At 67.9% G+C, this 55,978-nt stretch carries 53 protein-coding genes, 1 tRNA gene, 1 pseudogene and 1 riboswitch (2 of these 56 only partly in view); of the genes and pseudogenes, 27 read left to right on the forward strand and 28 right to left on the reverse strand.

Going from position 1 to position 55,978, the window contains the following annotated elements; genetic code table 11:
• Nucleotides 1-727: the 3' portion of a sulfite exporter TauE/SafE family protein gene (locus WS69_RS08820; RefSeq protein WP_059470399.1), read on the forward strand. It extends 68 nt beyond the left edge of the window; only the last 727 of its 795 coding nucleotides appear in the window; its start codon lies beyond the left edge, outside the window; its stop codon occupies nt 725-727.
• Nucleotides 728-955: 228 nt separating this feature from the next.
• Here WS69_RS08820 and WS69_RS08825 read toward each other — a convergent pair whose 3' ends face one another.
• The 3 genes from WS69_RS08825 to WS69_RS08835 all read right to left on the reverse strand — a co-directional run bounded on the left by WS69_RS08825 (nt 956) and on the right by WS69_RS08835 (nt 6,000).
• The gene (locus tag WS69_RS08825; RefSeq protein WP_059470400.1) at nt 956-2,800 is read right to left on the reverse strand and encodes a S10 family peptidase; all 1,845 of its coding nucleotides are present in this window, start codon (nt 2,798-2,800) and stop codon (nt 956-958) included.
• Between the two features lie 605 nt (nt 2,801-3,405).
• Nucleotides 3,406-5,505: a D-(-)-3-hydroxybutyrate oligomer hydrolase gene (locus WS69_RS08830; protein WP_059470456.1), complete on the reverse strand. Its 2,100-nt coding sequence runs from the start codon at nt 5,503-5,505 to the stop codon at nt 3,406-3,408.
• A 117-nt stretch (nt 5,506-5,622) separates the two neighbouring features.
• The gene (locus WS69_RS08835; RefSeq protein WP_059470401.1) at nt 5,623-6,000 is read right to left on the reverse strand and encodes a BON domain-containing protein; all 378 of its coding nucleotides are present in this window, start codon (nt 5,998-6,000) and stop codon (nt 5,623-5,625) included.
• A 442-nt stretch (nt 6,001-6,442) separates the two neighbouring features.
• On the opposite strand from WS69_RS08835, the gene WS69_RS08845 reads away from it, so the two are divergent.
• The 3 genes from WS69_RS08845 to WS69_RS08855 all read left to right on the forward strand — a co-directional run bounded on the left by WS69_RS08845 (nt 6,443) and on the right by WS69_RS08855 (nt 9,627).
• Nucleotides 6,443-7,870 carry a TAXI family TRAP transporter solute-binding subunit gene (locus WS69_RS08845; protein WP_059470403.1) on the forward strand — a complete coding sequence of 476 codons (1,428 nt, stop codon included), beginning with the start codon at nt 6,443-6,445 and terminating at the stop codon, nt 7,868-7,870.
• Nucleotides 7,871-7,967: 97 nt separating this feature from the next.
• Nucleotides 7,968-8,606, forward strand: coding sequence for a 2-hydroxychromene-2-carboxylate isomerase (locus WS69_RS08850; RefSeq protein WP_059470404.1), 639 nt, complete (start codon nt 7,968-7,970; stop codon nt 8,604-8,606).
• 73 nt (nt 8,607-8,679) lie between these two features.
• Nucleotides 8,680-9,627, forward strand: a complete 948-nt coding sequence (locus WS69_RS08855; RefSeq protein WP_059470405.1) for a LysR family transcriptional regulator — start codon at nt 8,680-8,682, stop codon at nt 9,625-9,627.
• A 311-nt stretch (nt 9,628-9,938) separates the two neighbouring features.
• Here WS69_RS08855 and WS69_RS08860 read toward each other — a convergent pair whose 3' ends face one another.
• The 8 genes from WS69_RS08860 to xdhA all read right to left on the reverse strand — a co-directional run bounded on the left by WS69_RS08860 (nt 9,939) and on the right by xdhA (nt 21,458).
• Complete coding sequence (locus WS69_RS08860) at nt 9,939-11,009, reverse strand: FecCD family ABC transporter permease (protein ID WP_059470406.1); 1,071 nt, start codon at nt 11,007-11,009, stop codon at nt 9,939-9,941.
• A complete protein-coding gene (locus tag WS69_RS08865; RefSeq protein ID WP_059470407.1) occupies nt 11,006-12,013 on the reverse strand; it encodes an ABC transporter substrate-binding protein in 1,008 nt (335 codons plus the stop codon). Before WS69_RS08865 ends, WS69_RS08860 begins: the two co-directional genes overlap by 4 nt.
• On the reverse strand, nt 12,007-12,798 hold the full coding sequence (locus tag WS69_RS08870) for an ABC transporter ATP-binding protein (RefSeq protein WP_059470408.1): 792 nt from the start codon (nt 12,796-12,798) through the stop codon (nt 12,007-12,009). Before WS69_RS08870 ends, WS69_RS08865 begins: the two co-directional genes overlap by 7 nt.
• A gap of 40 nt (nt 12,799-12,838) precedes the next feature.
• Nucleotides 12,839-15,115, reverse strand: coding sequence for a TonB-dependent receptor (locus WS69_RS08875; protein WP_059470409.1), 2,277 nt, complete (start codon nt 15,113-15,115; stop codon nt 12,839-12,841).
• A 411-nt stretch (nt 15,116-15,526) separates the two neighbouring features.
• Nucleotides 15,527-15,931 carry a hypothetical protein gene (locus WS69_RS08880; RefSeq protein ID WP_059470410.1) on the reverse strand — a complete coding sequence of 135 codons (405 nt, stop codon included), beginning with the start codon at nt 15,929-15,931 and terminating at the stop codon, nt 15,527-15,529.
• A gap of 390 nt (nt 15,932-16,321) precedes the next feature.
• Entirely contained in the window at nt 16,322-17,104 is a 783-nt protein-coding gene (locus tag WS69_RS08885; RefSeq protein ID WP_059470457.1) for a substrate-binding domain-containing protein, read from the reverse strand.
• Nucleotides 17,105-17,547: 443 nt separating this feature from the next.
• Nucleotides 17,548-19,911, reverse strand: a complete 2,364-nt coding sequence (gene xdhB, locus WS69_RS08890) for a xanthine dehydrogenase molybdopterin binding subunit (RefSeq protein WP_059470411.1) — start codon at nt 19,909-19,911, stop codon at nt 17,548-17,550.
• 29 nt (nt 19,912-19,940) lie between these two features.
• Nucleotides 19,941-21,458 (reverse strand): xanthine dehydrogenase small subunit, encoded by a 1,518-nt coding sequence (gene xdhA, locus WS69_RS08895; RefSeq protein WP_059470412.1) that lies wholly within the window; start codon nt 21,456-21,458, stop codon nt 19,941-19,943.
• On the opposite strand from xdhA, the gene WS69_RS35470 reads away from it, so the two are divergent.
• The 3 genes and pseudogenes from WS69_RS35470 to WS69_RS08905 form a co-directional block, all read left to right on the forward strand.
• Nucleotides 21,432-21,656, forward strand: coding sequence for a hypothetical protein (locus tag WS69_RS35470; RefSeq protein ID WP_082716063.1), 225 nt, complete (start codon nt 21,432-21,434; stop codon nt 21,654-21,656). The two genes, xdhA and WS69_RS35470, sit on opposite strands and share 27 nt — an antisense overlap.
• 81 nt (nt 21,657-21,737) lie before the next feature.
• On the forward strand, nt 21,738-22,952 hold the full coding sequence (locus WS69_RS08900) for an MFS transporter (RefSeq protein WP_059470413.1): 1,215 nt from the start codon (nt 21,738-21,740) through the stop codon (nt 22,950-22,952).
• A gap of 3 nt (nt 22,953-22,955) precedes the next feature.
• Nucleotides 22,956-23,189: pseudogene (locus tag WS69_RS08905) on the forward strand (helix-turn-helix domain-containing protein); the annotation flags it as partial.
• 24 nt (nt 23,190-23,213) lie between these two features.
• Here the strand turns inward: WS69_RS08905 and WS69_RS08910 are convergent.
• Nucleotides 23,214-24,428, reverse strand: coding sequence for a pyridoxal-phosphate-dependent aminotransferase family protein (locus tag WS69_RS08910; RefSeq protein WP_059470414.1), 1,215 nt, complete (start codon nt 24,426-24,428; stop codon nt 23,214-23,216).
• Between the two features lie 76 nt (nt 24,429-24,504).
• On the opposite strand from WS69_RS08910, the gene WS69_RS33130 reads away from it, so the two are divergent.
• From WS69_RS33130 to WS69_RS08940, 6 genes are all read left to right on the forward strand, one after another.
• Nucleotides 24,505-25,179, forward strand: a complete 675-nt coding sequence (locus tag WS69_RS33130) for a hypothetical protein (protein WP_156438031.1) — start codon at nt 24,505-24,507, stop codon at nt 25,177-25,179.
• Nucleotides 25,180-25,329: 150 nt separating this feature from the next.
• Nucleotides 25,330-26,310, forward strand: a complete 981-nt coding sequence (locus tag WS69_RS08920; protein ID WP_059470416.1) for a LysR family transcriptional regulator — start codon at nt 25,330-25,332, stop codon at nt 26,308-26,310.
• 46 nt (nt 26,311-26,356) lie between these two features.
• Complete coding sequence (locus tag WS69_RS08925) at nt 26,357-27,361, forward strand: 2-hydroxyacid dehydrogenase (protein WP_059470417.1); 1,005 nt, start codon at nt 26,357-26,359, stop codon at nt 27,359-27,361.
• A 108-nt stretch (nt 27,362-27,469) separates the two neighbouring features.
• Nucleotides 27,470-28,129 (forward strand): 5,6-dimethylbenzimidazole synthase, encoded by a 660-nt coding sequence (bluB, locus tag WS69_RS08930; protein WP_059470418.1) that lies wholly within the window; start codon nt 27,470-27,472, stop codon nt 28,127-28,129.
• Between the two features lie 115 nt (nt 28,130-28,244).
• A complete protein-coding gene (locus WS69_RS08935) occupies nt 28,245-29,414 on the forward strand; it encodes an MFS transporter (RefSeq protein ID WP_059470419.1) in 1,170 nt (389 codons plus the stop codon).
• A 162-nt stretch (nt 29,415-29,576) separates the two neighbouring features.
• A complete protein-coding gene (locus WS69_RS08940) occupies nt 29,577-30,746 on the forward strand; it encodes an MFS transporter (protein WP_059470420.1) in 1,170 nt (389 codons plus the stop codon).
• 373 nt (nt 30,747-31,119) lie between these two features.
• Here WS69_RS08940 and fahA read toward each other — a convergent pair whose 3' ends face one another.
• Genes fahA through WS69_RS08970 form a run of 6 tightly spaced genes read right to left on the reverse strand, consistent with a single transcriptional unit; the run spans nt 31,120 to nt 37,310 of the window.
• Entirely contained in the window at nt 31,120-32,424 is a 1,305-nt protein-coding gene (fahA, locus tag WS69_RS08945; protein ID WP_059470421.1) for a fumarylacetoacetase, read from the reverse strand.
• Complete coding sequence (gene hmgA / locus WS69_RS08950) at nt 32,421-33,755, reverse strand: homogentisate 1,2-dioxygenase (RefSeq protein ID WP_059470422.1); 1,335 nt, start codon at nt 33,753-33,755, stop codon at nt 32,421-32,423. The genes fahA and hmgA overlap by 4 nt, the downstream gene beginning before the upstream one ends.
• An 18-nt stretch (nt 33,756-33,773) precedes the next feature.
• Complete coding sequence (locus WS69_RS08955) at nt 33,774-34,412, reverse strand: MFS transporter (RefSeq protein WP_331457972.1); 639 nt, start codon at nt 34,410-34,412, stop codon at nt 33,774-33,776.
• Nucleotides 34,409-34,639 carry a DUF2783 domain-containing protein gene (locus WS69_RS08960; protein ID WP_059470423.1) on the reverse strand — a complete coding sequence of 77 codons (231 nt, stop codon included), beginning with the start codon at nt 34,637-34,639 and terminating at the stop codon, nt 34,409-34,411. The genes WS69_RS08955 and WS69_RS08960 overlap by 4 nt, the downstream gene beginning before the upstream one ends.
• Nucleotides 34,640-34,673: 34 nt before the next feature.
• Nucleotides 34,674-36,335 (reverse strand): FAD-dependent oxidoreductase, encoded by a 1,662-nt coding sequence (locus WS69_RS08965; protein WP_059470424.1) that lies wholly within the window; start codon nt 36,333-36,335, stop codon nt 34,674-34,676.
• Nucleotides 36,336-36,353: 18 nt separating this feature from the next.
• Nucleotides 36,354-37,310, reverse strand: coding sequence for an MBL fold metallo-hydrolase (locus WS69_RS08970; RefSeq protein ID WP_059470425.1), 957 nt, complete (start codon nt 37,308-37,310; stop codon nt 36,354-36,356).
• A 268-nt stretch (nt 37,311-37,578) separates the two neighbouring features.
• On the opposite strand from WS69_RS08970, the gene WS69_RS08975 reads away from it, so the two are divergent.
• Nucleotides 37,579-38,385, forward strand: coding sequence for an EAL domain-containing protein (locus WS69_RS08975; RefSeq protein WP_059470426.1), 807 nt, complete (start codon nt 37,579-37,581; stop codon nt 38,383-38,385).
• Nucleotides 38,386-38,643: 258 nt separating this feature from the next.
• Here the strand turns inward: WS69_RS08975 and WS69_RS08980 are convergent, their stop codons facing one another.
• A complete protein-coding gene (locus WS69_RS08980) occupies nt 38,644-39,051 on the reverse strand; it encodes a GFA family protein (protein WP_059470427.1) in 408 nt (135 codons plus the stop codon).
• 733 nt (nt 39,052-39,784) lie between these two features.
• Nucleotides 39,785-40,576 (reverse strand): IclR family transcriptional regulator, encoded by a 792-nt coding sequence (locus tag WS69_RS08985; RefSeq protein WP_059470428.1) that lies wholly within the window; start codon nt 40,574-40,576, stop codon nt 39,785-39,787.
• A 76-nt stretch (nt 40,577-40,652) separates the two neighbouring features.
• Between WS69_RS08985 and WS69_RS08990 the strand changes: the two genes are divergently transcribed.
• Complete coding sequence (locus WS69_RS08990) at nt 40,653-41,840, forward strand: acyl-CoA dehydrogenase (RefSeq protein WP_059470429.1); 1,188 nt, start codon at nt 40,653-40,655, stop codon at nt 41,838-41,840.
• Between the two features lie 154 nt (nt 41,841-41,994).
• On the opposite strand, the gene WS69_RS08995 is transcribed toward WS69_RS08990, so the two are convergent.
• A complete protein-coding gene (locus tag WS69_RS08995; RefSeq protein ID WP_059470430.1) occupies nt 41,995-42,633 on the reverse strand; it encodes a peroxiredoxin in 639 nt (212 codons plus the stop codon).
• A 327-nt stretch (nt 42,634-42,960) separates the two neighbouring features.
• Between WS69_RS08995 and WS69_RS09000 the strand changes: the two genes are divergently transcribed.
• The 3 genes from WS69_RS09000 (at nt 42,961) to WS69_RS09010 (ending at nt 44,281) form a co-directional block, all read left to right on the forward strand.
• On the forward strand, nt 42,961-43,263 hold the full coding sequence (locus WS69_RS09000) for a DUF883 family protein (protein ID WP_010106028.1): 303 nt from the start codon (nt 42,961-42,963) through the stop codon (nt 43,261-43,263).
• 117 nt (nt 43,264-43,380) lie between these two features.
• Nucleotides 43,381-43,770: a phage holin family protein gene (locus WS69_RS09005; protein ID WP_059470431.1), complete on the forward strand. Its 390-nt coding sequence runs from the start codon at nt 43,381-43,383 to the stop codon at nt 43,768-43,770.
• A gap of 103 nt (nt 43,771-43,873) precedes the next feature.
• On the forward strand, nt 43,874-44,281 hold the full coding sequence (locus WS69_RS09010; protein WP_197419232.1) for a DUF3318 domain-containing protein: 408 nt from the start codon (nt 43,874-43,876) through the stop codon (nt 44,279-44,281).
• A 52-nt stretch (nt 44,282-44,333) separates the two neighbouring features.
• Here the strand turns inward: WS69_RS09010 and WS69_RS09015 are convergent, their stop codons facing one another.
• From WS69_RS09015 to glyA, 7 genes are all read right to left on the reverse strand, one after another.
• Nucleotides 44,334-44,810, reverse strand: a complete 477-nt coding sequence (locus tag WS69_RS09015) for a type IV pilin protein (protein ID WP_082716057.1) — start codon at nt 44,808-44,810, stop codon at nt 44,334-44,336.
• Nucleotides 44,811-45,311, reverse strand: coding sequence for a pilus assembly protein (locus tag WS69_RS09020; RefSeq protein WP_059470459.1), 501 nt, complete (start codon nt 45,309-45,311; stop codon nt 44,811-44,813).
• 92 nt (nt 45,312-45,403) lie between these two features.
• Nucleotides 45,404-46,189, reverse strand: a complete 786-nt coding sequence (locus tag WS69_RS09025) for a PilW family protein (RefSeq protein ID WP_059470433.1) — start codon at nt 46,187-46,189, stop codon at nt 45,404-45,406.
• Nucleotides 46,186-46,596, reverse strand: a complete 411-nt coding sequence (locus WS69_RS09030; protein WP_082716058.1) for a hypothetical protein — start codon at nt 46,594-46,596, stop codon at nt 46,186-46,188. The genes WS69_RS09025 and WS69_RS09030 overlap by 4 nt, the downstream gene beginning before the upstream one ends.
• Nucleotides 46,593-47,153, reverse strand: a complete 561-nt coding sequence (locus WS69_RS09035) for a GspH/FimT family protein (RefSeq protein ID WP_059470435.1) — start codon at nt 47,151-47,153, stop codon at nt 46,593-46,595. The genes WS69_RS09030 and WS69_RS09035 overlap by 4 nt, the downstream gene beginning before the upstream one ends.
• A 183-nt stretch (nt 47,154-47,336) precedes the next feature.
• Complete coding sequence (gene nrdR, locus WS69_RS09040; RefSeq protein ID WP_059470436.1) at nt 47,337-47,816, reverse strand: transcriptional regulator NrdR; 480 nt, start codon at nt 47,814-47,816, stop codon at nt 47,337-47,339.
• A 6-nt stretch (nt 47,817-47,822) separates the two neighbouring features.
• Nucleotides 47,823-49,070 carry a serine hydroxymethyltransferase gene (gene glyA, locus WS69_RS09045; protein WP_059470437.1) on the reverse strand — a complete coding sequence of 416 codons (1,248 nt, stop codon included), beginning with the start codon at nt 49,068-49,070 and terminating at the stop codon, nt 47,823-47,825.
• 142 nt (nt 49,071-49,212) lie between these two features.
• Nucleotides 49,213-49,314, reverse strand: a riboswitch (ZMP/ZTP riboswitch).
• Nucleotides 49,315-49,521: 207 nt separating this feature from the next.
• Between glyA and WS69_RS09050 the strand changes: the two genes are divergently transcribed.
• The 9 genes from WS69_RS09050 to WS69_RS09090 form a co-directional block, all read left to right on the forward strand.
• Nucleotides 49,522-50,268 (forward strand): SDR family NAD(P)-dependent oxidoreductase, encoded by a 747-nt coding sequence (locus tag WS69_RS09050; RefSeq protein WP_059470438.1) that lies wholly within the window; start codon nt 49,522-49,524, stop codon nt 50,266-50,268.
• Nucleotides 50,269-50,368: 100 nt separating this feature from the next.
• Nucleotides 50,369-50,851: a tol-pal system-associated acyl-CoA thioesterase gene (ybgC, locus tag WS69_RS09055; RefSeq protein ID WP_059470439.1), complete on the forward strand. Its 483-nt coding sequence runs from the start codon at nt 50,369-50,371 to the stop codon at nt 50,849-50,851.
• A gap of 190 nt (nt 50,852-51,041) precedes the next feature.
• The gene (tolQ, locus tag WS69_RS09060; protein WP_059470440.1) at nt 51,042-51,719 is read left to right on the forward strand and encodes a protein TolQ; all 678 of its coding nucleotides are present in this window, start codon (nt 51,042-51,044) and stop codon (nt 51,717-51,719) included.
• Nucleotides 51,720-51,729: 10 nt separating this feature from the next.
• Entirely contained in the window at nt 51,730-52,179 is a 450-nt protein-coding gene (tolR, locus tag WS69_RS09065) for a protein TolR (RefSeq protein ID WP_059470441.1), read from the forward strand.
• Nucleotides 52,176-53,186 (forward strand): cell envelope integrity protein TolA, encoded by a 1,011-nt coding sequence (gene tolA / locus WS69_RS09070; protein ID WP_059470442.1) that lies wholly within the window; start codon nt 52,176-52,178, stop codon nt 53,184-53,186. The genes tolR and tolA overlap by 4 nt, the downstream gene beginning before the upstream one ends.
• 96 nt (nt 53,187-53,282) lie before the next feature.
• Nucleotides 53,283-54,584 (forward strand): Tol-Pal system beta propeller repeat protein TolB, encoded by a 1,302-nt coding sequence (tolB, locus tag WS69_RS09075; protein ID WP_059470443.1) that lies wholly within the window; start codon nt 53,283-53,285, stop codon nt 54,582-54,584.
• A 17-nt stretch (nt 54,585-54,601) separates the two neighbouring features.
• A complete protein-coding gene (gene pal, locus WS69_RS09080) occupies nt 54,602-55,114 on the forward strand; it encodes a peptidoglycan-associated lipoprotein Pal (RefSeq protein ID WP_059470444.1) in 513 nt (170 codons plus the stop codon).
• Nucleotides 55,115-55,133: 19 nt separating this feature from the next.
• Complete coding sequence (gene ybgF, locus WS69_RS09085) at nt 55,134-55,883, forward strand: tol-pal system protein YbgF (RefSeq protein WP_059470445.1); 750 nt, start codon at nt 55,134-55,136, stop codon at nt 55,881-55,883.
• Nucleotides 55,884-55,966: 83 nt separating this feature from the next.
• Nucleotides 55,967-55,978 (forward strand) — tRNA-Lys (locus WS69_RS09090); it runs 64 nt beyond the window's last position.

Consider the following 55,978-nt stretch of genomic DNA (forward strand, 5'->3'; position numbering starts at 1 on the left):
GACGGGCGTAGGCGGCGGCTCGCTGATGACGCCGATCCTCGTCCTCCTGTTCAACGTCCATCCGGCGACCGCGGTCGGCACCGATCTGCTGTACGCGGCGCTCACGAAGGCGACCGGCACGTTCGTGCACGGACTCAAGGGTACGGTCGAATGGCGGATCACCGGGCGCCTGGCGGCAGGCAGCGTGCCCGCCGCCGCAGTCACGCTGTGGTTCCTGCATTCGCACGGCATGCACTCGCAGGAAACGAGCCGGATGATCCAGTTCGTGCTCGGCGCCGCGCTGCTGCTCACGTCGCTGTCGCTGCTGTTCCGCCCGCAGCTCGCCGCGTTCGCCGCGCGGCGCACGCGCGCGCTCCCGCCGAGCCCGACGCGCACGCTCGCCGCGACCGTGCTCACGGGCGCCGTGCTCGGCGTGCTCGTGTCGCTGACGTCGGTCGGCGCGGGCGCGATCGGCGTGACGGTCCTGCTGCTGCTGTACCCGACGCTCTCGACGACCCGCATCGTCGGCTCCGACATCGCTCATGCGGTTCCGCTCACGCTCGTCGCGGGCGTCGGACACTGGATGCTCGGTTCGGTCGACTGGTCGATACTGGTGTCGCTGCTGATCGGCTCGGTGCCCGGCATCGTCGCTGGCAGCCATCTGTCGACGCGCGCGCCCGAAGGGCTGCTGCGCCGGATTCTCGCGACGACGCTCGTCGCGGTCGGCGCGAAGCTCGTGCTGTCCTGATCGCATCGCGCGCGTCGAACGCGCGTTTCGCGCGCCGCATTCTCCCTCGTCCCCGCCACGCTCCGACGCGGCCCTCCACCCGCCGGGCGACCGCCCTAAAAAAACGCCTCGCGAGCGCATTGCTCCCGCGAGGCGAAGATCGCCGCGAAGCCACCGTTCACGACACCCGGGCCCGCCGCCGCCGAGCGACGATGGCGGGCGGCCCGGCCGGGAACGGCTAGCCCCGCATTACTGCCCCTGCTGTTGCTGCTGCTTCATCTGCAGCGCCTTCTGCTGACGCAGCAGCACGCGTCGCAGCGCCGTGCGATCCGCGAGGATGCCGTCGTAGAACGTGGCGAGATCCGACTTCATCGCGATCCGCGAATGATCGTTCAGATAGATCATGTGGCCGGACGGATAGTTCTTCACGGTCAGGTTCGCCGCCTTGAGCGACGGATCGAGCGGCATCTGCTGCAGCGTGAGCTCGGTCTGGTGGAACGGCGTCACCGCGTCGAAGTAGCCGTTCGCCGACAGCACCTTGAGGTCCGGGTTCAGGCTCATCGTCGCCGCGAGGTCGCCCGCCGTGTACAGCGTATTGCCGCCGCCGCGATTCGCGCCCGTCGGATCCGTGTGGCTGAAGTCCCAGTTGTTGAACACCTGGTCGTTCAGATCGACGAACGACGACGTCGACACGTACTTCAGGTCGTTGTTGATGTAGTCGTTCCACAGCACCGTGTACGCGCCGCCGATGTTGCTGATCGACGGATCGTTGCTGCCCGAGTTCGGCAGGATGTACGGCGCGATGCCCTTGCCCGTGTAGTTCGCGCGTCCGTCGTACTGGCCGATCTGGATGCCCGGTACGAGCGTCAGGAAGAACGTGTACGGCGGGTTGTCGTCCGACGACGGCACGTTGCCGAGCGCGGCCGGATTGCCGAACGTCTGGATCAGCGAGACGGGATCGGTGCCGATGTACGCGCCCATCTGCTGCGCGGCCGCGAGGTTCAGGTTCAGCCGCACGTTGACGAAGCCGCCGTCCTGCGGATTCGGCGCCTGCGCGAGCGGCGTGAGCACGTTGTCCGCGTAGCTGCGCGCCTGCACCATGTACGCGTCGAGATCGGTCGGTTTCGGGCTGACGGTCGTCTTGTTCCAGTAGAACGCATCGGCCGCGAGCGTCGGGAAGATGCCGATCGCGCTCACCGCGTTCGCATAGTCGAGGATCGACGACTGCAGCGTGACCCCGTTGAGCTCGATGCCGTCCTCATGCAGCACCCACGACGTCACTGCGCTGCGGACAGTGCCGTACGACTCGCCGAACAGGAACTTCGGCGAGTTCCAGCGCGCGTACTTCGTCAGGTAGCGCTGGATGAAGCGGTCGATCGAGTGCGCGTCCTGGTCGACGCCCCAGAAGTCCTTGTTCTTCGCCGGTGCGATCGCGGCCGAATAGCCGGTGCCGACCGGGTTGATGAACACGAGGTCCGAGCGGTCGAGAAGGCTTTCCGGGTTGTCGCGCAGCCGATACGGCGCGGGCGGCGTGAAGTTCGGGAACGACGACTGCAGGCGCTTCGGCCCGAACGAGCCGAGCAGCAGGTAGACCGACGACGAGCCCGGGCCGCCGTTGTAGAAGAACGTGACGGGGCGCGGCTTCTTCGGATCGGGATTGTCGAGCGTGTACGCGACGTAGAACATCTTCGCGTTCGGCTTCGACGTGATCGGGTCGATCGTCACGAGGTGGCCGGCCGTCGCCGTGTAGGTGAGAATCTGGTCGCCGATCTTCGCCTGCCGGTGAACGACCGATGCGCCTTCCGTCGCATCCGTCACCGCATCGTTCGGGCCGGTGCCGTAGATGTCGTTGTCGAGGTACGGCTGATCTGGCGGTAGCGCGGCGTTGCTCGTCGCGTCGGTGGCGGTCGTGGCGTTCGCGGATGTCGCCGTGTTCGCGACGTTCGCGGCCGCGAGCGACGGGCTGCCGCCACCGCCGTCATCGCCGCCGCAAGCGGCGACGAGCAGTGCGGCAAGGGCGGCGGCGACGACCGGCCGTGCCGCCCTGCCCAACCTGAGCGCGAAACCGTCTTTCAAGGACTTCTGTATCTTCATTATTGCCCTCTCGAATAGAACGATAAATTCCGCCGATTGAAACGGATGATTTCATCGACGCTCCGCACTAGGAATGCGACCGTTATGCGACGCGCACTCCGAGCATTTTCGCCATGCGCAGCATTAGCTGCATGGCATTATTTACCCGCTCGAATTTCCGGCTTGACGCACTGGAATCAATTCCAGAATAAAATCGGCGATCGAAATGCCGATCGCGCGGGACGCCCCCTGCGCTCCGAGTAGACAAGACCGCCCCTGCGCGCAGCCAGGTTGCCGCACGCATTATTTTTTCGAAGAAAACAATCCTCACTCGATTTTCGAATAATCATCGACCGGCAATTCCATTCGATTTTTTCGAAAACCAAAAATGATTTTGAAAGGATTATTTAACGAATCGGAAATATATTAGTCGCATGTATTTTTTAAAAATACGAGCAAATACCGGCGCATATTAGAAGCGCCCGACCACAACGTAAAGTAAGAATTTGTTACAGAGAAATCCGGGAATGGCGCCGATGCGGCGAATACGCATCGGCCAATGAAAACGGCCGGCCGCACGTGCGTGCGGGCCGGCCGTCGCGACAGAAAAACGTGCGTCGCGTGCGTCAGAGCGGCACGTCGATCACCCCCGCGTTCACCGTGATCGCATTCGCGCCCGGCGACTGGACGATCGGCGGCAGATTCGCCGTCGTCAGTGCGGGCGCGGCGCCCGGCACGCCGCCGCGCGGCACCGTGCGGATCACCTGCGACGGCGGCAGCGGCGCGCCATTCTTCAGGTGGTTCCACATCAGATTGAGCGCCTGCTCGTCGTAGTAGTGAACGGGCACGAAGCGCGTGTCGAAGCCGGGCGCCGGCAGGAACGCATCGAAGTGCTGGCCGTTCGTCACTTCGTAGAACGATAGCTGGCTCGCGCCGCCCTCGATCGCGCTGTTCTGCGCGACGTACGCGCGCGACGCGTGATTGACCGGCACGAGCGCGTCGCTGCGGCCATGCACGATGATCGCTGGCTTGTGCTGCAGGTTCGCGTTCACGCGCACCGCATCGACGTTCGCCGCGATGCCGAGCTGGCTCGCGGTCCATAGCTGGCGCAGGCACAGCGCGCCCGCAAAGCTCGCGTCCGGCGTCGCGAGCCGGTGGTCGACGCCGGACGCGACGCCGTTGAACACGAGATTGATCCCGTTTGTCGGCGGCACCCCGTTGCCCGCGCCGAACAGGTTCGTCATCGGCGACGTGGCGGGCGCGGCGACGGCGCCCGTCGCCGGGTTCGTCGTCGCGAAGCTGAAGTTGCACAGGTTGTCGCTGACGCGCGATCGCGTGTAGGCGTTCGCATACGTGACCGCAATCGCCGGGATTGCCTGCGAATCCCACATCGGCGCCTGCAGCAGGTCGGAATCAGCGAGATACCCGGCCGCGTGCAGCCGCGCGAGCGCGTCGCTCGCCTGGCTCTGCGTGTCCGCGCCCGAGACGAGCCCGGCCGCCGCGAGCGTCGCGCAGCGCTGGACGCGAATCGACTGCGTGACGCTCGTCGGCAGCGCGCTGAGGTACGGCGCGCCCGTCGCGGCGGTCGCCGCCGCCGCGCACGGCTGCAGCAGGTTCGCGAGCGTCGCGTAATCGGCGAGCGGCCGGCCGAACGACGGCACGGGCGCGCCGCCCTGCTCGACCGTCACGCCGGGCGTCAATCGCACATTGATCTGCGGCTCGCCGACGACGACCGCGGTGATCCAGCCGCGCGTATCCTGCTCGGCCGCCGCGAGCGCCGAACCGCCGCCGTTGCTGACCGAGGCGGCGATCGTCGTGATGTCGCCCGGCCGATAGCGAATGCCGTGGCGCGTGCCGTCGACGACGGGGCCGAGCTGCTCGTTCAGCGCCCAATACGCGAACTCGACCGCCTGCAACGTCACACGTCCCCAGTCCTGCTCGGGATTCTGTTGCGAATGCGCGTGCTTGTACGCGTAGCGGTTCGGAAATGCGCTGTTGAACGCGGCGAGCGCGCTGCTCGATTCGCTCGCGGTGAAGAGGCTCGCGCTGCCGGCGCTCGATGCGCTCGCGAGCGTGCCGTCGATCAGCGTGACGAGGCCCGTGCCGATCTCGTGCGCGCCGTTGCCGCCGCCCTTGTCGTTGTACGCGACCGCGCAGCCGCGCTTCAGGCCCCACTCGCCCGCTGCCGCGATCGCGCCGTACACGCCGCGCGAGCCCGACGCCGTCGCCGTCACGATGCACGGATTCGCCGGATCGAAGCTCGCCGGCACCTGCACGAGCAGCGTGACGTTCTTGCGGCCGCTGCCGTCGTCGGAGTACGCGAGATATTCGGTGCCGGGAATCTTGCCTTCGCCGAGCGTGTCGTTGCCGTCGAGATCGACGTTCGGCCCCCAGAAGCGCCCGTAGCCGCCGTTCGCCGTGATGTCGACGAGCGCGCGATAGTTCGAGTAGATCGCAAGACGCCGCAGCTCCGCCGCGGTCGGCTGCGCCGGATTCACGAAGCCGGGCCGCGTGTCGCTGCCCAAGCCCGTCCTGCCGAGTCCCGCCGTCAGCAGATCGTCGCTGACGCCGTCATAAGCCGTCGTGCGCACGCTGCCCGAAACGAAGTCGGGCAGCACGTTCACCTGTGCGTTGTCGTCGCTGTGGCAGGCGCCGAGCAGCACACTGCCGAAGAGCGCGAGCGCCAGCATCGACGCACGCTTCGATCCGCCCCTGATCGTCGTCATCATCGCCCCCAGTCTGCTTGGTTGGTTCGAATCGCTCGATCGTCGAGCTGCGCGCGCCGAGCCGAAGCCCGGCCGGCGCGCGCGGCGGGCGGCGTCGCTGCGCCGCCCGCCATCGCCTCACTGCGGCTGCACGGACAGCTTGTTGTTGACCGACGCGACGCCCGACACGCCCTTCGCGGCGTCGACGGCCTTGTCGATCTGCGACGCGTCCGGCACTGATCCCTCGAGCGTCACGACGCCGCCCTTCGCACGCACCGTGACGTTCGACACGTTCACGCCGTTCACCTTCGAAATCGCCTTGCGCACCGCATAGCCGAGCTTGCGGTTCGACTGGCGCGCGGCCTTCGCGGCGGCCTTCGACGCGCTCGGCGTGGCGGCGGGCGTGTTCGCGCCGGTCGACTCGGTCGCCGCGCCGCTCGCCTGCGCGAATGCGTTGCCGAAGACAAGCGCCGCGACGATCATGCCTCCGACTGCCTTCGATACGATCGATTTCATGCGTTCTCCTGATTCCGGTGGTTTCGACGGGAACCGCGACTGCGGGCGATGCTCGGTCCGAATGCGGACCGCGATGCGTCGTCGCGCGGCGCCGCATGGCGGCTGCGCGAGATGATGCGGGAAAAGCGCCGGCCGGGAATCGAGCCGGATGCGAACCGGCGCGGCGGGCCGGAACCGAACCCACCGCGCGCCGGGCCGCGTCGCCGCGCCGGAAAGACGTGCGGCAGCCGGCGCGCGGCCGTTGCGGCGGATGCAGCCGCGCCGGCCGGCACCCGCGCGCTTGCGTTCGCCAGCTGAACGCAAACGCGCGACGGCCCTGCACAATGTAATCCACAGTCCGCGCACGCGCCAAGTTCTCGTGCTGCGGCGCGGCGCACCGCACTGCCGCAGCGGCGTCGAACTCGGGTACCATCGCCGCGAACAGCCCCCTGCCGTCAGTCTCATGAAGCCAGCCCAACCTCGCCGTCACCGGCCCCATCGCATCGTCGCCCGCTTCGTCGCGGTGTCGTGGCGCGATCTCGCGATGTCGATCGGGCCGACTGTCGTGCTGTCGATCGCCGCGATCTGGCTCGCGATCGCGCTGATCCAGCCCGCGCCGCCGACGTCGCTGACGATCTCGGCAGGTCCGCCCGGCAGCACGAACTGGCGCGCCGCGCAGCGGTACAAGCAGATTCTCGCGAAGAACGGCGTGACGCTCGACGTGCTCGAATCCGAGGGCTCGGCCGAAAACCTCGCGCGGCTGTCGGATCCGGCGCAAAAAGTCGACGCCGGCTTCGTCCAGAGCGGCATCGAGCAAAAGGAGAAGCAGGAGAATCTCGTCTCGCTCGGCAGCGTCGGCTACGTGCCGCTCGCAATCCTCTATCACGGGCCCAAGATCGAGCGGCTGTCGCAGTTCAAGGGCAAGCGGCTCGCGCTCGGCGCCGAGGGCGCGGGCGCGCACGAACTCGGCCTCGCGCTCCTCAAGATGAACGGCATCGCGCCGGGCGGCGCGACCGAGCTGCTGCCGCTCTCCGGCGAAGACGCGGCGCGCGCGCTCATCGACGGCAAGATCGATGCCGCGTTCCTGTCCGGCGACTCGACGCAGATTCCCGTGATGGCGAAGCTGTTTCGTTCGCCCGGCGTGCATTTCTATTCGTTTACGCAGGCCGAGGCGTACACGCGGCGCTTCGCGTACCTGACCGACATCACGCTGCCGATGGGCGTCTACGATCCGGGCGCGAACCTGCCGCCGTCGGACATCCACACGCTGTCGCCGACCGTCGAGCTGATCGCGCGCGACACGCTGCACCCCGCGCTGTCCGACCTCCTCGTCGAGGCCGCACGCGAAGTGCACGGCCGCGCGACGATCCTGCAGCGCGCGGGCGAATTTCCGTCGCCCGTCACGCACAGCAGCTTCCCGCTGTCCGACGACGCCGCGCGCTACTACAAGTCCGGCAAGACGTTCCTGTACCGGAAGCTGCCGTTCTGGGTCGCGAGCCTCGTCGACCGGCTGCTCTTCATCGCCGTGCCGCTCATCGTCGTGCTGATTCCGGGGCTGCGGCTCGTGCCGTCGCTGTACGGCTGGCGCGTGCGCTCGCGGATCTACCGCTGGTACGGCGCGCTCATCGCGCTCGAGCGCAGCGCGCTCGGCGAGCACACCGCGCAAGAGCGCGTCGTGCTGCTCGACAAGCTCGACGACGTCGAGGAATCGGTCAACCGGATGAAGATGCCGCTCGCCTACGCAGGCCAGTTCTACGTGCTGCGAGAGCACATCGGCTTCGTCCGCGAGCGGCTGCTCGCGCGCGAACACGAGATGTCGTCGCCCGCCGCGGCGAATGCGCAGGCGACGCCGAAACCCGCCGACGCGCCGCCCGCCTCGGGCGGCGCTTGAGCCGAAAATCCGTCGCGGCGGCTGCAATTGCCTGCGCCGCCGCGTAACATTCAATCACGAGGCCGCGCGTCGCGTCCTTTTCCTCAGGAGACACTCCATGACCGTCGGCCTCGACGCCTCCCAGCCGATATGGTTCTACGACTTCCTGTCGCCGTTCTCGTATCTGCTGCTGGAGCAGCACGACAAATGGCCCAGCATCGCGTTCGCGCTCGCGCCAGTGGCGCTCGCCGATCTGCATCGCCACTGGGGCCACCGTCCCGCCTCCGACGTGCCCGCGAAGCGCGTCTTCACTTATCGGCACGCGCTCTTTCGCGCGGAGCAGCTCGGCATCCCGTTCAAGATGCCGCCCGCGCATCCGTTCGATTCGACGCGCCTGCTGCTGCTCGCGATCGCGCTCGACTCGGACGTCCAGGCGATTCACGAGATCTTTCGCTTCGTCTGGCGCGAAGGCCGCGATCCGTCGGCGCCCGACAACTTCGCCGAACTGTGCGGCCGCGTCGGCATCGCACACGACGACGAGCGGCTCACGTCGGACGAAACCGTCTCGCAGCTACGCCGCAACACCGACGATGCGATCACCTTCGGCGTATTCGGCGTGCCGACCTTCTGGCTGAACCACCAGCTCTTCTGGGGCGAGGATGCCCTGCCGATGGTGCTTTATTGCGCGCGCACGCCGAGCTGGCTCGAATCGAGCGAAGTGAGGCGAATCAGCGCGCTGCCGTCCGGACTCGCATGACATCGCCCGCCGTTGCGCGCCGCGGGCGCGCGATGCGACGCGCCCGCGCCTGACGCCGCCTTCTCCGCTGCAGATGCAACCGGATCAAGACTGCACCGCGTCGCTCGACATCTGGCTCGTGCGCGTGCTTCGCACGCTGCTCGTCGAGCGCAGCGTAACGCAAGCCGCGCTGCGCCTGAACCACACCCAGCCCGCGATCAGCGCCGCGCTGCGCAAGCTGCGCGACGCGCTCGGCGACCCGCTCCTCGTGCGCGGCAAGACGGGCATGGTGCCGACCGAGTATGGCGCATCGCTCCTCGATGCCGCCGAGCGCGCGCTGCGCGACGTCGATTTCGTCGCGACGCCGCACGGGCCGTTCGATCCCGACACCGCGCGCCGCACGTTCCGGATCGCCGCGCCCGATTATCTGAACGACTTCTTCATGCCGACGCTGATCGCGCGCTTTCGCGCGGCGGCGCCGCACACGCGGCTCGAGATCGATTCGCTCAATCCGTCGCTCGATCACGCGACCGCGCTCGATTCGGGCGCGCTCGATCTCGTGATCGGCAACTGGCCGAAGCCCGACGCGCGCTTCGTGCGCGCGGACCTGTTCTCGGACACCGTGGTCTGCCTGATGCGGCGCGACCATCCGCTCGCGCGCGCGCCGCTCACGCGCGACGCGTACGCGAACGCCGCGCATCTCGCACCCGCGCCGTACATCGGCGCGCGGCACAACGCGATCGAGCTCGGCCTCGCGCGCGCGGGGATCGCGCGGCACGTCGTCGCGACGCTGCCATACTTCGGGCTCGTGCCGCAGGTGCTACTGCAATCGGACCTGATCTTCACGACGACGCGCCGCTTCGCGATCCATTACGCGCAGTTGCTGCCGCTCGTCGTCGTCGAGGCGCCCGTGCCATTTCCGCGCATCCGCTGCTATCAGCTCCGGCATCCGGCGCCCGATCGGCCAACCGACGTCGATTGGCTGAGCGCGTTGATGACTGACGTGTCGGCGGAGCTGACGATGCGCGGAAGGCGGCGGTAGGCGGTAGGCAGTAGCGGTTGCCGTTGCGGTTGCCGTTGCGGTTGCCGTTGCGGTTGCCGTTGCGGTTGCCGTTGCGGTTGCGGTTGCCGTTGCGGTTGCCGTTGCGGTTGCCGTTGCCGTTGCGGTTGCCGTTGCCGGCTGCACGCCGCGTTGCATTCGTTCATCGACGTACGCATCGAGCTACTGAAATTCAAACGACCGGCGGCATCACACCGTTGCGATGCGCGGATCGCGCGCACGTGGCGTACACGTCGACGGCCGCATCGCTCACTGTCGATCGCCCCGCCCGAGTCGCCGGCGCGCAGCGCCGCTCAATGCCGCCGCATCAGCGCGATGAAGAACGCGCCGCCGAGCGCTGCGGTGACGATCCCGATCGGCAGATCCTCGGGCGCGACGAGCGTGCGCGCGGCGACGTCGGCCCAGACGAGCAGCCCCGCGCCGCTCAGCCCCGCGACGGGCAACAGCCGCCCGTGCTCCGCGCCGACGAGACGCCGGCACAGATGCGGCGTCACGAGCCCGACGAAGCCGATCGCGCCGCTCACCGCGACCATCGCGCCCGTCGCGAACGATGCGATCACGAACACTTCGCGGCGCATCAGCGCGACGGGTACGCCGAGCGAGACCGCGGCGACGTCGCCCGACATCAGCGCGTTCAATTCGCGGCGACGTGCAACCAGCAGCAGCGCCGCGAGCGCCGCGCAGCACGCGGGCGCGCCGAGCAGATCCCAGCGCGCGAGCCCGACGCCGCCCAGCATCCAGAACAGCACCGACGACGCGGCGCGCGGATCGCCGAGATACAGCAGCAGGTTCGCGACCGCCGTCATCGCGAACGACACCGCGACGCCCGCGAGCAGCAATCGATCCGATTCGAGCCGGCCGCGCCGGTATGCGAGCGCGATCACGAGCGCGGTTGCGACGAGCGCGCCGGCGAACGCCGCGAACGACAGCGTGAGCGGCCCGAACGCGGCGCCGAAGCCGAGCGTCGCCGCGACCGCGCCGAGCATCGCGCCCGAGCTCACGCCGAGCAGATGCGGATCGGCGAGCCGGTTCGCGGTCGCTGCCTGCAGCGCGACGCCGACCATCGCGAGCGTCGCGCCGACGAGCGCTGCGAGCAGCGCGCGCGGCAACCGGATCTGCCAGACGATGCTGTCCTCGGCGATCGATGCGCGGTGCAACGCGAGCGCGTCGATGCCCAGCGCGTCGGCGACGTGCGCCGCGACGATCGCGACGACGCGCGCGGGCGCGATCGTCGTCGCGCCGAGCGCGGTCGCGGCGACGACCGAGATCGCGACGAGCGCCGCGAGCGCGGGCAGCACGAGCCGCGCGCGCAGGCGGCGGCCGTTCGCAACGATCGAGGCGTCGCCGATCGTCGCGCCGCTCATCGCGCGGCCTTCGCGAAGGCGTCCGGATGCAGGCTGCGCGCGATCGTCTCGACGGCCGCCGCATTCTCGACGCCGGGCGTCGCCGCATCGTACGGAATCACGATGAAGCGGCGCGCACGGATCGCATCGACCTGCGCGAGCGCGGGCTGGCTCAGCAGGAACTGCTTCTTCTGCTCGGCCGTCACCGCCGAATAATCGACGATCACGATCGCCTGCGGATTGCGCGCGACGACGCTCTCCCAGCCGACCTGCGTCCAGCTGCGCGGCACGTCGTCCATCACGTTGCGGCCGCCCGCCGCCGCGATCAGCGCGTTCGGCATTGCGAGCGCGCCGGCCGTCAGCGGCTTGTCGGTGCCGCTGTCGTAGACGAACACGCGCGGCGGCGTCTTTCCGGCCGTCGCGCGCGCGAGCGTGCGACGCACCGCGTCGATGCGCGCGCGCATCGCGTCGACGACCTGCGCCGCGCGCGCGTCGACGCCGAAGATCCGGCCGAGGTTCGTCAGGTCGAGATAGACGTCGTCGAACGACGCGGGCGGGCGCCGCATCGCGAGCGCACACGATTCTGTCAGCTCGTACGTTCGGATGCCGAAGCGTTCGAGCGACGCGGGCGTGACGGGGCCGCCCGGGTTCATTCCGTAGCCCCAGCCGGCGAAGTAGAAATCAGCTCGCGCATCGACGAGCGCTTCGAGCGACGGATAGTGCGTCGCGAGTTCGGGCACGCCCGCGAGCGCCGCGCGCAGCCGCGCGTTGCCGGTCTTCCAGCCCGCGATGCCGGTGTAGCCCGCCATCCGGCCCGTGAGGCCGAGCGCGACCATCATCTCGGTCAGGTTCACGTCGTTGCTCACCGCGCGCGCGGGCGCGCGCTCGAACGTGACGTCGCGATCGCAACTGCGCACCGTCACCGGATATGCGACGGCATCGTTCATCGCCGCCGCCGCGAGCGACAGCGTGCAGACGACGCGCGCGAGCGTCGCGGCGCACAAGGCGGTTCGTCGTTTCAACATCGTTCGGCATCCTCCGGATAGATCAGCGTGACGCGCGGCCGTCCCGATACCGGGTGCGCGTCGACGATCGCCTCGACGCCGAACACGTCGGCGAGGCGCGCGCGCGTCAGCACGTCGGCGGGTGCGCCGCTCGCGACGATGCGGCCATCGGCCAGCACGTGCAGCCGGTCGCAGTACGCGGCGGCGAGGTTCAGATCATGGATCGTCGCAAGCGTCGTCACGCGCAGCGCGCGCACGCGCGCGAGCAATTCGAGCTGATGGCGCACGTCGAGGTGATTCGTCGGCTCGTCGAGCAGCAGCAGCGCCGGCCGCTGGACGAGCGCACGCGCGAGCAGCGCGCGCTGCTTCTCGCCGCCCGACAGCGACGCGAAGCGCCGCTCGCGCCGCGTCCACAGATCGACGTCGCGCAGCGCGGCCTCGACGATGCGCGCGTCGTCCGCGGTGTCCGCATCGAACAGGCGCTTGTGCGGCGTGCGGCCCATCCGCGCGACTTCTTCGACCGTCAGGCCGAAATCGTCGGGCGCCTCCTGCTGCAGCACCGCGATCCGCTGCGCGCTCCAGCGCGGCGACGCGCGCCACACGTCCCGCGCGTCGAGCGTCACCGCGCCCGCTTGCGGCCGCGCGAAGCGAAACGCACATCGCATCACGCTCGTCTTGCCGCTGCCGTTCGGACCGATGAGGCCCGCGAGCTCGCCCGCGCGCACCGTCAGCGACAGACCGCGCAGCACGGCGGGCGCGCCCGCCGGCGACCAGCACAGGTGTTCGATGTCGAGTGTCGCGGACATGGGCGGGCCTTTTCGATGATCGTGCGAATGCGGCGACGCGCTAGAAGCGCAGCGTCGCGACGAGCTCGGCCGAACGCGACGGCCCGAGCAGCCATTGCGCGCCGTCGTTCGACGTCGACGCCGCATACGTGCGGTTCGCGAGATTGCGCGCGTAAAGCGCGATCTCGACGTCGCGCGTCGCCTGCCACGCGAGCGACGCGTCGAACACCGTGTACGACGGCACCGGCACGAGGTTCGCGTCGTCGCCGTAGCGGCGTCCGACGTAGCGCATGCCCGCATGCGCCTGCCAGCCGGGCGCGAATGCCCAGCCGATCCACAGGTTCGCGGTCTGCTGCGGGATGTCGTGCGGCACGTTGCCTGCGCGTTGCTCGACCGCGCTGCCGACGCGCTGGCTGAAGTCGTCGTAGCGCGCGCGCAGCAGCGCCGCGTTCGCATCGATCGTCACGCCGCCGGGCAGCCGCACGCCGCCCGCGAGTTCGATCCCGCGCGACGACTGACGGCCGACCTGCTGCGCGCGCGCCGGATTCAGCGGATCGGTGCTGACGAGGCCGCGCTTGACGATGTCATAGACGGCGAGCGTCCAGTACGCGCGGCCTTCCCACATCTCATGCTTGACGCCCGCTTCCCATTGACGGCCTGTCGCGAGCGTGTAGTCCGCCTGCGCCGACGACAGCGTGACGAGCGAGCCGACGCCCTCTGCGCCCGTCGTGTACTGCGCATAGGCGGTGAAGGCCGACGTGATCTCGTAGACGAGCCCGCTGCGCCAGCCCGTGTGCGCGAAGGTCTTGTCGAACGCGCCGCCCGCGATCAGATCGTCGCGATGAAACGAAAGGTGGTCGTAGCGCAGCCCGCTCACCCACGCGAGCCGCGGCAGCACTTCGAGCCGGTTCTCGACGAACACCGCCGCCTGGCGCGTGCGCGTGCGAAAGCGCGGCGACGTCGGATCGGGGCTCGCGAACGCGCCCGGATCGAAGCCGAACGCATCGACGGTCGACTCGCCGCGATACGGCGCGTTGTTCGCGCCGTCGAACGCGATTTGATTGAACTCGGCGCCGATCACGAGCCGGTTCGCGCGGCCGAACACGCGCGAGTCGATGCGCGCCGCGAGCCGCTCGCCGAACTGCCGCTCGCGATGGAAGATCTCGAGATAGTCGCTGCGCGTCACGGTGTGCGCCGCCGCGTCGAGCGCGTACGATTCCGCGTCGCGCCAGTGGCGGCGCGTCGCGAGATAGTAGAGCTCGCCGTCGAGCGTCACGCCGTTGCCGACGCGATACGTCGCGGCGAGCCGCGTCCACGTATCGTGATAGGCGATCGTCGCGTCGCCGACGTTGTAGTTGCGCTCGCGCAGCGCGGGATCGAGCACGCCGTTCGTCACCGGCACGCCGAAATAGGTCGCCGGTTTCTGGCGGCCGTAGTCGTAATCGAGCGTGATCGAAAGACGCGGATCGACGTCGAGCTTCAGCGCGCCGCCGACGGCCGTCGTGTGCGCGTCGCCGCGGTCGACGAAGCCGCGCATGCGCTCGTCGCTCAGATAGAAGCGATAGGAAAGATGCGGCCCGAGCGCGCCCGTCGTGTCGAACGCGACGCGCTTTTCGCCTTGCGTGCCGATGCCCGCCTGCAGCGTCGTCGACCGCTCGCGGCGCGGACGCTTCGGCACGACGTCGACGACGCCGCCGATCGCCCCTTCGCCATACAGCACCGACGCGGGGCCGCGCAGCACCTCGATGCGCTCCGCCGACCACGTCGAGAACGGAAATGTCACCGTGCCCGCGCCCGGATAGAGGCGCACGCCGTCGACGAGCGTCGTCACCGATTCCTGGCCGGCAAAGCCGCGCACGCTGAGCGCGGTGCCGCCATTGCCGGGCGCCGCTGCCGTGCTGAAGCCCGTCGCGCGCGTGACGGCGTCGACGATCGTGCGGTCGCCGCGCGCGGCGATCTGCTCGGCTGTGATCGCCTCGACGCTCGCGGGCGTGTCCAGGCTCGCGAGCCCGAGGCGCGAGCCGGCCGCGAGCGGCGTGGACAGCGGCGGCGGCGCGTGCGGCGCGTCGCTCGTCACGTGCACGGTCGGCAATTCGCGATGGCTGTCGCGCGCGGGGTCGACGGAATCCGCATCGGCGGCGAGCGCGCCGGACGCCGTCATCGCGCAGGCGAGCGCCGTCACGCAGCGCTCGACGGTCGTACGGCGCTCGGCGGAACGCAGGGAAGCCGCGCGTGCAGCGTCTGCGATGTGTGCGGCGTGCGAAGCGTGCGCGGCGGTCGTTGCGGGCATCCGGCCGAACGCGCGTCGGCGCAGTGGCGCGTGTCGGGTCCGGCTCATCGGCGGATCGCCTCGTCCGTCGCAAATGTCGATGCATTCATCGCGCGCCCCGCCATCGTCGGCGCCCCGCGGCCCCGAATGCGTTCCGCCTGCTTCGCTGTGTTCACTGCTCGTCGACTCCCGCAACCTTGATCGGCATCGCGCGGGCGGCTGGACGTCGTGCAATCGGCAGGGACCGCTATCCCGCCGGCGTCGGCGTCGCGCGCGCGGCTGTGCGCAGGCGAAGCCGCCGCCGCATGAACGCGACGGCTTACGGCTCGCCTACACGAAGGGGACGATGATATAACATATCATCCTATCTTTGCACGGCCGATCGATGCGAGCGCTTGGGATCGGCGCAATGCCGATCGGGCATGAGCGGCCGATGGAATGCGGAGCGCGACGGACGTTTGCGCGACGGCAAGCGTGCGCTCACGCCGCACGGAAGGTCTCCTGCAGATGCGTCCAGCGCACCGCGCCCGTCTGCGGATCCCGTTCGAACACGGCTGTCGAGCGGCGCGTCGGCAGCGTGCCCGTCGCGTCCGTCTGAAACTCGCAGTAGCTGACGACGCCGAGCGCCGAGTCCGCAGCGAGCGCGCGCATCTCCGCGAACGTGATCTTCAAGCCGGGCTTTCGGCCGTGAAGCCGCGCGAACAGCGCATGCGTGGCCGCGTGATCGTAGACGTTGCCGTCGGTACCGATCATCGTGAAACACGGCGCGAAGCGCGCCATCAGCGCGTCGAGCGCGGCGGGCCCGGACACGTCGCCCGAGAGCCAGTCGCCGATCGCGTCGCAGCCGGCGACGATCTCGTCGAAATACGGTTGATGCGCTTGCATGAGTCTTCCTCGCCAAGGCGCCCGGCACGTGACGCGCGGACTCGCGAGTGTACGTGATGCGCGCCGCGTGTCAATTCGGGCGGTGCGCGGCCGCTGTCTTCGGGGTTTGCGAGGATCGTTCGCAGCGTGCGACGCTCGGCTCGTACCTATCGCGATGTCGCGGCCGGCGCACGATCTCGTTGCCGCACGAGGCTCGGTTCCGCGACTCGCAGCGCAAGCCCGTCATTGGCGTGAACAGGCCCTAGCCGGCTCGAAGAATCTTACGAGCGTCGTCGGCCGAAGCAGCCAGCACTTGACCTGCGACGCTCGGCTCAGCCACGTTGCGGCCAACCCATGCCCCCGCCGCCGCACGATGCGCAGCGTCGCGACCGACGACGCAAACGCAACGCGTCAGTGCGCCGGAATCGGATCGAGGCCCGTCTTGCGGATGTCGTCGGCCGACGCGGGCGACGCCAGATAGTCGAGCAGCGCGCGCGCCTCGCGCGGATGCTTCGCACCGGCCGGCACCCCGCCCGCGAACCGCGTGACCGATTGCAGCGACTCCGGAATCTTGCCGACGAACATCACGCCCTGTACCGGCAGCAACTCGCTCACCTGCTGGAAGCCGAGCGCATACGTGCCGTCGGCGACCTTCGACGCGACCGGAATGCGCGGCACCATCGTCGCCTTCGGCCTGACCTCGGCTTCGACGCCGAGCCGCTTGAACAGCGTGTTCTGGATATAGACGCCGCTCGCGCTGTCCGAGTACGCGACCGATTTCGCGTGCAGCAGCGCGGCCTTCAGCGTGTCGGGCGTGCCGATGTCGGGCACCGGCTCGCCCGCGCGCACGGCCGCGCCGATCCGCGAATCGGCGAGCTCGACACGCGAGCCCGGATCAACCTTGCCTTCGCGGATCAGTTTGTCGAGCGCGTAGCCGACCAAGATCACGACGTCGGCCGGCTCGCCGCGCGCGAGCCGGTTCGGGATCGCTTCAGGCGTCGTGCCCATTGACGGCCCATACGCGATGTCGAGCGTGTTGCCCGTCGACGCCTCGAACTTCGGCGCGAGCAATTGGTACGCGGCCGTGAAGCCGCCGGAATTCATCACGTGCAGCTCGGCTGCGTGCGCTTGCGCGAGCGCGGCGACTGCGGTCAGCAGCGCGGCGCCGAGATGCTTCGTCAGGGCATGTCTCATCGTTGTCGTCGTTTTCGATCGGTCGTCGGGAAGGAAGCGCCGATCATCTTCGCGGAAACCGGCGCCGTTGAGAAGCGCAGGTTTGTACGGATTGGTTAGCTTCGAGGCGGCGAGCGGCTCGCCGTTCGCGTGCGCGCCGCGCGCTGACGGGACGGCTTCGGTACGGCAGTCTCGCCGCATCGACCGTCTCGGATGCACCGACTCGCCGGACACGCCCGCCGCCGGCTTCCGGGCGACGATTGCGGCCGCTCGCAACGGCCGCGCGTCGGCGATCCGGATTGCCGCGCTCGTCCGAAGCGATCGCCCCGGCGCGAGCGTCGTTGCCGAGATTCTTCACCGCGCGACGCGAGGCCGTGCGTCAGCGCCCATCGTCGCGCGCCATTACGCTGCTTCGTCGCGCAACCGGCAGTCGCGCATTCACGCATCGGCGCAGCCGCCCCGCATCACGCCCCCGTCAGCGCCGCACGCACGGCCTGCACCGCACGCAGAATCGACTCGCCCGTCGCGGGCGCGGCGAGCGGCGGATCGATCGCATGATCGCCGACCGCCGCGATCGCGTCGCGGATCGCGAAGAACACCGAGAACGGCAGCAACAATGGCGGCTCGCCGACCGCCTTCGACCGGTGGATGCTGTCCTCCGCATTGCGGTTGTCGAACAGCTTCACGCGGAAATCCGGCGGGCAGTCGTTGACGGTCGGGATCTTGTACGTCGACGGCGCGCGCGTCATCAGCTCGCCGCCGTCGTTCCACCACAGCTCTTCGGTCGTCAGCCAGCCCATCCCCTGGATGAACGCGCCCTCGATCTGCCCGATGTCGATCGCCGGATTCAGCGACGCGCCGACGTCGTGCAGCGCATCGGCGCGCAGCACGCGCATCTCGCCCGTCAGCGTGTCGACGACGACTTCCGACACCGCCGCGCCATACGCGTAGTAGAAGAACGGCCGCCCGCGCAGCGTCGCCTGATCCCAGTGCAGCTTCGGCGTCGCGTAGAAGCCGTCCGACCACAGCTGCACGCGCGCGCGATACGCGTGCGCGACGACTTCCGCAAACGGCACGACGGCGTCGCCGACGCGCACTTCGTCGTGCGCGAAGCGCACGTCGGCCGCGCTCGCCGCACCGTTGCCGAAGCGCTCGGCCGCGAACGCGGCGAGCCGTTCGCGCAACTGCCGCGCGGCGTCCTGCGCGGCCTTGCCGTTCAGATCGGAGCCCGTCGACGCCGCGGTCGCCGACGTGTTCGCGACCTTGCTCGTGTCGGTCGCCGTCGCGCGGATTCGCCCGAAGCCGACGCCGAGCTCGTGCGCGACGACCTGCGCGACCTTCGTGTTGAGCCCCTGGCCCATCTCGGTGCCGCCGTGGTTCACGAGGATCGAGCCGTCGGTATAGATGTGGACGAGCGCGCCCGCCTGATTGAAATGCGTGACGTTGAACGCGATGCCGAACTTCACCGGCGTGAGCGCGATGCCCTTCTTCAGCACCGGGCTCGACGCGTTGAACGCGCGCGTCGCCGCGCGGCGCGCGCGGTATTCGCTCGTCGCCTCGAGCTCGGCGATCAGCTCGTGCAGCACGTTGTCCTCGACCGTCTGCCCGTACGGCGTCACGTTGCGCTCCGTCTTGCCGTACAGATTCGCGCGGCGCACGTCGAGCGGATCGCGGCCGAGCGAGCGCGCGACGCTGTCGATGATGTACTCGATCGCGAACGCGCCCTGCGGGCCGCCGAAGCCGCGGAACGCGGTGTTCGACTGCGTGTTCGTCTTTCCGCAGCGACCGACGATCGACACGTCGGGCAGCCAGTACGCGTTGTCGAAGTGGCACACCGCGCGCGTCATCACGGGCCCCGACAGATCGGCGGAGAAGCCGCAGCGCGACGTCATGTCGACCGAGACGCCTTCGATCACGCCCGCGTCGTCGAAGCCGACGTCGTAGTGGTAATGGAAGTCGTGCCGCTTGCCGGTGATCATCATGTCGTCGTCGCGATCGGGGCGCAGCTTCACCGGGCATTGCAGCTTCCACGCGGCGAGCGCCGCGCAGCACGCGAACAGGCCCGATTGCGATTCCTTGCCGCCGAAGCCGCCGCCCATCCGTCGGCATTCGACGAGCACGTCGTGCGACGCGAGCCCGAGCACGCGCGCGACGAGATGCTGCATCTCGCTCGGGTGCTGCGTCGAGCTGTAGACGTGCATCGCGCCGTCTTCCTTCGGCACCGCGTAAGCGATCTGCCCTTCGAGATAGAACTGCTCCTGGCCGCCCAACGTCAGCTCGCCCGTGCCGCGATGCGCGGCGCGCGCGATCTGCGCGGCCGCGTCGCCGCGCGCGAGCTTCATCGGCGGGATCACGTACGAGTCGGCCGCGCGCGCGGCCTGCGCGGTCAGGACCGCCGGCAGCGCGTCGTATTCGATCTGCGCGCGGCGTGCGGCCGCGCGCGCCGCGTCGTGCGACGTCGCGACGACGACGAACATCGGCTGCCCGACGTACTGGACGACGCCGTCGGCAAGCACCGGATCGTCGTGAACGATCGGCCCGCAATCGTTGACGCCCGGAATGTCGGCGGCGGTCAGCACGGCGACGACGCCCGCCGCCGCGCGCACCGCGTCGAGCCGCATCGACACGATCTTCGCGTGCGGCTTCGCGGAGAGGCCGAGCGCCGCGTGCAGCGTGCCCGCGACGAGCGGGATGTCGTCGGTATAGGTCGCGCGCCCGCTCACGTGCAGATGCGCGGATTCGTGCGGACGCGACACGTGGACTTGCTTGAACGCGTCGCGCTCGGCGTCGGCGTCGATGCTCAGGAAAGGTTCGGCTTGCTGATTCATGGTGCGATGCTCCGCTAGGCGTCGATCGGTCAGGAGGCGGCCGGCTCGGCGGCGACTTCGCGCACGTTCACTGCCGCGGCGGGCAGCGGATCGTGCGGGCGGGTCTCCAGCCAGAAGCGGTACAACAGGTTCTTCGCGGTCTCGATCCGGTACGCGCTCGACGCGCGCATGTCGGTGAGCGGCGCGTAGTCGTTCTCGAGCGCGCGCATTGCCGCGAGCGCGGCGGCTTCGTCCCAGACGGCGTCGGCAAGCACGGCCTCCGCGTGCGGCGCGCGCTTCGGTGTCGCAGCCATCCCGCCGAACGCGATGCGCGGCGCGCGGATCGACTCGCCGTCCACGACGCACGCGAATGCCGCGCAGACGGCCGAGATGTCGGAGTCGAAGCGTTTCGACAGCTTGTATGTGCGGAATCGCAGGTTCGCGCGCGCGCCGGCGCGCTTTGGCACCTTCAATGCAACGACGAGCTCGTGCTCGGCCATGTTTTTCCTCTGATAGCCGAGATACAGATCCTCGAGCGGCAGCTCGCGCGTCGCGTCGCCGCCGCGCAGTACGATGCGCGCGCCGAGCGCGATGAGGCCGGGCATCGAATCGCCGATCGGCGAGCCGTTCGCGACGTTGCCGCCCATCGTCCCCGCGTTGCGGATCGGCAGCGACGCGAAGCGCTTCCACATCTCGGTCAGCTCCGGATAGTGCGCCGCGAGCGCCGCATACGCGGCCTCGACCGTCGCGCCCGCGCCGATCTCGATCCAGTCGTCGTCCTCGGCGATCCGACGCAGCTCGGCCACCTGGCCGACGTAGATCACGTCACCCAGATCCCGGAGCTGCTTCGTCACCCACAGGCCGACGTCCGTACTGCCCGCGAGCACGCGCGCCAACGGCTTGTCGGCCTTCAGCCGCGCAAGCGCGTCGAGCGTGCGCGGCGCGTCGAACGAGCGGCCCGCGTGCTCGTAGTGAAACGTGTCGTCGCGGCGCAGCGACGCGAGCATGCGCGCGAGCGCGGCGACGTCGACGGGAGCCTTCGGCGGCGGCGCGTCGAACATCCGCACCGCCGCGTCGACGATCGGCCGGTAGCCGGTGCAGCGGCACAGGTTGCCCGTCAGCGCGTCGGCGATCTCGGCGCGCGGCGGCGGCGTCCGGCCGGCGCGCTGCGCGTCGTGCCCGTGCTTTTCGTACAGCGCCCACATCGACATCGCGAAGCCCGGCGTGCAGAAGCCGCACTGCGAGCCGTGGCATTCGACGAGCGCGTCCTGCGCCGGATGTAGCGTGCCGTCCGGCTGGCGCAAGTCCTCGACCGTGAAAAGCGCGCGGCCGTCGAGCGTCGGCAGGAACTGGATGCACGCGTTGACTGCCTTGAAATCGACGCCGCCCGCGTCGTTCAGCTCGCCGACGACGACCGTGCACGCGCCGCAGTCGCCTTCCGCGCAGCCCTCCTTCGTGCCGGTGCAATGCGCGTCCTCGCGCAGATACTGGAGCACCGTGCGGGTGATGTTCGCGCCGCGGACTTCGCGGATCGCCTGGCGATGATAGAAACGGATCGGCTCACTCATGTCGCGTCGGTCTCGAAAATGGGGACATGCTCGGACGATGGCGGCGCGTGCAGCGCCGAGCCGGCGCGCAGACGGCCGCAGCAGCCGTCGTCATCACAATTCGCACGCTATCACCGTCAAATTCCGGAACCCATAGCCGACCGCGCATGCGGTTTATATCACTGCGGCGATATCCCGCTTTACACACTGTTTAACTAAGCAGTACCTGCAAGAAAACCGGTTTCATGTAAAAATTCGGCTTCCGCATCAAATGGATGCGCGTCTTCGTTCCGTCCCCCAATGTCCGCCGATTCCGCCCCTTCCCCGCGCAGCGCGTTCGCCACGACGCTGCAGATCGTCTCCGTCGTATCGTTCACGTTCGTCTGCTACCTGACCATCGGACTGCCGCTCGCGGTGTTGCCGGGCTTCGTGCATGACGAGCTCGGCTTTTCCGCGATCGTCGCGGGCGCGGCGATCAGCGTGCAGTATTTCGCAACGCTCGCGTCGCGGCCGCTCGCCGGTCGCTGCGCGGACACGCTAGGCCCGAAGCGCACCGTGCTGCGCGGGCTCGCCGCGTGCGGCGCGAGCGGCGCGCTGCTGCTTTCGGCGTTCGCGTTCGCGCGCTGGCCGGCCGCGAGCATCGTGCTGCTCGTCGCGAGCCGGCTCGTGCTCGGCGTCGGCGAGAGTCTCGTCGGCACGGGCGCGATCCTGTGGGGGATCGGCCGCGTCGGCACTGCGCACAACGCACGCGTGATCTCGTGGAACGGCATCGCAACGTACGGCGCACTCGCGATCGGCGCGCCCGTCGGCGTCGCGATCTCGCATGCGCTGATTCCCGCCGTGCTCGGCGTGCTCGTGATCGCGCTCGCCGGCGGCGGCTACTATCTCGCGCGGCTGATCGCGCCCGTGCCGCTCGTGCACGGCGAACGGATGTCGTATGCGAGCGTGCTCACCCGCGTGCTGCCGCATGGCCTCGGTCTCGCGCTCGGCTCGGCCGGCTTCGGCTCGATCGCGACCTTCATCACGCTCTACTACGCCGAACGCCACTGGCCGAACGCGGCGCTGTCGCTGACCGTGTTCGGCACGCTCTTCATCGGCGCGCGCCTGTTGTTCGCGAATACGATCAAAACACACGGCGGATTCCGCGTCGCGATCGTGTCGTTCGCGTTCGAATGCGCGGGCCTCCTGATGCTGTGGCTCGCGCCCGTGCCGCACGTCGCGCTCGTCGGCGCGGCGCTGACGGGCTTCGGTTTCGCGCTGATCTTCCCCGCGCTCGGCGTCGAGGCGGTCGCGCTCGTGCCGCCCGCGAGTCGCGGCGCGGCGCTGTCCGCGTATTCGGTGTTCCTCGATCTGTCGCTCGGGATCACGGGGCCGCTTGCCGGCTACGTCGCCGGCGCGTTCGGCTATCCGCAGGTGTTCCTGTGCGCGGCCGTCGCGGCGGCGGCGGGCGTCGCGCTGTCGACGGCGCTGTATCAGCGGCAGGCGCGCCTGTCCGGCAGCGGCGCGGCCGCCTAGCGGTCCGAATACCACTTCTCGCGAATGTTCCGCGTATCGTTCGGCCGCGCGCCGCACACGTGGATCGCGCAGCAGCGCCTCGCGCGAGCGCGCACGCTGCTGCGCACGACTTCGCTTCCGCTCGCGCAGGTCGCCGCGCAGTGCGGCTACGCGAACGCCGCGCACTTCAGCCACCGCTTCCGCGACACGCACAGTGCAACGCCGGGCGCATACCGGCGGGCGATGCAGGCCGCCTAGGCGGCCCGCGCATTTGCGCTCACGTCACTCGCCGCGCCCCGACAGCGCCTGCTCGAGCGCCGCGACGCCCGCCGGCAGATCGACGGACACCTTCAGATCGACCATCGTGCGGCCGAACGCATGCAGCGTGCGGAACAGGTTGTGCTCGCGGCACTGCTCGCCCATCTGGCCGATCCGCACGATCGGCAGGCCGAACGAGCCCGAAATCTCGACCTGATACTGCTTCGAGATGTGCCCGCAGATGAGCCCCGGCGTGAGACCTTCCGGCACCGCGATGCCGACGACCGAATTCAGCCGGCACGACTGGGGCGCGTAGAGCTCGAGCCCCATCCCCATAACCCCCGCCTGCAGCGCGAGGGAGCAGCGCAGATGGCGCGCGTAGCGGTTCTCGAGCGTCTCCGCGCAAACGAGCCGCAGCGCCTCGTGCAGCGCGAGCACGCCGGACACGGGCGCCGTGTAGTGGTAGCCGGCGTTGTGCCAGAAGTGCTCGGCGAGCGCCATGTCGAGGCACCAGTGCGTGTTCGGCTCCGGGCGGCTCTTCATCCGCTCCCACGCAGCGTCGGAGAACGCGATCAGCGACACGCCCGGAATCGACGACAGCCCCTTTTGCCCCCCCGTGATCACGGCGTCGATGCCCCACGCATCCATGTCGAGCGGCATCGTCGACAGCGTGCAGACTGCGTCGACGACGACGAGCGCGCCTGCCGTCTTGGCGATCGCCGCGATTTCCTTCAGATGGCGGTTCCAGACGGTGTTCGACGTCTCGCCATGGACGATCGTGACGATCTCCGGGCGCTCGCGCGCGATCGCGCCGGCGATTTCGTCGAGGCTCGCGACGGAACGGTCGGGCACGTCGATCGTCGCGACGTCCGCGCCGACGCGCGTCGCCATCTCGGCCATCCGCGCGCTGAAAAAGCCGTTCTTGATCGACAGCACCTTGGCGCCGCGCCACGCGAGATTCGAGATCGCCATCTCCATCGCGGCGGAGCCGGGGCCCGCGACGCCCAACACCCACTTCGTGCGCGTCTGGAACACGTAGCGCGCCATTTCCTTCACCTGCTCGATGATCTTCGCCATCGTCGCGCCCAGATGGTTGATCACGATCGTGTTCGCCTTCGCGACCGCGGCCGGGATCGGCACGGGACCGGCGCCCATCATGAGGAGCGGTTCTTCGGGCAGGATCGCGTCGAGCGGAACGACGACGGGACAGGGAATCGGCGAGTAATCGGTCGTGGACATGGGCTAGGCGGAACAACAGGTTGAGAATGCGGTAATCGGTCGATCATTCCGCGAACCGTTGCAATGCGCAAGTGTTTTGATCGACGCGAGCTTCGGATGCGTGCGCGGCGCCAAGCAGCGCAACGACGCGGCCCCGCTGTTCGGCCCAGCCGCCGGCGGGCGGCCGAACGTCGCGGCGGACCGCCGGCCCGCCGCGCGGCGAGGCGGACGCCCGGCCTGTCGACTTCGACAGGCCACCTGCGACGAATCCGGGCTTGACGCCCGCCGACCGCCCGGCATTCATCCGACCGTCCGTGCTTTTTTTCGCGCGACGGCCTCGGAAAAATCCCGCCGCTTCCGCTCGAATAGGCCAAATCGGCATCCCCCTACTAAATCGAAAAATCATTCTTTGCAAGCCGAATCGTCAAACTTCCCGAAAAATCTTGCATTAATCATTCGATGCAATGCAGCAAATTTATTTGTTCCGCACCGGAAAAGAACTGATGACGGCATTGCAATTCACACACAAAAATCACCAAAAAAATACACCGCCGGCATCCTGCGCGCGGCGCTCCGCACTCCGAACCAGCGGAGTCCCGGTTTGGAAACGGTACCGCGTCAGCCGCTCCGTTCAGCCGCCTCACCAGGATTAAAACCACTGCAACCATCGAATATCGCCCGCGCAAATCTCGGAATCGGTTCACACCCCATAAATCAGGTTCGACGAGACCGCCAGCCGATTTATTACATTCGGGATGAAATAATTATTTAGTTGACTGATGCAGTCAGCTTATTGAACAATTTGTCCAGCCTTCGATGATTTGACATTTAAGACAAGCCCTGTGCTGATCCGACAGCCTGCGGCTCGCCATGATCGAAGGCGTAAAACACAACATAATCATTTAATGGGCCAACGAAAGCTATGAACCAAATCCAGACCATGCGTGTTTTCGTATGTGTTGCAGAACTGCAGAGCTTCCGGCGGGCGGCGCGGAAGCTCGGCGTATCGAATGCGCTCGTCACGCGTTCGATCGCGATGCTCGAAACCCATCTGAACACGCGTCTCATCCATCGCACGACGCGCAATCTGTCGCTGACGGAAGCGGGCATCCGCTACCTCGACGGCTGCCGGGCGCTACTCGAGGAGTTCGATCAGCTCGAGGCTTCCGTCGAGCGGGCGGTTCACGAGCCCGTCGGCACACTGCGCGTCGCCGTGTCCGGGTTGCTGTCGCCCGGCCGGGTCACTCCCCTCGTCGACAGCTACCGTCGTCAGTACCCGAAGGTGCGCGTACAGCTGACGCTGACCGAAGGTCCGCTCGACGTGATCGAAGCCGGCTATGACGCGGGCCTCGTCACGGGCGGCCGTCTCGACGGCAATCCAGCGCTGATCGGCCATCCGCTGATGCCGAACACGCTCGCGCTGTGCGCCGCGCCTTCGTATATCGAACGGCACGGCGCGCCGCACCGTCCGGACGATCTCGTCCGCCATTCGTGCATCGCGCTGCCGGCCGACCAGCACTCGTCGACCTGGCGCTTCGTCGATCCGGACCACTTCACGCACGTCGTGTCGCTGCAGCCCGTCTACACGGTCAACAGTGCGTCGATGGTGCGCGCGGCGACGCTCGCCGGCACCGGCATCTCGGTGCTGCCGGAAAGCTACATCGCTGACGCGCTCGAAAGCGGCGAGCTCGTGCGGATCCTCGGCGACTACCGGATCGACGATCCCGACACGCAGTTGTCGATCGTCTATCCGAACCGCCAGTTCCTGCCGGCGCGCACCCGCAGCTTCGTCGAGCACGCGCTGTACCACCTCGGCGGCCAGAAGACCGAAACGAACGGCCACTACTTCATGCGCGAGGCCGGCACGGCCAAGCGTCCCGACGTCGTCGCCGGGCTCCAGTGACGCCCGACTGAAGTAAACTGATGCGCACCTTTACCGGAGGCAAAGCGTGCGCATCATTCTTTTCAGCAGCCGGCAGTACGACCACGACTCGTTCGACGCCGCCAATCAATCGTTCGGCTACCGGCTGCATTTCCAGCCTTCCCATCTCGATGCGGAGACGGCGGTCCTCGCGCGCGGCTACGAGGTCGTGTGTCCGTTCGTCAACGACACGCTCGACGCGGCCGTGCTCGGGGCGCTCGCCGCGGGCGGCACTCGCGTCGTCGCGCTGCGCTCGGCGGGCTTCAACCACGTCGACCTCGCGGCGGCCGCCCGGCTCGGGCTCACCGTCGTGCGCGTGCCCGCGTACTCGCCGCACGCGGTCGCCGAGCACGCGGTCGCGTTGATCCTCGCGCTCAACCGACGCCTGCCGCGCGCCGTCGCGCGCACCCGCGAAGGCGATTTCTCGCTGAACGGGCTGCTCGGCTTCGATCTCTTCGGCAAGACGGTCGGCGTGGTCGGTACGGGCCTCATCGGCAGCGTGTTCGCGCGGATCATGGCGGGCTTCGGGATGCGCGTGCTCGCGCATTCGCTGCCGCCGCACGACGATGCGCTGATCGCGCTCGGCGTGCGCTACGTGACACTCGACGCGCTGCTCGCGGAATCGGACATCGTGAGCCTGCACTGCCCGCTGATGCCCACCACCCATCATCTGATCGACGCCGACGCGCTTGCGCGAATGAAGCCGGGCGCGATGCTGATCAACACGAGCCGCGGCGGGCTCGTCGACACGCAGGCGCTGATCGACGCGCTGAAGACGGGCCAGCTCGGGCACCTCGGGCTCGACGTCTATGAGGAGGAAAGCGGACTCTTCTTCGAAGACCATTCCGACCGCCCGCTGCAGGACGACGTGCTCGCGCGGCTGCTGACGTTCCCGAACGTGATTGTCACGTCGCACCAGGCATTCTTCACGCGCGAGGCCCTCGCGGAGATCGCGCATACGACGCTGTCGAACATCCGCGCGTGGCAGGACGGCACGCCGCAGAACGTCGTCGACGCTGCACGGCAGGGGTGACGGCGAGCGCAGCCGAGCCTCATCAAGTCGGCTGAACCCCTTATTGGCGCGTCGCGCGAGTCTGCTATCGTTGCGGCGATTCGCCTCCACCCGCCTTGCCAGTCCATCATGCGTTTCGACGAACCCGCGATCGCCGCCGTCTATCGGGCGATCTTCGAGCGGCGCGACATGCGCCATTTCACGTCCGCCCCGGTCGATCCCGCCGTGCTCGCCCGCCTGCTGCGCGCCGCGCATCACGCGCCGAGCGTCGGCTTCATGCAACCGTGGCGCTTCATCCGCGTGACCGATCCCGCGCTGCGCGAACGCATCCACGGGCTCGTCGACGCGGAGCGCCGCGCGACCGCCGATGCGCTCGGCGAGCGCCACGATGAATTCATGCGGCTGAAGGTCGAAGGCGTGCGCGAATGCGGCGAGCTCCTCGTCGTCGCGCTCGCCGACGGACGCGAGCGGCACGTCTTCGGCCGCCGCACGCTGCCGGAGATGGACCTCGCGTCGGCTGCGTGCGCGATCCAGAACATGTGGCTCGCCGCTCGCGCCGAAGGGCTCGGGATGGGCTGGGTGTCGCTCTTCGACGTCGACGCGCTCCGCCGGCTGCTCGCGATGCCCGACGGCGCGAAACCGATCGCCGTGCTGTGCCTCGGTCACGTCGATGCGTTCTATGCGAAGCCGATGCTCGAAGAGGCGCGCTGGGCCGCGCGGCTGCCGCTCGACGAATGCCTGTACGAAAACGCGTGGAACGCCGCGCCGATGCCTGCGCGCAACACCTGATCAGGCCCCGAACACGGGGGTTTTCCCTGAGATAAAATCGCGGCTGTCCCGAGCGCTTCCATCGGCGCGCCGCATCCCGCGGCGCCGGAGGCGGCGGCCCTCCCGCGAGTCTCCGATGCCACTGCCCCTGTTCGCCCTTGCCGTTGCCGCATTTGGTATCGGTACCACCGAGTTCGTCATCATGGGCCTCCTGCCGAACGTCGCGCGCGATCTCGGCGTGTCGATTCCGGCGGCGGGCATGCTCGTGTCCGGTTATGCGCTCGGCGTCACGATCGGCGCGCCGATCCTCGCCGTCGTCACCGCGAAGATGCCGCGCAAGGCGGCGCTCCTCGCGCTCATCGGCGTGTTCATCGTCGGCAATCTCTTTTGCGCGGTCGCACCCGGCTACGCGTCGCTGATGATCGCGCGCGTCGTCACCGCGTTCTGCCACGGCGCGTTCTTCGGGATCGGCTCGGTCGTCGCGAGCAGCCTCGTCGCGCCGAACAAGCGCGCGCAGGCGATCGCGCTGATGTTCACGGGCTTGACGCTCGCGAACGTGCTCGGCGTGCCGCTCGGCACCGCGCTCGGGCAGGCGTTCGGCTGGCGCGCGACGTTCTGGGCCGTCACCGGCATCGGCGCGCTCGCGGCGGCGGCGCTCGCCGTCTGCGTGCCGAAGCGCCTCGAGATGCCCGCGGCGGGCATCGCGCGCGAGTTCGGCGTGCTGCGCAATCCACAGGTGCTGATGGTGCTCGGCATCAGCGTGCTCGCATCGGCGAGCCTCTTCACCGTGTTCACGTACATCACGCCGATCCTCGAAGACGTGACGCGCTTCACGCCTCACGACGTCACGCTCGTGCTGCTGCTCTTCGGCCTCGGCCTGACGGTCGGCGGCACGGTGGGCGGCAAGCTCGCCGACTGGCGGCGGATGCCGTCGCTCGTCGCGACGCTCGCCGCGATCGGCGTCGTGCTCGCCGCGTTCGCGGGCACGATGCACGCGCCGTTGCCTGCGCTCGCGACGATCTTCGTATGGGGCGTGCTCGCGTTCGCGATCGTGCCGCCGCTGCAGATCCTGATCGTCGATCGCGCGAGCCACGCGCCGAATCTCGCGTCGACGCTCAACCAGGGCGCGTTCAATCTCGGCAACGCGCTCGGCGCCTGGTTGGGCGGCGCCGCGATCCACGCGGGCGTGCCGCTCGCGAAGCTGCCGTGGGCGGGCGCCGCGCTCGCGGCGGCGGCGCTCGCGCTGACGTTGTGGTCGGCGTCGCTCGAACGGCGCGCGATCGCGGGGCCCGCCGAATGCGCGTGACGCCGACGGCGACGTTTCGTTCGCCGCGCGCACCGAACGCCGCCGTTCCCGCAGCACACGCTCGTCCTCGCGCATGCCCGACCGACGCGTCGGCTCCGCCGGACCGCGCAACACGCATCGCGATGGAGCGATTCCGCCCGCCGGTGTAGCATCACGGCCGTTATGAAGACGATCCTCACCCGCGATTTCCTCGCGCTCATTCTCAGCGTCGCCGTGGTCGGCCTGGGCACGGGCGCCACGCTCCCCCTCACCGCACTCGCGCTCACCGAAGCGGGCCACGGCACCGACATCGTCGGCATGCTGACCGCCGCGCAGGCAGGCGGCGGCCTCGTCGTCGTGCCGTTCGTGTCGGCGATCACGAAGCGTCTCGGCGCGCGGCAGGTCATCGTCGCATCGGTGCTCGTGCTCGCCGCGGCGACCGCGCTGATGCAGTTCACGTCGAGCCTCGTCGTCTGGGGCGTGCTGCGCGTCGTCTGCGGCGCGGCGCTGATGCTGCTCTTCACGATCGGCGAGGCGTGGGTCAACCAGCTCGCCGACGATGCGACGCGCGGACGCGTCGTCGCGATCTACGCGACGAACTTCACGCTGTTCCAGATGGCGGGCCCCGTGCTCGTCAGCCAGATCGCCGGGATGACGAACGCGCGCTTCGCGCTGAGCGGCGCGCTCTTCCTGCTCGCGCTGCCGTCGCTCGCGTCGATCCGCAAGACGCCTGTCGGCGACGAGCCGCATCACGAAGCGCACGATCGCTGGACGCGCGTGATGCCGAAGATGCCCGCGCTCATCGTCGGCACCGCGTTCTTCGCGCTGTTCGACACGCTCGCGCTGTCGCTGTTGCCGCTCTTCGCGATGGAGCGCGGCGTCGCGAGCGATACGGCCGTGCTGCTCGCGGCGATCCTGCTGTTCGGCGACACCGCGATGCAGTTCCCGATCGGCTGGCTCGCCGACAAGCTCGGCCGCGAACGCGTGCACATCGGCGCGGGCTGCGTCGTGCTCGCGCTGCTGCCGCTCCTGCCCGCCGTCGTCGCGACGCCGTGGCTCTGCTGGCCGCTTCTCTTCGTGCTCGGCGCGGCGGCGGGCAGCGTCTACACGCTGTCGCTCGTTGCATGCGGGCAGCGCTTTCGCGGCTCGGCGCTCGTGACGGCGAGCTCGCTCGTGTCGGCGTCTTGGAGCGCGGCGAGCTTCGGCGGGCCGCTCGTCGCGGGCGCGCTGATGAAGCAGTTGGGCGGCGATGCGCTGATCGGCGTGCTGATCGTGTCGGCGCTCGCGTTCGTCGGCGCGGCGCTGTGGGAGCGGCGCGCGTTGCCGGTGCAAGCCGCTCGGCAAGAGCGGTGACGCGATGCGGTGATCGCGTCGATCAAGATGGCCGTGGTCGTCGCGTCGAGCACGCGAATGCGTTCTGACACGCACACCGCCCGAGGCTCCCACCATCGATGCGCGACGCGAATCCGTCACGCGAGAGCATCGAGCGAAACGGCGCGCCCGTGTCGATGCTCGCCCCCGTCCACTGGCGTCGCGCCGGGCGACACCGGGTCCAATCGCGCGGCGGTATCGCGAAACCAAGACACGATGCCAAAACAACGCGGGCGCTTGCAGCCTCGAAGCCGCAAGCGCCCGATTCGATGACCGCGCGCCGTCCTTTCGCACCGCCCTTTTGCGACGTCGATCGCACAAGGCGTCGCGGCCCGCTGCGCGCCCTACCGCGTCATCAGCTCAACGCCGGCAGAATCTTCCCGACGCACGTGCCGAAGCCGACGCGATACCCATCGCCCTCGCACCAGCCGGCAAGCGTCAGCTCGTCGCCGTCTTCGATGAACGTGCGCGTGCCGCCGCTCGCGAGCGCGATCGGCTCCTTGCCGTTCCACGTCAGCTCGAGCAGGCTGCCGAACGAATCCTGCGTCGGCCCGCTGATCGTGCCCGAGCCCATCAGATCGCCGACCCGCGTGTTGCACCCCGACACCGTGTGATGCGCGAGCTGCTGCGCCATCGTCCAGTACATGTGTTTGAAGTTCGTGCGCGAGATCGCCGTCGCGTCCGCCGCGCCGTCCGGCTTCAGGCGCACTTCGAGCTCGACGTCGAACGCGTGCTTGCCGCCGTGGCGCAGATACGCGAGCGGCTCCGGCTCCTGCTTCGGCTGCTCGGTGCGGAACGGCTCGAGCGCGTCGAGCGTGACGATCCACGGCGAAATCGACGTCGCGAACGTCTTCGCGTTGAACGGCCCGAGCGGCACGTATTCCCATTGCTGGATGTCGCGCGCGCTCCAGTCGTTCAGGAGCACCATTCCGAAGATGTGCGACTCCGCGTCCTCGCACGCGATCGGCTCGCCGAGCGCATTGCCGCGGCCGACGACGAAGCCCGTCTCCAGCTCGATGTCGAGCTTGCGGCACGCGCCGAACACCGGGCGATCGCCGTCCGGCAGCTTCAGTTGCCCATTCGGCCGGCGCACCGGCGTACCGCTCACGACGACCGACGACGCCCGGCCGTTGTAGCCGATCGGCATCTCGGACCAGTTCGGCAACAGCGCATTCTTCGGATCGCGAAACATCGAGCCGACGTTCGTCGCGTGCTCCTTCGACGAGTAGAAATCGGTGTAGCCGGGAATGTCGATGGGCAGATGCAGCGTCGCGTCGCGCTGCGCGACGAGCACGCGCGCGCGCAGCACGGCGTCGTCGCGCAACCGCGCATCGCCGCGCTCGAAGAGCGCGCTCAACTGGATGCGCACGCTGCGCCACGCGTCGCGGCCGAGCGCGATGAAGTCGTTCAGCGACGGCCGCTCGAACACGGCCGCTCCGCCCTGCACCGTCAGCAGGCCCGCGCGTGCGAGCTCGGCGAGATCGACGATCGCATCGCCGAGCGCGACGCCCGCGCGACGCGCCGGATGGCGCGCATCGCTGAAGATGCCGAACGGCAGGTTCTGGATCGGGAAATCGCACGCGGCGTCGTTCGCCGCGTCGAGCCAGCTCTTACGGGAAGGATCGAGGGTCGCGCGCAGCGCGCCGGGGATAGCGCTCATCGTTGCTCCGGGTTGAAGTGTTTTTCGAGGCCTTGCCAGCATTCGAAGTAGTTCGCCTGCAATTGCGCCGTGTCGAGCGCGAAGCGCGTCGGACGGATCAGCGTGCGGGTCTCGAACATGAACGCCATCGTGTCGCCGACCTTGTTCGGCTTCGACGTATCGATCGAAGAAGCCTTCTCGAACGTGTCCGCATCCGGCCCGTGGCCCGACATGCAGTTGTGCAGGCTCGCGCCGCCCGGCAAGAAGCCTTCCGCCTTCGCGTCGTAGACGCCGTGCACGAGGCCCATGAACTCGCTCGCGACGTTGCGATGGAACCACGGCGGGCGGAACGTATCCTCGGCCGCGAGCCAGCGCGGCGGGAAGATCACGAAGTCGATCGCGTCGACGCCCGGCGTATCGCTTTGCGACTGCAGCACGAGGAAGATCGACGGATCCGGATGGTCGTAGCTGATCGAGCCGATCGTGTTGAAGTGACGCAGGTCGTACTTGTACGGCGCGTAGTTGCCGTGCCACGCGACGACGTCGAACGGCGAATGATCGATGTCCGCGCGCCAAAGCCGGCCGTTTAGCTTCGCGACGAGCTCGAACGCGCCTTCGCGGTCTTCGTACGACGCGTTCGGCGTCAGGAAATCGCGCGGATTCGCAAGCCCGTTCGAACCGATCGGCCCGAGATCCGGCAGCCGCAGCAGCGCGCCGAAGTTCTCGCAGAGATAGCCGCGCGCGTGCCCGTCCGGCAACGCGACCGAGAAGCGCACGCCGCGCGGGATCACCGCGATCTCGAACGGCTCGACGTCGAGCCGGCCAAGCTCCGTCATGATGAAGAGCCGCCCTTCCTGCGGGACGATCAAGAGCTCGCCGTCCGCGCTGTAGAAGAAGCGGTCGCGCATCGAGCGGTTCGCCGCGTACAGATGAATCGCGCAGCCGCTCATCGCGGCGGCGGAGCCGTTGCCCGCCATCGTCACCCAGCCGTCGACGAAATCGGTCGGCTGCGCGGGCATCGGCAGCGGGTCCCAGCGCAACTGGTTCGGCGGCGTCGGCGGCACGTCGTCCGAATCGCCGAAGTCGGCGACGATCCGACGCTCGCCGGACACGAGCTCGAACGGCCGATGCACGGCGGCCGGCCGGATCCGGTACAGCCACGACCGGCGGTTGTGGCCGCGCGGCGCAGTGAACGCGGTGCCGGACAGCTGCTCCGCATAGAGCCCATACGGCGCGCGCTGCGGCGAGTTGCGCGCGTGCGGCAGCGCGCCCGGCAGCGCCTCGGTCGCGAATTCGTTCGCGAAGCCGCTCTGGTAGCCCGCTTCGCCCGGTTTCGAAAAATCCAGTGTCATGATTGTCGTTCTCTCCATTCAAGCGACGTTCGGCGCGGCCGCGCCGCGCCGCCGCGTCACGCTCGCGAGGCCGATCACGAAGACGGCCGAGCACAGCACCGGCACGGCCGCCGCGTGAAACAGCGCATCGTTCGACCAGCCAAGTGCGATCAGTTGCCCGCCGACGAGCGGCCCGAGCACGGAGCCGACGCGGCCCACGCCGAGGCTCCAGCCGATGCCCGTCGAGCGCAGCGACGTCGGGTAATGACGGCCCGCGAGCGCGTTGACCGCGGGCTGTCCGCCGACGATGCAAAAGCCGCCGACGAACACGGCTGCGAGCAGCCAGGGAAACGCATGCGCGACCGAGCCGATCAGGCCGACCGCGATCGTCGCGCATGCGAAGCACGCGAGCAGCACGCGCGCGAAGCCGTGCCGTTCGATGAACCAGCCGAGCGACAGCGTACCGATCACGCCGCCCGTCTGCAGCACCGTGCCGACGACGACGGCCGTGCCGCTCGCGTAGCCCGCGTCGCGCATCACGCTCGGCGCGACGTAGCCCATCGCCTGCGCATCGAAGCCGCCGATCACGAGACACGGCCCGCAGCGCGCGAGCGGCATCACGTGAAACGCGGGCCGGTGCATTTCGTCGAGCACGCGTGCGGCGGCGGGCGCGGTCATTTCGGCGCCGACGCGCCGGGCGCGCCGTCGAGCGTCATCGCGCCGCCGCGCGCGAGCGCCATCGCTTCGCGCAGCACGTCGAGATCGCCGACCTGGTTCGCGAGCAGCAGGATCAGCTTCGCGTTGACGAGCTGGCTCTCGCTGTCGGGCAAGTCGCGGTGCATGTCGATCAGCGCTTCGTAGAATGCGTCCGGATCGGACAGACGCAAGCGAGCGTCGAGGTGCATCGGGTGTCTCCTGGTCTCTGTCGATATGTGTTGCTCACGCGTTGCAGATCGCGCGCGCGAGCGCCGCGCGCACCGCGCTCGCGTCCGCCGCGCGAAAGCGCGCGCAGACGTGCTGGTCCGGACGCAGCAGGTAGAACGTGCCGGGATGCGCGTCGTAGCGCTGCGCGGCGAGCCCTTCGCTGTCCTCGATCACGTCGATGCCCGCCACCGCGCGCGCTTCGCCCTTCGGCACGACGAGCACGGGCGCGACGGGCAGCGCGTGGCCGCGCGTCGCGTCGACGAGCGCGGGCGCATCGCCGATCGAGCCGAACAGGACGCCGGCGAAGCCGTCCTTCAGATGCCGCAGCAGCCAGCCGGGCTCGCCGTTCGCGAGCACGGGCGCATCGAGCGCGACCGCACCCGGAACCGGCGCGCGTTCGAACGCGTCGCCCGCGCGATCGGGCGTATTGAGCGGCGAGTCGGCGAGCACCGCCGGCACCGACAGCCGGCCGCTGTTGACGAGCTTGCGCGCGAACTCGCAATCGCGCGCAAGCTTGAGCGTCGCGTCGCGGAACACGCGCGAGATCGGGCTCTTCGGCGTGATGAAATCGGTCGAGCGCGTCGAGTTGCGGATGTTCTCGTCGGCCGCGAATTCGCGCTCGCTGGCGTACGTGTCGAGCAGGCGATCGGGCGCCTGGCCGTCGAGCACGAGCTTCAGCTTCCACGCGAGGTTGTCGGTGTCCTGCACGCCGCTGTTCGCGCCGCGCGCGCCGAACGGCGACACGCCGTGCGCCGAGTCGCCCGCGAACAGCACGCGGCCGTGCCGGAAGCTGCCCATCCGCTGGCAGCGGAACGTATAGACGCTCACCCATTCGAGCTCGAACTCGACGTTGGGCCCGAGCAGCGCGCGCACGCGCGAAACCACACGCTCCGGCGCTTTCTCGGCGACGGGATCGGCGTCCCAGCCGAGCTGGAAATCGATGCGCCACATGTCGTCCGGCTGACGGTGCAGCAGCACCGACTGATTGCGATGGAACGGCGGATCGAACCAGAACCAGCGCTCGGCCGGAAACGGCGCCTTCATCTTCACGTCGGCGATCAGGAAACGGTCCTTGAACGTGCGGCCGCGGCTGTCGAGGCCCATCATCGCGCGCAGCGGGCTCTTCGAGCCGTCGGCCGCGATCACGTAGCGCGCGCGCAGCGTGTACGGCCCTTCCGGCGTGTCGATTTCGAGCTCCGCATGGTCGGGCGTCTGCCGGATTCCCGTCACGCGGTTCTTCCAGCGCAGATCGAGATTCGGCAGCTCGAACGCGCGCTCGGCCAGATAGCCCTCGACGTAGTATTGCTGCAAGTTGACGAACGCCGGCCGCGCGTACCCGGCCTCGGGCAGCAAGTCGAACGCGTAAATCAGTTCGTCTTGCAGGAACACCTTGCCGACGTGCCAGCTCACGCCCTTCTGCGCCACCCGCTCGCCGCAGCCGAGACGATCGAAGATCTCGAGCGTGCGCTTGGCGAAGCAGATCGCGCGCGAGCCGGTCGACAGCGTGTCGTCGTCGTCGAGCACCACGACGGGCACGCCCTGCTGCGCGAGATCGATCGCCGCCGCGAGCCCGACGGGCCCCGCGCCGACGACGACCGCCGGGTGCGGCTCGCCCGCGTCGGCGCCGGCGGCGCGCGGACGATAATCGAACTTGAGCGTCTGATAATCGATAGTCATGATCGCCGCCCGCCGTGCTCAGCCTTCCAGGGTTTGCCACATGTCCTTGTCGCGCTCGGCCGTCCAGATCCGCGGATCCGGATATTGCGTGGCCTCGTCGAACGCGCGCGTCACGTCGAACGGCATGCAGTGGTCGAAGATCACCCACTCGCCGAACTTCGGCTTCAGCTCCGCATACGATTCCTTGTAGATCGCGTTCAAATCCTTGCCCGCCGCCGCACCGGACTTCACCTTCGCGTACAGCTCGCTCACGAACGCGCGCGTGCCCGCGAGGCCGTCCGCGACTTCCTGCGGCGTCTTCAGCGCGGCGCCGCGGCCCGGCACGAGCTTCTCCGGCTTGAGCGCCGCGATCGCGTCGAGCGTGTGCGGCCAGTCCTGGAAATACGCATCGCCCGCATACGGCGTCGCGCCGTATTCGACGAGGTCGCCCGACAGCAGCACCTTCTCCTGCGGCAGCCACACGACCGTGTCGCCCTTCGTGTGACCGCGGCCAAGCTGCATGATCCTCACTTCGAGCTTGCCGAGCCAAAGCGTCATCTCGCCCTTGAACGTGAGCGTCGGCCACGTGAGGCCCGGCACCGACTCGACCGAGCGGAACAGGCGCGGAAAGCGCTCGATCTCGCTCTTCATGTCGGCCGCGCCGCGCTCGACGATCAGGTCGCGCGTGTCCTGGCTCGCGATCACATGATCGGCACCGTACGCGGACGCGCCCAGCACCCGCACCGCGTGGTAGTGCGTGAGCAGCACGTACTTGATCGGCTTGTCGGTGACTTCGCGGATCCGCCGGATCACGTCCTCGGCCATCACGGGCGTCGCCTGCGTGTCGGCGACGAGCACCGCGTCGTCGCCGACGATGATCCCCGTGTTCGGATCGCCTTCCGCCGTATAGGCGTACGCGTGCTCGGACAGGCGTTCGAACGTCACCTTCTTCTCGGTCAGGTCCGCCTGCGATGCAAATTTCTTGTCACCCGCCATCTGTCGCTCCTTGCTCCGTATTGAGGGATGCGCCGCTTTCGTCGGACAAGCGGCGCGTCTGACTGCTTGATCTATGTCAACGTCATGATTTACGAATAGTAAAACCAATTACGATTAGTGAAATTAACGTATACCCTAGGCGCTGGCGCGGAGCCAATAGCGGAGCCAATATCGATATGAACAACTCGCGCAGCCAATCGCGCCCGGCGCTGCTACTATCGTTCATATACGGTGGCCGTTTCGGCCACATTTCTTCCATCCGGAGTCCATGGTTCCGCCCACCATTCCCGAACTCGTCGCCCGTGCGGGCAAGCTGCCGTTCCTGTGTGAGCACCTCGCACTCGACGACGGCGCGCAAAGCGCGTACGCGCACCTGCGCGATCTCAAACTGGAAAGCGCATACGAGCCCATCTACGACGTGTCGATGCCGGGCGCGCCGCAATCGACATCGCTCACCGACGCGATCGAGCGCTACGGCGACGAACTCGGCTTCCAGGCGATCACGCACATGGGCGGCGCGCCGTTCGATCCGATCGATGCCGTCGCCGACGATCAGGAGCTCGTCGCGCTCGACCGGCTCGCGCGCAGCCTGCACGCGATCAACTTCTTCGGCGCGCAGCGGCACGGACTGCTGTTCCTGCGCGTGCACGAGCGGCTGCTGAAGAGCGTCAAGTACGACCACGGCAAGCACTTCTCGAGCGTGCTCGAGGGGTTCGGGCTGTCGCCCGAGCGCGTCGTGATCGAGCTGCCGGCCGCGGCCGTCGCGCACAAGACGTTCCTCGGCTATCTGACGAAGAGTTATCAGCACTACGGCTTCAAGGTCGCTGACAAGCTGCCCGATCCGGGGCGGATCCTCGCCGTCGAATCGGACATGGCGCGGCCCGACTACATCAAGATGGACGCCGCGATCGCGCTGCGGGAAGGGATGGTGAAGGCGCTCGTCGGCTATGCGCATCGCGTGCGCATTCCGCTCATCTTCGATCACGTCGTCGACGAGACGCAGTTCGAGCTGCTGCGTCAGTACGACGTGCGGCTCGTGCAAGGACCGGTGTTCTCGCAGCCGGCCGCGGTTTGACGGATCGGGGAATGCTTGGTGCACGGTGCGTCGAGCGGGACGAACGCGATGTGTTGCGCGACTTGTGCGGCGCCGCGCGGCGCTTGCAGCGTCGCATCTGAAAAGTTGGAACCGTCGAAATCGCTGACCGCGCCTCGCGCCGGCGACCCTCGCCGCGCCTGACGCGCTCGACCCACGTGCCGCACGCCCGATACGATGCAGCGCCGGAAAGCGCCCGCATCGCCTCGGCGCCCCTGGCCGCGCCCGCGCTACGTCAGGTCAGTCGCCGCCGTCGCCGAACACCGGCAGATCGCCCGCCACGTCGAGACCGGGGATGCGGCTCGCGTACCACGTGTGCGCTTTCGGCCGGATCGCCGACGGATCGTCGAGCGTCGCGTAATTGACCTCGACTGTCGCAGGCGCATTCGACAGCCGGTATTCGAGCTGCGCGCCGCACTGCGGGCAGAAGCGCCGCTCACCCCATGCACTCGACGCGTACACGCGCGGCTCGCCCTTCACATACTCGAACGCGCCGATCGGCACCGTTGCCCACGCGAGCACGGCGGCGCCCGTCGTCCGCTGGCACAGCCTGCAATGGCAGAAACCCGCGTGGGTGGGCACGCCGACGAGCCGGTAACGAATCGCGCCGCACGCGCACCCGCCTTCCAACAATTCCGAGCCCGACATCGTGGACCTCCTGTTCACGTTGCGCATGGATGCCGCAGTGGGAAGCAATGTCTACGATACAACCGATTACGGTCGACTGCTGCATTGCATTGCAGCGTGGAGCGGGGCATCGGATTGCGCTGGGTTGGAGCGATCGTGTTGGATCTTATGTGCTGGATCGCGTGTGCTGAGTTGCGTTTGCCGGGTTGCATGCGCCGATTGGCGTGTGCCGAGGCGGGTGCAGGGCTGCGCGTGTCGGGCTGCGTGCGCCGGATTGCGAGCGGCAAGCCGCAGCGTTGCCCGTGAGCCGCCGTCACACGACCGTCCGCAAAGCGAAGGGGCCACGTCGGATCGAGACGTTCACGCGCGCGACGCCGACACGCGCTGCAAGACGCGGCCGCGCCCGCAAGCGACACGGCGCGCCGCTCGCGCGAGCGGCCCCTTGCGGCATCGACAATATCCGCCCGCGCCGCCACGGCCGGCACGTCGAATTTCACGCGTCGGACGACGAAGATGAGCGCGACGCTAAACGGCAGCACTCGCCGCACGCTACGCGCCGGCAACTTGCACCGGCAACTGTGCCGACGTCGCCGCCGATTCACGCGGTTGCCGGCTCGGCACCGTGCTATTGCCGATCGCACGGGCTACTTGCTACTTGCGACCGGCAACAGCAACAAACCACCGGCGAAAGCCGCAACGCCGAACGATGAACAGCCACCCGCCGCCGCTCGCGCATGACCGCCGGCATGCCGGCCTACGCCGGCTGCCCGAGCCGCCGTGCGAGGGCCTTGAGCTTCGGGCCGATCTTGTTGCGAAACACGTCCTCGCCCATCGACGACGCAGGCCCGCTGCAGCTGAGAATCAGCCAGCGCCCCTCGCGCGGCTCGCGAAACGGCACCGCGATCGCATTCACGTCCTCGTGCCAGTCGCGAAACGAATAGCAGCAGCCGTCAGCGGCGAATTCCTCGACCGCGCGCTCCGCCGCCGCGACGAGCGCGGCGCCCGCCCGCCCCTTCCCCGCTGTCTTGCGCAGCTCCGCGAATAACGCCGCGCGCACATCCGGTGGCTGCACGGCGAGATACGCGCGCCCCATCGAGCTCGTCAGCATCGACAGCCGCGACCCGGACGCAAGCCCGAGCGTCAGCGCCGTCTCGCTGCGGATCGTCTCCAGGTAGATCATGTCGAGACCGTCGCGGCAGCCGAGCGACACCGCCGCGCCGATCTCGCGCGCGAGCGCCTGCATGTGCGGCCGCGCGAGCGCGAGCGTGTCGGAGCCCGCGAGCAGCGCATAGCCGAGCGACAGCACGCCTGCGTCGAGCGCGTACTTGCCGAGCGCGTCGTCGTAGCGCAGATAGCCAAGCACGGTAAGCGTGTACGCGAGCCGGTTGACAGTCGCCTTCGGCAGCCCGGTGCGCTCGACGAAGTCGCGATTGCCGAGCATCGTCTCGCCGGGCCGGAACACGCGCAGCAAATCGAGCCCCCGTGCGAGGGCGACGACGAACTTGCGTTCGTCGAGCGTGTCGGCGTCGATGGTCGAAAAATTCATGTGGTGATACACTGGGTTCAATTTGCAAAACATTGTTCCGCATAGCGGAACCATAGTCAAGTGAGGAGATGACGCGATGGCTGCCGCAACCTTTCATTGGGACGATCCGCTGCTGCTCGACCAGCAGCTCGCCGACGACGAGCGCATGGTGCGCGACGCCGCGAACGCTTACGCGCTGGGCAAGCTCGCGCCGCGCGTGACGCAGGCGTTCCGCCACGAAACCACCGACACGACGATCTTCCGCGAAATGGGCGAGCTCGGCCTCCTCGGCCCGACGATCCCCGAGCAGTACGGCGGCCCAGGCCTCGGCTACGTGAGCTACGGGCTCATCGCGCGCGAGGTCGAACGCGTCGATTCGGGCTATCGGTCGATGATGTCGGTGCAGTCGTCGCTCGTGATGGTGCCGATCTTCGAGTTCGGCTCCGACGCACAGAAGGAGAAATACCTGCCGAGGCTCGCGACGGGCGAATGGATCGGCTGCTTCGGCCTGACCGAGCCGAATCACGGCTCCGATCCGGGCAGCATGGTCACGCGCGCGAAGAAGGTGCCGGGCGGCTACTCGCTGTCGGGTTCGAAGATGTGGATCACGAATTCACCGATCGCCGACGTGTTCGTCGTCTGGGCGAAGCTCGACGAGGACGGCCGCGACGAGATCCGCGGCTTCATCCTCGAGAAGGGCTGGAAAGGTCTGTCGGCGCCGGCGATCCACGGCAAGGTGGGCCTGCGCGCGTCGATCACGGGCGAGATCGTGCTCGACGACGTGTTCGTGCCCGAAGAGAACATCATGCCGGACGTGAAAGGCCTGCGCGGGCCGTTCACGTGCCTGAACTCGGCGCGCTACGGCATCGCGTGGGGCGCGCTCGGCGCGGCCGAGTCGTGCTGGCACACCGCGCGCCAGTACGTGCTCGACCGCAAGCAATTCGGCCGTCCGCTCGCCGCCAACCAACTGATCCAGAAGAAGCTCGCCGACATGCAGACCGAGATCACGCTCGGCCTGCAAGGCGTGCTGCGGCTCGGCCGGATGAAGGACGAAGGCACGGCGGCCGTCGAGATCACGTCGATCATGAAGCGCAATTCGTGCGGCAAGGCGCTCGACATCGCCCGCCTCGCCCGCGACATGCTGGGCGGCAACGGCATCTCGGACGAATTCGGCGTCGCGCGTCACCTCGTGAATCTCGAAGTGGTGAACACGTACGAAGGCACGCACGACATCCACGCGCTGATCCTTGGCCGCGCGCAGACGGGGATTCAGGCGTTCTTCTGATGCGATATCCGCGCGGCCTGCGCGCGACGCACGGCCGCGGGGCCACGACTGCGCAGCCCCGACGCAGCCACAAACGAAAAAGCCCCGGCGCGACCGCCGGGGCTTTTTCGTCATATGATAGCCGCGCCGCGAAGCCGCGCGGCGCGCACGCCGCTCACTTGTTCGGCTGCGGCGTCAAACGCAGGTACGGACGCACCGCGTTGAAGCCCTTCGGGAAGCGCTGCTTCAGCTCTTCCGGATCCTGCAGCGACGGCACGATCACGACGTCGTCGCCGTCCTTCCAGTTGCCGGGCGTCGCGACCTTGTAGTTGTCGGTCAATTGCAGCGAATCGATGACGCGCAGCACTTCGTCGAAATTGCGGCCGGTGCTCGCCGGATAGGTGATGACGAGACGCACCTTCTTGTTCGGATCGATCACGAACAGCGAACGCACGGTCAGCGTCTCGTTCGCATTCGGATGGATCATGTCGTACAGCTCGGAGACCTTGCGGTCGCCGTCGGCGATGATCGGAAAACCAACGCTCGTCGCTTGCGTCTCGTTGATGTCGTCGATCCAGCCCTTGTGCGACTCGACGCTGTCAACCGACAGCGCGATCACCTTCACGTTGCGCTTCTCGAATTCGCCCTTGAGCTTCGCGGTCAGGCCGAGCTCCGTCGTGCAGACGGGCGTGTAGTCGGCCGGATGCGAGAACAGGACGCCCCAACTGTTGCCGAGCCATTCATGGAATTTGATGCGGCCGAGGCTCGAATCCTGTTCGAAATCCGGCGCGATGTCGCCAAGACGTAGACTCATGTTGCAGCTCCTTGAACTTGCATGGGTTGGGTGCCCGAGCGCACGGTACGCAAGGGCAAGCTTCCAGCTTAAGTGATCCGGCGGCCTGTGCGAACGATTATTCCGTCAGATATTCATGCCTTTTTATCATTTTCGCCGGGTGTGATTTGACAATCCTGGAAACTTTTTCGTTCCGGATCGGCTCTCTATTGTCATTGCAAGTCGTTTACCATGCTACTCAAGCGCGATCTTGCGCCACCTGCGCGCCGGGCCGCCGCGCTCGCCCGCGGGCACGGGTTTCGCTACGATGTTCGTAGGACAACCCGCTTCGGCAAGAAGGGAGTCGCAATGTCTGAAGTCAACAAGGAGAAACTGATGTCGGATATCAAAACTGTTCTCGCGGACGCGGAAGATCTGCTGAAACAGGCCGCGAGCACCACGGGCGACCGTGCGACCGAGCTGCGCGAGAAGGCGCTCTCGCGCCTGAAGCAGGCGAAGGAGAAAGCGGCCGACGTTCAGGTGGTCGTGGTCGAGAAAGGCAAGAAGGCAGCACGCGCCACCGACGACTACGTGCACGAGCATCCGTGGACGTCGATCGGCGTCGCGGCCGGCGTCGGCGTGCTGATCGGCCTCTTGATCAACCGCAAGTAACGCGGCACGCCGCCGCGAGAGACAGCCCCCGGCCCGCTCGCATCCGCGCGACGGCCGGGACCACGCGCACCGGCCCGTCGCGGCGCCGGCCGCTCTCCGCGCGCAAGCGCCTCATCCATGACGACAGAAACCTCATCGCACCAGTCCGCGCACGGTCCGCTGCGCCGCCTGCTCGGCTCCGCGTTCGCGCTCCTGCAGACCCGGCTGGAACTCGTCGGCATCGAGCTCGCCGAGGAGAAGGAACGCCTGATGGGCGTGCTCTTTCTCGGACTCGCCGCGATGATGCTCGCGACGATGGCGCTCATCAGCCTCACGGTGCTCGTCGCCATCGCATTCTGGGACACCTACCGCTGGCAGTCGCTCGCCGCCATCACCGCGCTCTATGCGCTCGGCGCGCTCGCCTGCGGGCTGAAGGCGCGCTCGGGCTTGCGCGACGCGCCCGTCGTATTCGAAGCGACGCTGAACGAACTGGAAAAGGACCGCGAGCTATTCCGCGGCAAGCCATGAACGCGCGGCCGCGTTCCTCCTCTTCTCGCCAACCTCCCGTCGACGCGCCATGAGTTACTCCGCATCGGAACAACGATTCCGTACCGCTTCGCAGAAGCGGCACATGAGCGCGACCCAGTACCGCGCACTGCGCAAGGAACTGCTGATCCTGCGCTCCGACATCGAGCGCCTGGAGCTCGCGCAGGCGGGCACCGAGCTGCGCCAGTCCGTCACGCATTTCAGATGGCTGAAGCTCCTCGTGCCAGGAGTGTCGGGCGGGTCGCTCGGCAAGTCGGCGAGGAGCGTGAACGCAACGCTCGGCACGCTCGTCAGCCAGTATCCGCTGTTGAGCTCGCTCGCGTCCGCCGTGCTCGCGAAGCCCATACGGGCGCTGCTGCGCGCGAGCGCGCGCCCTGCGCTCAAATGGGGGGCCGTCGGCTTCGCGGTGTGGGAGGCCTATCAGATATGGAAGCAGGCAAAGAGCAGCGATGACGCGTCCGACGCGCGGGCGCGGCACGATGAGCAGGCGTGAAGGCGGGTAATACAGGTAATGGCTGTTGACCAGCCCGCTGGCCGACGCATGCCTACCCCGTTCGCCAACACACGTCGGCATTCGGCGTGTGCCCATTGCGGGCGGCGCTTCCGGCCTCGCGATTCTCGCGCGTGCCGTCCGCATGCAGCACATACACGCCGCAGTTGTCGTCCCGCATCGCGCCATCGACGGTCGGGCTTGCCTCCAGTGCGTATCCGCCGTGCGCGTCGTCGAACATGATCCGCAACGCATAGACGACCGTGCCGGAATCGGGCGCTCGGCTCATCTCTTCCGGTAATGCGGCAGGCGGCATCTCACCGAATGCTTCGACGTACTGCGCGGCGCGATACAGTGCAGCCATCGCGCTCAACCGATACCCTCGTTCGACATGGCCCCGGTACGACGGCACCGCAAACGCCGCAAGCACGCCCACGATCGCAAGCGCAACGAGCACTTCGATCAACGTGAAACCTCGCCGATTCGGATTGCGTTCAGTTTCAGTGCATGACACCGCCGCTTCCCCCTTCATCTATGTCGGCCGCCCCACGGCCCGGCGCCAGCGGCGCTCGACGCCTCCTCGCTCGACGGCAATCTGCAGTTGCAGCCACTCGACCGTATCCTTCGTCGCACCCACGCCGCGTGCCGTCACGAGGTAGGCACGTGCGTCGGGGCGCGCCGGCAGCTTCCACGCTTCGATCACGCAGCTCGGCCCTTGTGCCGCGCCCGGCCATCCGGCATACGGCCTGAACGCGCCGCCGCCGTCGAACACGCCCGGTTGCCGCCAACCGGCCGGCTCGCGCGCCGACGCCGCGGTGCCCGCCACGGCGTCGGACGCCGCGCCGCTCAGCAATGCATCGGCACAGGCTTCGAGTGCGGCATCCGCTGCACGAAACGCGACCGATCGGCTCGCTACGTTCGTCATGCGCCGCATCTCCGTCGTCGCGATCTCGAACCACGCGGACGACATCACGATCAGTGAGGCCGTTACGGCAAGCACGCCCGGCAGCGCGACGCCGGGCGAACCGGGCATCGTCCGCTCGCGTCGCCGCATCACTTTGCGCAGCGCCGGACGCTTTCGGACTATCCGCGCTCGATCCGCTTCCAACACGGCTGCCCGACGCGTCATACGCGCTCCCGATTGCGAACCGCGACATACCGTCGCAGCACAAGCCGCGCGCGAGTATCCGCGCCGCTCGTCATTCGCCCTTCGCAGTCGACGTAGCGCACTGGGCGCCCCGTCCGCATGCCTCGCACTTGCACGCAAACTGCCACGGCGGCGACGCTCGCCCAGTCCAATGCGGACAACGCCGACGCATCGCTCCACTGCACGGCTCCGCGCAGCCGATAGCGCAAGCGCACGCGCTCGACGCCTTCGACGAGAGGCTGCGCAATGCCAGGTCTGCCGCTGCCTTCGCAATACAGCTCCGGCTCGCCCGTCGACGCACTGACGCGAGCGTAATAGCGATTGACGATCCGCGGCTGCGCGTCGGCCGCGCCGACGCCCTGCCCGAGGCAATCCGTCGCCTGTCCGCTGGTCGTCGGCCACGTGGAAACGCCATCGCCGACGTAGCGGACGACGAGTCCGTCGGAACCGCTCGCCAGCGGATCGCATGCCAGTTGCACGTCGGCTCCGACGGGTCGTCCCGCTGTACAACCGAACAGACCCGGCGCTGAGGGCGCATCGTGCGCGTCGAGAGGAACGAAGCCTGCGATCTGGATTTGCTGCGTGATCAGCGCGAGCGACGCCTGCGCCGCGTCGCGCAAGCGCGCGGCATCGGCCGCCGCCGAATAGGCCGCCCGCTGTACGCGATAGAGCGAGATCGCGGCAAGCAGGATCAGCAAGCCGAGCGCCATGGCGATCATCACCTCGATCAGCGTGTGCGCGCGCCAGTGTATCGCTCGCGTCATCGGCCGTCCGTTATCGCATACGCGAGCGTCACGCATTGCTTGTCGCCGTCACGCGCAGCCAAGATGGCGCCTTCGCAGCGCGACGGGCTCGCAACGGCCGCCCCGACCTGTTCCCATTCGATACGCACGGTCGAAATGCCCGCGTCTCCGCCCGTCACGACGAGCTTTCCGTGACGCAACCCGGACATCGACGCGTTCCAATCAACGCCTACCGGCCCGCCAGCGTGCGCCATCTCGGCCCACGAATCTGCGGCGAGCAGCGCCTGCTCGCGCGTCGCAGCATCGCGCTCGCCTCGTATCGTCGCGAGCAATGCGGCGATCACGCCGAGCGCTGCGACCGCGAGCAGCGCACATGCGACCGCCGTCTCCAGCAACGAGCTCCCTCGTATCGACCGAACGCGCATCATGTCGACGCCCCGCAGCCGCCTTCGACGAAACGCAAGCGGCCACCCGCCGCGATCCGCAGGCAACGTCGCCAGCGCTCGCCGTGCCACGCATCGGACGCGTCGTTCGGCGCGAATTCGAAACTTCGGAAGCCGCCGATCACCTGACCTGCTGGCGGCGTAAACACCACGTCGCCGCCCGCGCCCGTCACGGCCACTTGCGCATCGCGCGCAACGCGTCGCAACACTCGCGTACCGCGGTCGCCGTCTGCGACGACCACCGCCCAGCCGCATGACCAGTCGGTCGCGCCGCCTTCACAGGGCCGCCCTGCGACGATGCATCTGGCGGCCGCGTCGCTGCGGCACAGCGTCACGCGCGCGCCGAGTCTGGCAGCCTCCCCACGTGCATACGCCAGCGATGCTCCGAACACGCGCGCGCGCGCGTCGACCCGATCGCGCATTCGTGCGCCTGAGAGCGTCGGCGCGGCCAGCGTCGCGGCAAGCGCGACCAGCGCGAGCGCGACCATCAATTCGACGAGCATGAAGCCCGCCATCGCTTGCCTGCCGCACTCGGTTCGCATCGCCGATCTCCGTGACCTGATGCGCCGACTCTACCGGGGCGGACGAACGCGCACCATCAGCCGAACGGCCGAATCGCACGCAGCAGCCGAACGCACGACAATCGCCCAGGCGAGCACGAGCACCGCGCTACGCGGGAGAAACGAATGGAATATGAAACGAAACGGGAAACGAAATGCGCAAGCTCAGCGCTTGCGCGGCGGCTTCGCGGGCACCGCGCGGCGGAACTCTTCGATCACGTCCGCGAATTCGGACACGTCTTCGAACCGGCGGTAAACGGACGCGAAACGCACGTAGGCGATCGTGTCGAGCTGGCGCAGCTCGTTCATCACGAGTTCGCCGAGCTTTTCGCTGCGGACTTCACGCTCGCCGGATGCGAGCAACTGATATTCGATGCGGGCGACCGCCGCATCGATCGCATCGGCCGCAACCGGGCGCTTGCGGAGCGCCAGTTGCATGCTCGCGACGATCTTGCGGCGGTCGAATTCGGTGCGGCTGCCGTCCTTCTTCACGACGGCCGGCAACGCCAGCTCGACCCGCTCGTACGTCGTGAAACGCTTGTCGCAGGCCGAACAGCGGCGGCGCCGGCGGATTGCGGCGCCGTCTTCCGACACGCGCGAATCCACCACTTGCGTATCGTCGTGTCGGCAGAACGGGCAGCGCATGGCCGATCAGCGATAGACCGGGAAGCGCTTCGTCAGCTCGGCGACCTGTGCGCGCACGCGCTCGATCGTCGCCGCGTCTTCCGGATTCTCGAGCACGTCGGCAATCAGGTTGCCGACGAATTCGGCTTCCGGCACGCCGAAGCCGCGCGTCGTCATTGCCGGCGAACCGAGACGGATGCCGCTCGTCACGAACGGCTTTTCCGGATCGTTCGGGATCGCGTTCTTGTTGACGGTGATGTGCGCATTGCCGAGCGCCGCTTCCGCCGCCTTGCCGGTGATGTTCTTCGCGCGCAGGTCGACGAGCATCACGTGACTCTCGGTACGGCCTGACACGATGCGCAGACCGCGCTTGACGAGCGTCTCGGCCAGCACGCGCGCGTTCTCGACGACCTTCTGCTGGTATTCCTTGAATTCTGGCGACAGCGCTTCCTTGAACGCAATCGCCTTCGCGGCGATCACGTGCATCAGCGGGCCGCCCTGGATGCCCGGGAAGATCGCCGAGTTGATCGGCTTCTCGTATTCGGCCTTCATCAGGATCACGCCGCCGCGCGGGCCGCGCAGGCTCTTGTGCGTCGTCGTCGTGACGAAATCGGCGTGCGGCACCGGGTTCGGATAGACGCCCGCGGCGATGAGGCCCGCGTAGTGCGCCATATCGACCATCAGGTACGCGCCGACCGCCTTCGCGATCTTCGCGAGACGCTCGAAATCGATCTTCAGTGCGAACGCCGACGCGCCCGCGACAATCAGCTTCGGCTTGTGCTCGTGCGCGAGCTTCTCGGCGGCTTCGTAATCGATGTCTTCGTTTTCGTCCAGGCCGTAGCTGACGACGTTGAACCACTTGCCCGACATGTTGACGGGCGAGCCGTGCGTCAGGTGGCCGCCGTGCGCGAGGCTCATGCCCATGATCGTGTCGCCCGGCTTCAGCATCGCGAAGAACACGCCCTGGTTCGCCTGCGAACCCGAGTTCGGCTGCACGTTCGCGGCTTCGGCGCCGAACAGTTCCTTGACGCGGTCGATCGCGAGTTGTTCGACGATGTCGACATACTCGCAGCCGCCGTAATAGCGCTTGCCCGGATAGCCTTCCGCGTATTTGTTCGTGAGCTGCGAGCCTTGCGCCGCCATAACGGCCGGGCTCGTGTAGTTTTCCGACGCGATCAGCTCGATATGCTCTTCCTGACGGACATTTTCTTGCTGGATCGCTTGCCAGATCTCGGGATCGACGTTCGCAATGGTGCTTTGGGCTCTGTCAAACATACGGTTTCCGTTAAGTGTGTACAGGTTGACCGAAGTGGCCGAGTGCGTCGCGCAGCCGGCGGCGCAGCCGGCTCGACGTGGCGGAGGATTCCGTGGAACGCGAGGCAGGACAGCCACCGGCAATGCACGCAACGTGGCGCACAACGGCTGCCCAGGCGAACGGCAAAAGCGACGCCCTGCGCTTCACGGTGGGACGCTCCACCTTTGACCCCGAAAGGTCTTATCGCCAGTCACGCAGGGGATATTGAGCGCGTTAGTGTATTGGATGCGCGATGAATAGGCAACCGCGCCCGGAGCCCGCCGCATATTAAGGGCCAAATCTATCGACACCACCGGCGCAGGCATCCACCGCAGATATCGGAAGCGCGCGCCGCCGCGCCTTGCCGCACCGCCGCAATGCCAGTAGGCTAGCGAGTTCTCTCCAGCAAGCATCGTTTAAGGAGCAGCAGCAATGATCGTGTTCGTCACCGGCGCGTCGGCAGGTTTCGGCGCCGCCATCGCCCGTGTCTTCGTGAAAGGCGGCCACCGCGTCGTCGCCACCGCGCGCCGCAAGGACCGCCTCGACGCACTTGCCGCCGAACTCGGCAGCGCCTTGTTGCCGATCGAGCTCGACGTGCGCGACCGCACGGCCGTCGAGGCCGTGCCGGCCGCACTGCCCGCGGAATTTGCCGCTATCGACGTGCTCGTCAACAACGCGGGCCTCGCGCTCGGCGTCGAGCCGGCGCACAAGGCGAACCTCGACGAGTGGCAAACGATGATCGACACCAACTGCTCGGGGCTCGTCACGATCACGCGCACGCTGCTGCCCGGCATGGTCGAGCGCGGCCGCGGCCACGTCTTCAACCTCGGCTCCGTCGCGGGCAGCTACCCGTACCCGGGCGGCAACGTCTACGGCGCGACCAAGGCGTTCGTGCGCCAGTTCAGCCTGAACCTGCGCGCGGACCTCGTTGGCACGCCGCTGCGCGTCACCGACATCGAGCCGGGCCTCTGCGGCGGCACCGAATTCTCGAACGTGCGCTACCGCGGCGACGACGCGAAGGCGGCGGGCGTCTACGCGAACGTCCAGCCGCTCACCGCCGGGGACATCGCCGACACGATCTACTGGATCGCCACCCGCCCCGCGCACGTGAACATCAACACGATCGAGATGATGCCCGTCGCGCAGGCGCCCGCCGGACTGACCGTCCACCGCGGCTGAGCGTGCCGCCGCCGAGCCGCCCGCACGGCTCGACAGGTGGCCCGGCAAAGGCAACATTCCGTTACGAATCAGGAAAATCGGGGTCGTCCGTTCCGGTAGAATGCGCGCCATGACTGAACCCAGCCGACAGCTCGACGCGGCGCCCGATTTCGCGTGGCCGGTCCGCGTGTACTACGAAGATACCGACGCCGGCGGCGTCGTCTACTACGCGAACTACCTGAGGTTCTTCGAGCGCGCGCGCACCGAGTGGCTGCGCGCGTGCGGGATAGACCAGAGCCGGGTTGCCGACGAGACGGGCGCGATCTTCATCGTCCGCCGCGCGGAGCTCGATTACCGCGCACCCGCGCGGCTCGACGACGCGCTGGAAATCGTCTGCAGAATCGCCCGCCTCGGCCGCGCGACGGTGGAATTCGAACAACAGGCGCGGCGAGGCGGTACGCTGCTCGTCGCGGCCGACGTCAGAATCGGCTGCGTCGACCGCTCGGCGTTCAAGCCGACCGCGATCCCGCCCTCCGTCCTCGCCGCGCTCGAGCGCGGACCGGCCACGACCGGCCGGCGAGCCGTGTCAACGGCGTACGCATGAGTGCCGTTTAGACAGAGCCGATGAACTCGACCCCATGATCCGCCACTAAGCAAGGTTCGGCGGAAAGCTTCCGGCGGTCGCCGCCAGAGCGTGCGGCGCTCGGCCGAACGCCCGCCGGACGCCGCCGGAGCGCGCCGGCCGGGCACATCCCCTGGCCAGGCCACCCCGAAGGGACGTTACACAAACCTCTATGAACACTTCTCAAGACCTGTCGATCATTTCCCTTGTCCTCAATGCGAGCGTGCTCGCCCAGGCGGTAATGGGGCTCCTTCTCATCCTGTCGCTGATGTCGTGGACGTTCATCTTCCGCAAATGGTTCGCGATCCGCCGCGCCCGCGCGCAAACCGAGCGCTTCGAGCGCGACTTCTGGTCGGGCGGCGACCTGCAGGCGCTGTACCAGAGCGCCGCTAACAATCGCCACACGATCGGCGCGCTCGAACGGATCTTCGAGTCGGGAATGCGTGAATTTCTGAAGGCGAAGGAAAAACGTCTGAACGATCCGGCGCTGCTTCTCGATGGCGCGCGCCGCGCAATGCGCGCATCATTCCAGCGTGAGATGGACGTCCTCGAATCGAATCTGTCGTTTCTCGCGTCCGTCGGCTCGGTGAGCCCGTATATCGGTCTGTTCGGCACGGTCTGGGGAATCATGAACTCGTTCCGCGGCCTCGCGAACGTCCAGCAGGCGACGCTCGCAAACGTCGCGCCGGGCATCGCCGAAGCGCTCGTCGCGACCGCGATCGGCCTGTTCGCCGCGATCCCTGCCGTCGTCGCATACAACCGCTACGCGCACGACATCGACCGTCTCGCGATCCGCTTCGAAACGTTCATCGAAGAGTTCTCGAACATCCTGCAGCGCCAGGCGCAATAAGGAGCACGCGATGGCCGGCACCCCCATTCGTTCCAGCATGCGCGGCGGCCGCTCGCGCCGCTCGATGGCCGACATCAATGTCGTGCCCTACATCGACGTGATGCTCGTGCTGCTCGTCATCTTCATGGTGACGGCGCCGCTCGTCGCGCCGTCGATCGTCAATCTGCCGACTGTCGGCAACGCCGCGCCGCAGGAGCAGACGCCGCCCGTAGTCGTCAACATCCAGGCCGACGGCAAGATCAGTGTCCGCTACAAGGGGGACTCGGGCGCGTCGCAGGAAGACACGATGACGAAGGCCGAGCTCGACAGCTTCATCGCGGCGCGCCAGGCCGACCACCCGGATCAGCCGGTCGTGATCGCGGCCGACAAGACGGTTCAATATGACTCAGTAATGACCGTGATGTCCGATCTGAAGGCGCGCGGCGTGAAGCGCGTCGGTCTCCTCGTCAAATCGCAATGAAGCCTCGCCAGTCGCGCACCGCCGCCTATCCGCCTCGGCCGCCGCGCGAGCGCGGCACAGGACGCGCGTTCCTGCTTGCCGCGCTGATGCACGTGCTGCTCGCGCTCTTCCTGTACCACGGCGTTCATTGGCAGAACAGCACGCCGGCAGGCGCGGAGGCCGAGCTGTGGACGTCGGTGCCGGACACGTCGACGCCGCAGCCGGTGCCGACGCCGCCCGTGAAAGCGGCCCCTCCCCCGCCGCCCGTCAAGAATGAGGAGGCGGACATCGCGCTGCAACAAAAGCGGCGCGAGCAGCAAGCCGCGGCCGCTCGCGAGGCGCAGCTCGAAGAGCAGCGCCGGCAGCAGCAGTTGAAGGCGCAGCAACTCGCCGCGCAGCAGGCCGCCCAGCTCGCCGCGCAAAAAGCCGCCGAGCGCGAAAAGCAGAAGCAGGCCGAGAAGCTCAAGCAGCAGCTCGCGGAGCAGCAGCACAAACTCGAACAGCAGAAGCTCGAGCAACAAAAGCTCGAACAGCAGAAGAAACAGGAACAGCTCGCCGCTCAGAAGAAGGCCAACGCCGAAAAGGCCGAGAAAGCGGCCAAGGCCGCCGCGGCCGCCAAGGCGAACGCCGCCGCGAATGCGAAGCTCGACAAGGAACGCCAGGCCCGCCTCGCGCAACTGCAGGGGATCGCAGGCGGCGGCTCGGGCAGCGGCGAAGGGCTCGCCAAGAGCGGCACGGGCACGGGCTCGGGCGGCAACGCGGCGTCGCCGGGCTACGCCGACAAAGTCCGTCGGCGCGTGAAGCCGAACATCGTGTGGGCGGGTGAGCGCGACAGCCTCGTGACCGTCGTCGCGATCCGCTGCACGCCGTCGGGCGACGTGCTGAGCACGTCGATCCGCCGGTCGAGCGGCAATTCGGGGTGGGATCAGACGGTGATCAGCGCGATCCAGGCATCGGTGCCGTTGCCGCCCGATACCAACGGCCGTACCCCGCCCGAGATTACGATTACCTTCAAGGCGGCGGAATGAGCGCATTTGCGCTTACACTCCCGCCGTCGCACCGGGAACGAATCGGGTATTTTTGAGTCTCTGCCGTTGCGCAGCGTACATACGGGAACAAGAAGCATGAGTTTGATGACGAAGCTAGGTTTCAGGGCACTCGTGGCCTCGTGTCTGATTGCCGTGGGCGGCGCCGCCCACGCGCAGGTGAACGTACTGATCACGGGCGTCGGCTCCACCCAGTTTCCGATCGCCACCGCGAATTTCGTCAATGAAGCGAGCCTGCCCCAGCAGGTCACGTCGGTCGTGCGCGGCGACCTCGCGAGAAGCGGCAAGTTCTCCAACGTCGACGCGGGCAGCACGCCCGTGCCGGAGACGGCGTCGGTCGATTTCGGCGCGTGGAAAGCGAAAGGCGCGAACGCGTTCGTCGCGGGCAGCGTGAACCGCGAGCCCAACGGCCAATACAAGGTCAACTTCATCCTCTACGACACCGTCAAGCAGCAAAGCCTGGGCGGCCTGTCGCTCACGACGTCGAACGACAACGAGGGGATGCGCAAGACCGGTCACAAGATCGCCGACTACATCTACCAGAAGCTGCTCGGCGTGCGCGGCGTCTTCAACACGCGCCTGTCGTACGTGCAGCGCACGGGCAATGTGTACAAGCTGCTGATCTCCGATTCGGATGGCCAGAACGCAATTCCCGCGCTGACGAGCAAGGAGCCGATCATTTCGCCCGCATGGTCGCCGAGCGGAACGAAGGTTGCGTACGTGTCGTTCGAGCTGAAGAAGCCGGTCGTGTACATCCACGATCTGCCGACGGGCCGCCGCTACGTGATTTCGAATCAGAAAGGCAACAACAGCGCGCCCGCATGGTCGCCCGACGGCCAGACGCTCTCCGTCGCGCTGTCGCTCACGGGCAATACGCAGATTTATTCCGTCAGTTCGACGGGCACCGGGCTGCGTCGCCTCACGCGCAGCAGCTCGATCGACACCGAACCGTTCTACTCCCCTGACGGCAAGTGGATCTATTTCACGAGCGATCGAGGCGGTGCGCCGCAAATCTACCGGATGCCAGCCGAAGGCGAGAGCGCCGGCGCAGCTCAGCGCGTAACGTTTACCGGCAGCTACAATACGAGTCCGCGCATCAGCCCGGACGGCAAGCTGCTCGCGTACATCTCGCGCACGGGCGGGGGCTTCAAGCTGTATGTTCAGGATCTGCAAACGGGTGCGGCAAACGCCGTCACCAACACGACGCGCGACGAATCGCCGAGCTTCGCGGCGAACGGTCAGTACATTCTGTACGCTACGCAATCGGGGGGCCGCGGCGTGCTGGCTGCCGTTCCGTCCGACGGCAGCGCGCCGCCGCAGATCCTGTCCGTTCAGGGCGGCGCGATTCGCGAGCCGTCCTGGGGGCCCTTCATGCAATGACCACAAGGAGAGTAACCATGATGTCGAAGAAACTTCGTCTGGCGTTCGCAGTGTTGATGATCGGTGCGCTCGCCGCATGTAAGTCGGGCGTGAAGCTCGACGAGCATGCGAACCAGGGCGGCGCGGTCGGCACGCAGCCGAATCCCGAAAACGTCGCGCAAGTGACAGTCGATCCGCTGAACGACCCGAACAGCCCGCTCGCGAAGCGCAGCGTCTACTTCGATTTCGACAGCTACTCGGTGCAGGATCAATACCAGGCGCTGCTGCAGCAACACGCGCAGTACCTGAAGAGCCATCCGCAGCGCCACATCCTGATCCAGGGCAACACCGACGAACGCGGCACGAGCGAGTACAACCTCGCGCTCGGTCAGAAGCGTGCGGAAGCCGTGCGGCGCGCGCTGTCGTTGCTCGGCGTCACGGATTCGCAAATGGAAGCCGTGAGCCTCGGCAAGGAAAAGCCGGTCGCGCTCGGCCACGACGAAGCGTCGTGGGCGCAGAACCGCCGCGCGGATCTCGTCTATCAACAGTAAGTAACGGAAGAATCGCTGTATGACGCACCGTTTTTTCTGGCTACGCACGGCCGCCGCGCTGTGCGTGGCAGGTGCGGCCCTCGCGGCCGCGCCGGCGCACGCGGGCCTCTTCGATGACGACGAGGCGCGCCGTGCAGTGCTCGACTTGCGCAGCAAGTCCGACAGCCTGTCGAACCAGCTCGCCGCCGCTCAGCGGACGATCCTCGACCAGACCAGCCGCCTCGACCAGCTCAACCAGCAGGTCGCGACGCTGCGTGGCGAGAACGAGGATCTGACGAATCGTCTGACGACGCTCGAGCGTCAGCAGAAGGAGTACTACACCGATCTCGATGCGCGTCTCAAGAAGTTCGAGCCGCAGAAGACGACGGTGGACGGCGTCGAAGGCACGGTGCAGCCGGGTGAAACGGACGCGTTCAACGCGGCGTCGCAGCAGTTCCGCAACGGCAACTTCAAGGGTGCCGCGGCTTCGTTCCGCGCGTTCATCGCGAAGTATCCGCAAAGCCCGTATCAGCCGACCGCGCAATACTGGCTCGGCAACGCGCAGTACGCGCTGCGCGACTACAAGGGGTCGACGGCGACATGGCAAGGCCTCGTGAAAAGCTATCCGCAGCATCCTCGTGCGGCGGATGCGCTGATCGCGATAGGCACGAACCAGCTCGAGCAAGGCCAGAAGGCGGCCGCGAAGAAGACGTTCGAGCAGGTCGTGTCGCAGTTCCCCGGCTCGAATGCGGCGGAAACGGCGCAGAGCAAGCTGGACGCGATCAAGTAACGGCGAACGGCACGACTCATCGACGGGTGATAAGGCTACAGGTTGACAAGCCCGCCGAGCGGTCGATATAATTTTCCCTCTTTGGGTCGTTAGCT

It is taken from the genome of Burkholderia sp. BDU5 (assembly GCF_001522845.1).
Taxonomy (GTDB): Bacteria; Pseudomonadota; Gammaproteobacteria; order Burkholderiales; family Burkholderiaceae; genus Burkholderia; species Burkholderia mayonis.

Bases quoted from the DNA above. Each gene is read 5' to 3' on its own strand.
- WS69_RS08825 (WP_059470400.1), bottom strand. From the start codon at position 2,800: ATGAAGATACAGAAGTCCTTGAAAGACGGTTTCGCGCTCAGGTTGGGC.
- WS69_RS08830 (WP_059470456.1), bottom strand. From the start codon at position 5,505: ATGACGACGATCAGGGGCGGATCGAAGCGTGCGTCGATGCTGGCGCTC.
- WS69_RS08835 (WP_059470401.1), bottom strand. From the start codon at position 6,000: ATGAAATCGATCGTATCGAAGGCAGTCGGAGGCATGATCGTCGCGGCG.
- WS69_RS08845 (WP_059470403.1), top strand. From the start codon at position 6,443: ATGAAGCCAGCCCAACCTCGCCGTCACCGGCCCCATCGCATCGTCGCC.
- WS69_RS08850 (WP_059470404.1), top strand. From the start codon at position 7,968: ATGACCGTCGGCCTCGACGCCTCCCAGCCGATATGGTTCTACGACTTC.
- WS69_RS08855 (WP_059470405.1), top strand. From the start codon at position 8,680: ATGCAACCGGATCAAGACTGCACCGCGTCGCTCGACATCTGGCTCGTG.
- WS69_RS08860 (WP_059470406.1), bottom strand. From the start codon at position 11,009: ATGAGCGGCGCGACGATCGGCGACGCCTCGATCGTTGCGAACGGCCGC.
- WS69_RS08865 (WP_059470407.1), bottom strand. From the start codon at position 12,013: ATGTTGAAACGACGAACCGCCTTGTGCGCCGCGACGCTCGCGCGCGTC.
- WS69_RS08870 (WP_059470408.1), bottom strand. From the start codon at position 12,798: ATGTCCGCGACACTCGACATCGAACACCTGTGCTGGTCGCCGGCGGGC.
- WS69_RS08875 (WP_059470409.1), bottom strand. From the start codon at position 15,115: ATGAGCCGGACCCGACACGCGCCACTGCGCCGACGCGCGTTCGGCCGG.
- WS69_RS08880 (WP_059470410.1), bottom strand. From the start codon at position 15,931: ATGCAAGCGCATCAACCGTATTTCGACGAGATCGTCGCCGGCTGCGAC.
- WS69_RS08885 (WP_059470457.1), bottom strand. From the start codon at position 17,104: ATGAGACATGCCCTGACGAAGCATCTCGGCGCCGCGCTGCTGACCGCA.
- xdhB (WP_059470411.1), bottom strand. From the start codon at position 19,911: ATGAATCAGCAAGCCGAACCTTTCCTGAGCATCGACGCCGACGCCGAG.
- WS69_RS35470 (WP_082716063.1), top strand. From the start codon at position 21,432: ATGATAGAAACGGATCGGCTCACTCATGTCGCGTCGGTCTCGAAAATG.
- xdhA (WP_059470412.1), bottom strand. From the start codon at position 21,458: ATGAGTGAGCCGATCCGTTTCTATCATCGCCAGGCGATCCGCGAAGTC.
- WS69_RS08900 (WP_059470413.1), top strand. From the start codon at position 21,738: ATGTCCGCCGATTCCGCCCCTTCCCCGCGCAGCGCGTTCGCCACGACG.
- WS69_RS08910 (WP_059470414.1), bottom strand. From the start codon at position 24,428: ATGTCCACGACCGATTACTCGCCGATTCCCTGTCCCGTCGTCGTTCCG.
- WS69_RS08920 (WP_059470416.1), top strand. From the start codon at position 25,330: ATGAACCAAATCCAGACCATGCGTGTTTTCGTATGTGTTGCAGAACTG.
- bluB (WP_059470418.1), top strand. From the start codon at position 27,470: ATGCGTTTCGACGAACCCGCGATCGCCGCCGTCTATCGGGCGATCTTC.
- WS69_RS08935 (WP_059470419.1), top strand. From the start codon at position 28,245: ATGCCACTGCCCCTGTTCGCCCTTGCCGTTGCCGCATTTGGTATCGGT.
- WS69_RS08940 (WP_059470420.1), top strand. From the start codon at position 29,577: ATGAAGACGATCCTCACCCGCGATTTCCTCGCGCTCATTCTCAGCGTC.
- fahA (WP_059470421.1), bottom strand. From the start codon at position 32,424: ATGAGCGCTATCCCCGGCGCGCTGCGCGCGACCCTCGATCCTTCCCGT.
- hmgA (WP_059470422.1), bottom strand. From the start codon at position 33,755: ATGACACTGGATTTTTCGAAACCGGGCGAAGCGGGCTACCAGAGCGGC.
- WS69_RS08955 (WP_331457972.1), bottom strand. From the start codon at position 34,412: ATGACCGCGCCCGCCGCCGCACGCGTGCTCGACGAAATGCACCGGCCC.
- WS69_RS08960 (WP_059470423.1), bottom strand. From the start codon at position 34,639: ATGCACCTCGACGCTCGCTTGCGTCTGTCCGATCCGGACGCATTCTAC.
- WS69_RS08965 (WP_059470424.1), bottom strand. From the start codon at position 36,335: ATGACTATCGATTATCAGACGCTCAAGTTCGATTATCGTCCGCGCGCC.
- WS69_RS08970 (WP_059470425.1), bottom strand. From the start codon at position 37,310: ATGGCGGGTGACAAGAAATTTGCATCGCAGGCGGACCTGACCGAGAAG.
- WS69_RS08975 (WP_059470426.1), top strand. From the start codon at position 37,579: ATGGTTCCGCCCACCATTCCCGAACTCGTCGCCCGTGCGGGCAAGCTG.
- WS69_RS08980 (WP_059470427.1), bottom strand. From the start codon at position 39,051: ATGTCGGGCTCGGAATTGTTGGAAGGCGGGTGCGCGTGCGGCGCGATT.
- WS69_RS08985 (WP_059470428.1), bottom strand. From the start codon at position 40,576: ATGAATTTTTCGACCATCGACGCCGACACGCTCGACGAACGCAAGTTC.
- WS69_RS08990 (WP_059470429.1), top strand. From the start codon at position 40,653: ATGGCTGCCGCAACCTTTCATTGGGACGATCCGCTGCTGCTCGACCAG.
- WS69_RS08995 (WP_059470430.1), bottom strand. From the start codon at position 42,633: ATGAGTCTACGTCTTGGCGACATCGCGCCGGATTTCGAACAGGATTCG.
- WS69_RS09000 (WP_010106028.1), top strand. From the start codon at position 42,961: ATGTCTGAAGTCAACAAGGAGAAACTGATGTCGGATATCAAAACTGTT.
- WS69_RS09005 (WP_059470431.1), top strand. From the start codon at position 43,381: ATGACGACAGAAACCTCATCGCACCAGTCCGCGCACGGTCCGCTGCGC.
- WS69_RS09010 (WP_197419232.1), top strand. From the start codon at position 43,874: ATGAGCGCGACCCAGTACCGCGCACTGCGCAAGGAACTGCTGATCCTG.
- WS69_RS09015 (WP_082716057.1), bottom strand. From the start codon at position 44,810: ATGAAGGGGGAAGCGGCGGTGTCATGCACTGAAACTGAACGCAATCCG.
- WS69_RS09020 (WP_059470459.1), bottom strand. From the start codon at position 45,311: ATGCCCGGTTCGCCCGGCGTCGCGCTGCCGGGCGTGCTTGCCGTAACG.
- WS69_RS09025 (WP_059470433.1), bottom strand. From the start codon at position 46,189: ATGACGCGAGCGATACACTGGCGCGCGCACACGCTGATCGAGGTGATG.
- WS69_RS09030 (WP_082716058.1), bottom strand. From the start codon at position 46,596: ATGATGCGCGTTCGGTCGATACGAGGGAGCTCGTTGCTGGAGACGGCG.
- WS69_RS09035 (WP_059470435.1), bottom strand. From the start codon at position 47,153: ATGCGAACCGAGTGCGGCAGGCAAGCGATGGCGGGCTTCATGCTCGTC.
- nrdR (WP_059470436.1), bottom strand. From the start codon at position 47,816: ATGCGCTGCCCGTTCTGCCGACACGACGATACGCAAGTGGTGGATTCG.
- glyA (WP_059470437.1), bottom strand. From the start codon at position 49,070: ATGTTTGACAGAGCCCAAAGCACCATTGCGAACGTCGATCCCGAGATC.
- WS69_RS09050 (WP_059470438.1), top strand. From the start codon at position 49,522: ATGATCGTGTTCGTCACCGGCGCGTCGGCAGGTTTCGGCGCCGCCATC.
- ybgC (WP_059470439.1), top strand. From the start codon at position 50,369: ATGCGCGCCATGACTGAACCCAGCCGACAGCTCGACGCGGCGCCCGAT.
- tolQ (WP_059470440.1), top strand. From the start codon at position 51,042: ATGAACACTTCTCAAGACCTGTCGATCATTTCCCTTGTCCTCAATGCG.
- tolR (WP_059470441.1), top strand. From the start codon at position 51,730: ATGGCCGGCACCCCCATTCGTTCCAGCATGCGCGGCGGCCGCTCGCGC.
- tolA (WP_059470442.1), top strand. From the start codon at position 52,176: ATGAAGCCTCGCCAGTCGCGCACCGCCGCCTATCCGCCTCGGCCGCCG.
- tolB (WP_059470443.1), top strand. From the start codon at position 53,283: ATGAGTTTGATGACGAAGCTAGGTTTCAGGGCACTCGTGGCCTCGTGT.
- pal (WP_059470444.1), top strand. From the start codon at position 54,602: ATGATGTCGAAGAAACTTCGTCTGGCGTTCGCAGTGTTGATGATCGGT.
- ybgF (WP_059470445.1), top strand. From the start codon at position 55,134: ATGACGCACCGTTTTTTCTGGCTACGCACGGCCGCCGCGCTGTGCGTG.